Below are 57,671 nucleotides of genomic sequence, written 5' to 3'. Positions count from 1 at the left end.
ATTTGAAGTGGATCTTCATGAATATTTTGCGATAAAGGTTAGTGCTGATAAGCTTCAAGGAGAGCTCATCCAACGGATTCATTTAGATGAGCCTATTTTAATGGAAGACATGAAAGCGTTTGTAAAAGAATTTGGACTCATTCACGGAGTAGATGACAAGCTTTTGCAAGAAATTGCGGAAAAAGGCGTCAGTGAACCTACTGTGATTGCGTCAGGCACACCTGCTATTCATGGAACGAATGCTAGTTTATGGACAATTTTAGAGCGAGATCAAGATAGCAAAGTGGAAAATGAAGGTGTTCGAGTGGATCTTCGTCAAGTGCAGGATATTCCAATGGTCGAAGCGGATGAGTTAGTTGCACGAAAAATTCCTGCTACCAAAGGTACAGATGGAAAAGCAGTTGATGGGACGACAATTCCATCTAAACCAGGTAAAGATTTAACGCTTAGACCAGGTAAAAACACTCGAATAGGTCAAGATGAGCTAACTCTTTACTCGATGACGCCAGGACAAGTGTCAAAGGACATGAAAACGGTTCATGTGTATCCTGTTTATGAAGTAAACGGCGACTTAGACTTAAAAATTGGAAATATTGATTTTTTAGGGAATGTTGTCATACGTGGGAATGTTCCTGCTGGATTTTCGATAAAAGCTAGAGGAGATATTCGTATCTCAGGATCTGTGGAAGCGGCACATTTAGATTCAGAAGGATCTATTTACATAAATCAAGGAGTCGTTGCTCAAGGCGGTGGCTTAATTAACGCATTAGGCGATATTCATACGAGCTTCTTAAATCAGGCTAACGTAGAGTCTGGGAAAGATGTTGTAGTGTCACAAATGATTTTACATAGTCAAGTCACAGCGCAAGGGATGATTTACTGCAAGCAGGGTAAGGGAAGCATTGTAGGAGGGAAATCCTCTGCTTCTAAAGGAATTGAAGTGAATGAAGTGGGGAATAAAATGAGTACGCCAACATCCTTATATGTTGGTGTAACAGAAGCGGCACTTTTTAAGGAGAGATCTTTTTTAGCTCAAAAGAACGAAGCGAAAGAAACAAAAGAGAAGCTTAAGCCTTTACTCGCGATGCTTTTAAAAAAACAGCAGGAAGGTAGCTTAACTGCTAAAGAAAGAATCACGCTACTACGAATAAAAAATGCTTATAAAGAGTCAGATGTAAAAATTCTTTCTGCGTCGGAGTATTTAGAGGAGCTTGGTGATTTGCATGGCGATTATCACCAGGCAACAATTAAAATTTTTACTCGAGCATTTGCAAATACAGATTTACACTTCGGTAAATATCGTAGAAAACTTGCGTCAGTCTACGAAAATGTCATCTTTAAAATAGAAGCGAATGAAATCACTTTTGAAGCAATGTAATGGGGCGCGTGTGCTATAATGATGCCAACCATATTGTGTAGGAGGGGTTTTGAATGAGTATTCGTGCAGTGGAAATGCAGATGATCTGGCCAAAATCTCAGCAAGTAGGCAAAATTAATGAACAAATGCAAAATCGTGCTATGGTGATGCAGGATACGATTGCACAAATAGAAGCGTCTAAAAATGCAAAAAAACCACACGTTGTTGAGCAAACGGAAGAAGCGGAACAAAAACGCCTCGCAAATGACGATCAGGAGTCAAAAGGCGATTCTCAACAGAGTAGTGAGCTCGTGCTTCTTAACGAGCAGGAAGAATCGGAAACACCACAGAGTATGCATCCATATAAAGGTCGGCTTTTTGATGCAGCCTGGTAAAGGAGATAAACAATGATTTACGCGCTATTAGTAAGCATTATGCTTCATTTATTCACTTTTTTGGCTTTGATTATTCTCTTTAAACGAGATAAAGAGCGAGAGCCAGTTAATAACGACCGTACGCTGCAAGAAATGGAGGATCTCTTGATTTCGTACACTACCGAGATGAAAGAAGAAAATGAACGCCTCGTAAAAAAAATTGGTGCGATGAGAGAAAGCTTAGCTGAGCATAAAAGAGAGGCTGACAGTCTCACAAGAAAAGAGAATGGGAACAACACGAATCAAGCAGAGCAAAAAGCCTCCTCTGAAGATACTGTAACTCCTCGTTTTGACGAAGAAGTCTATGAGGATTATTTACCGCCTCTACCACCCATCGAAAAGAAAGAGGAGGCGCCAATTTCAGACAAGTCAAAGGTCCTAGCACTACATAAACAAGGGCTAGGCGCATCTGATATTGCGAAGAAGTTGCAGATGGGAGCGGGAGAGGTAGAACTCCTGTTAAAATTCTATAAGTAAATGTTGTAGCAAATCTTGTCATACTCTCCGAGATATGATATATTATTTCTCGGTGTTACTACACACGGCGTCGGATCTCATCGAGGGTGCTTCTCTTTTGCAGAAGTCTTGGTGTGAGAGGATGATGCCGGAGGACTAATTTAAAAACCATGAGGAGGTGAGTGAAATGGCAGTGATCTCCATGAAACAGCTTTTAGAAGCTGGTGTACATTTTGGACACCAAACACGTCGTTGGAATCCTAAAATGGATCGCTACATTTTCACAGAAAGAAACGGTATTTACATTATTGACCTACAAAAGACGGTCAAGAAAGTAGAAGAGGCGTTTAACTTTGTTCGCGATTTAGCGGGACAAGGTGGAACAGTACTTTTCGTTGGTACAAAAAAGCAAGCTCAAGATTCTGTTAAAGAAGAAGCAGAGCGCGCTGGTATGTACTTCATCAACCAACGTTGGTTAGGTGGAACTCTTACTAACTTCGAAACTATCCGTAAGCGTATTGCACGTCTTATCCAGCTTGAAACAATGGCTGAAGATGGAACGTTCGAAGTACTTCCTAAAAAAGAAGTTGTTATTCTTAATAAGGAAATGGAACGCCTTGAAAAATTCTTAGGTGGAATTAAAGACATGGAAAGACTTCCAGATGCTCTTTTCATCATTGACCCACGTAAAGAACGTATTGCGGTAGCAGAAGCTATCAAGTTAAATATCCCTATCGTCGGGATTGTTGATACAAACTGTGACCCTGACGAAATCGACTATGTCATCCCAGGTAACGACGACGCAATTCGCGCCGTTCGCCTACTGACAGCAAAAATGGCAGATGCTATTATTGAAGCGAACCAGGGTGAGGAGACGACTGCATAAGTTGTCTTTAAGGGTGATAGAGGGCCTGACCCTTTATCACCCTTTTTTTGAGAAAAAACAATGATTGAACACATTTAAAGGAGGAATTTATCATGGCAGTAACAGCTCAAATGGTAAAGGAATTACGTGAAAAAACAGGTGCAGGTATGATGGACTGCAAAAAAGCACTATCTGAAACAAATGGTGACATGGAAAAAGCAATTGACTTCCTACGTGAAAACGGAATCGCGAAAGCGGCGAAAAAAGCAGACCGCGTAGCAGCTGAAGGTCTTGCAGCAATCGTTACAGAAGGTAATCGTTCTGTAATCGTAGAAATTAACTCTGAAACAGACTTCGTATCTAAAAACGAGAACTTCGTAAATATGGTACAAGAAGTTGCTTCACACATCCTTAATAACAATCCAGCATCTGTTGAAGAAGCTCTAGCTCAAGACTTCTCTGGAGACGCTAGTACACTTCAAGACTTCATTAACAATCAAATTGCTAAAATCGGAGAGAAAATTTCTCTACGTCGCTTTGAAATTGTAGAAGTTGCTGATAACGAAGTAGTAGGCTCTTACCTTCACATGGGTGGACGCATTGGCGTATTAACTGTAGTAGAAGGCGTTGAAGAGCAAGTTGCTAAAGACGTGTCTATGCACGTTGCTGCAATCAACCCTAAATATGTATCTCGTGACGAAGTTTCTGCTGAAGAAACTGATCGTGAGCGCGAAGTACTAAAGCAACAAGCACTTAAAGAAGGAAAGCCAGAAAACATCGTTGAGAAGATGGTAGAAGGACGCCTAAGCAAATATTTCGGAGAAATTTGCTTAAACGAACAACCATTTGTTAAAGATAGCGACCAAACGGTTGGTAAGTATGTACAATCTAAAGGTGGCACTGTGAAGAAATTCTTCCGCTTTGAAGTTGGAGAAGGTATGGAGAAGCGTGAAGACAACTTCGCTGAAGAAGTTATGTCTCAGGTGAAGCGATAATCATTGTCAAAGAAGGTGCCCAAGTCTAACGACTCTCGGGCACCTTCCTCACAATATGCGTGATTATTAAAGAGATATAGATAAATGGAGGGAATTATGGAGCGTCCAGTTTATAAGCGAGTTGTGTTAAAATTAAGTGGAGAAGCGTTAGCGGGGGATCAAGGTTTTGGAATTGATCCTACAATGATCCAGTCCATCGCAGAGCAAATTCATGAGCTAAAAGAGCTCGATGTTGAAATTGCTATCATTGTTGGTGGCGGTAATATTTGGAGAGGGATGGCTGGAAGTGCGAAAGGTATGGACCGCGCAACGGCAGACTACATGGGAATGCTTGCAACTGTCATGAACTCTTTAGCATTACAAGATGCACTTGAGAACATTGGTGTGCAAACTCGTGTTCAGTCATCTATCGAAATGCGTCAGGTAGCAGAGCCTTACATAAGAAGGCGCGCTATTCGTCATCTCGAAAAGAAACGAGTTGTTATTTTTGCAGCAGGCACAGGTAACCCTTACTTTTCTACAGATACGACTGCAGCATTACGAGCAGCAGAGATCGAAGCTGATGTAATCTTAATGGCTAAAAACAATGTTGATGGCGTTTATAGCGCAGATCCATCCAAAGATAAAGACGCAGTTAAGTACGATGAGCTGACGTATCTTGATATCTTAACAGATGGACTTGCAGTTATGGATTCCACGGCATCCTCGCTATGTATGGATAATGATATTCCACTTATCGTCTTCTCTATCTCGGAAGAGGGTAATATTAAAAAGGCCGTATCAGGTGAAGAGATCGGCACAATTATTAGGGGGCAAGCATAATGGCACATGCAGCAATTCAAGAAGCAAAAGAGCGGATGACAAAATCAATTGATGCGTTTACTCGTGAATTAGGATCGATTCGCACAGGACGCGCGAACCCATCTTTATTAGACCGCGTAACAGTTGAATATTACGGAGCTCCTACTCCTTTAAATCAATTAGCATCTATTACAGTTCCTGAAGGTCGTATGCTTCTTATCACTCCATTTGATAAGACAGCTATTGGTGAGATCGAAAAGGGAATTCAACGTGCTGATTTAGGGTTATCACCAAACAACGACGGTAACGTTATTCGTATTACAATCCCAGCTCTTACAGAAGAGCGTCGCAAAGAGCTTGTAAAGCTTGTAGGACGAGCTGCTGAAGATGCAAAAGTTGCGGTACGTAATGTACGTCGCGATGCTAATGATGCACTTAAAAAAGCGGAAAAAGACGGCGAAATTACAGAAGACGATCTTCGCCGTGAGCAGGATGACGTTCAGAAGCTTACAGATGAAACGATCAAGCAAGTAGACGTGATCGCGAAAGAAAAAGAAGCCGACATCCTTGCAGTTTAATAGCAAGCTAAATATGGACGATGTAGCCTTTTTAACGGCTTACATCGTCTTTTTTTATAAGTTGCTTGAATAATTCTAACCTTTCACACGAAATCTCATGCCACTCTGTAAAGAAATATGGTAGCATTAGACAGTGATTCTACAAATCCTTGTTATACGGAAGCGCACTTCATGGTAGAATAAGTACGAGTGAACGATTAATTAGGATTAACCGCTTGGAGGAACAAGACATGTTTAGTAGATTGTCCAAAAAACAAAAAAAAGAAGATCATGAGGGTCTGACTCTTGATCAGAATATACCTGCTCATATAGCTATAATCATGGATGGTAACGGTCGCTGGGCGAAGCAACGTGGTCTACCACGTGTAGCTGGCCATCGTGAAGGAATGAGTGTCATTCGTAAAATTGTGCGAGCAGCTAACGAGGTAGGCGTTAAGACGCTTACTCTCTACGCGTTTTCTACAGAGAACTGGAAGCGACCTAAAACGGAAGTAGATTTTTTAATGCGTCTTCCTGAGCGATACTTGAGCGTAGAGCTCCCGATGTTAATGGAAGAAAACGTAGTCGTGAGAATAACAGGTGACGAGGATCGGTTACCTGAATTTACAAAATCTGCTGTCAAAAAAGCGATTGAGTCTACGAAAGAGAATGATGGGCTGATATTAAATTTCGCTTTAAACTACGGCAGTAGATCCGAAATGCTGGATGCATTTAAGCATATCCACGAAGATATTAATAAAGGAACGCTTGCTCTTGATGATGTCAATGAAGCAACCGTCTCTGATTATTTAATGACATCAGGACTAACGGAACCGGATTTACTTATTCGAACGAGCGGAGAAATTCGCCTGAGTAATTTCATGCTATGGCAACTTGCTTATTCTGAGTTCTTTTTCACAGACGTCCTGTGGCCAGATTTTGAAGAAGAAGACTTTTTCGAAGCAATTAAAGTTTACCAAAAGCGTCAGCGACGTTACGGTGGTGTTTAGGTAGGGGGATGGACCAGATGAAGCAACGAATTATTACAGGAGTCATTGCAGGAGCCGGTTTTTTAGGCTTTATTATACTAGGCGGCATTCCATTCATTGTGTTAATGGTCTTACTTGCCTTAATTGGTATGTGGGAGTTACTCCGAATGAAGCATATTAAACCTTGGTCGGTAAGAGGACTTACCGCCTTTTTATTTTTACTGCTACTAGCTCTTCCGCAAGAGGCAATTTCTTTTTTGCATGTGGATCGTAATGAGTTATTTTTATTACTTATTATTGTTTTATTAGGGCATACGGTTATGACTAAGAATTCATTTACGTTTGATGAAGCAGGCTTTGTCATCTTAGCATCCGTTTATGTAGGGTTTGGATTCCATTACTTTATGTATGCGCGGTTTGTTGATAATGGATTGACACTAATTTTCTTCTTACTATGTATTATTTGGGCCACAGATTCTGGTGCTTATTTTGTGGGGAGATCTATGGGCAAAAGAAAGTTATGGCCTGAGATTAGTCCGAAGAAAACGATTGAAGGTTCCATTGGTGGTATACTAATTGCACTTGGTATTGGTCTTGTTTTCGTTTATTTCTTCCCAGTGTATGATTCCATGATCACAACGATCATTGCTATCTTATTAGTATCTATTGCTGGACAGCTTGGCGATTTAGTAGAATCAGCATTCAAACGACATTACGCAGTGAAGGACTCCGGACAAGTTTTACCTGGACACGGAGGAATATTAGACCGATTTGATAGCATGATTTTTGTCATGCCACTATTTTATTTAGTTGGATTGATGTAGGAGGACAGGCATATGAAAGACATTCAATTATTAGGCTCAACAGGATCAATTGGCGTACAAACATTAGATGTCATTAGATCCCATCCAGAGGAATTCTCGCTTTCAGCGTTAAGCTTTGGTGTAAATACAGACGTTGCTTTAAAGCAGATAGAAGAATTTAAACCGTCTGTAATTAGTGCAGGTACGAAAGAGGCGGCTGATATAATAAAACAATCTCTATCATACAGCGCCGATGTCTTAGTTGGTAGTGAAGGATTACATGCAGTAGCTACATATGGTAAGGGGACGCTTGTTAATGCAGTAATGGGTAGCGTTGGACTAACCCCTACCTTAGAAGCGATGAAGGTTAAAAAAGATATTGCCATAGCGAATAAAGAAACGCTCGTTACAGCAGGTCACATCGTGAAAGAGCTTCAAAAACAGACAGGGGTAGATATTATTCCTGTAGATAGTGAACACTCAGCTATTTATCAATGCTTACATGGAGATCATAAAGATGTAGATAAACTGATCCTAACAGCATCTGGCGGGAGCTTTCGAGATAAAACAAGAGAAGAGTTAGTCAATGTCACGGTAAAAGATGCGCTAAATCATCCGAACTGGAGTATGGGAGCTAAAATTACGATCGATTCTGCTACGATGATGAACAAAGGGTTAGAAGTAATTGAAGCACATTGGCTTTTTGATATGCCTTATGACCAGATTGATGTGATTTTACATAAAGAAAGTATTATCCACTCTATGGTTGAATATATTGACGGTAGTGTACTAGCTCATCTAGGTACACCAGATATGAGAGTCCCTATTCAATATGCTCTCTCAAAGCCACAAAGGCTTGCCATAAAGGGCTCTGAAGGGTTAAAATTATGGGAAGTTCAAGCCCTTCATTTCGAAAAAATGGATTATGATCGGTTTAAAGCGTTAAAGCTTGCAATAGAAGCTGGTAAAGAAGGTGGCTCCGCACCAACTGTGCTGAATGCTGCAAACGAAATGGCTGTATCACTATTTTTAGATAGTAAAATATCCTTCTTGGATATTGATTCGTTCGTCTCAAGGGCACTACATGAACATAGCAAAATTTCCGTGCCAAGCTTATCCGATATACTAGAGATAGATAAGGAGACACGTGAGAAAGTTGCATTATATTGAGATTAAAGGAGATTTGAGAACATGCAAACGCTTCTTGCAGTAATTGTTATTTTTGGTCTACTTGTCTTTATCCACGAATGGGGCCACTTAGTTTTTGCAAAACGTGCTGGCATTTTATGTCGAGAGTTTGCAATCGGATTTGGACCTAAAATCTTTTCGTTCACACGTAATGAAACACTTTATACCATTCGACTTTTACCTTTAGGTGGATTTGTCCGAATGGCAGGAGAAGATGTCGAGCTGATCCAAATTAAGCCTGGCTATGAAGTAGGGTTAACCTTTAACGACGAAGGATTAGTCAAAGAGATCATTACAAACAATAAATCTAAGCACCCAGATTGTACGGTAATCCAAGTAGAGCATGCGGATACGGAGCATCAGCTCATTATCCGTGGGTATAAGGATGAGGAAGAGGAGCTTGTTGAGTACAAGCTTGACCGAAAAGCCATGGTGATAAAAGATGAAGTGCCAATGCAAATTGCTCCATATGATCGACAGTTCGCTTCCAAAACAGTCGGACAACGCGCTCTCGCTATTTTTGCAGGACCATTAATGAACTTTGTGCTTGCAGTTGTTATTCTTACTCTTTACGCACTTATTGCAGGTATGCCTGTTAATGAAAGTGTTGTTGGAGAGGTAACAGAGGATGGTGCGGCCATAGATGCTGGACTTGTTGCTGGAGATAGAATTACGGCGATTGACGGCGAGTCTGTCACAACATGGGAAGAAATGACGGCGATCATTCAGGCTGCTCCAAACGAGACACTTTCTCTTGATGTTCTTCGTGGAGACGAGTCCTTTAATGTATCGTTAACGACGCAGGTTAGAGAGATTCCTGATGCGGAGCCTCAAGGCGTTATTGGCGTTATGGCGTCGACAGAAAGAAGCTTTTTAGGATCAATTAGCTACGGATTCACTCAAACATATGAATTTACTCGCTTAATTATTGAAGCGATAGGGTTATTAGTTACTGGTCAATTTAGTCTAGATGCACTTGCTGGACCGGTTGGCATTTATAATTACACAGGTGAAGTGACCGCTATGGGTATACTTGTGTTATTCCAATGGGCAGCGATTTTAAGTGTAAACTTAGGGATTGTGAACCTTTTACCATTACCAGCTCTTGATGGTGGTAGACTCATGTTTATCGGGCTTGAGGCAATTAGAGGAAAGCCAATTGATCCTCAGAAAGAAGGCGTTGTGCATTTCATTGGATTTGCGCTACTTATGCTTTTAATGCTAGCAGTTACATGGAACGATATTAATCAACTATTCTTATAAACACAGATCAGTCAAAGATCGTGAAATATGATAATGAGGTGGCTTTTTTGAAACAATCGACGTATTTATTACCAACTCTTCGTGATGTACCAAGTGACGCGGATGTCATGAGTCATCAGCTCATGCTTCGGGCTGGTCTAATTAGACAGAGCGTAGCTGGAGTATATAGCTTCTTACCACTCGGGTGGAAGGTACTCCGTAAAGTAGAGCAAATCGTGCGTGAAGAAATGGACGCAGCAGGTGCTCAGGAAATGATTATGCCTACAATTCAACCTAAAGAGCTTTGGGAGCAGTCAGGCAGATGGCAAACTTATGAAACAGGTTTAATGATGCGTTTTAAAGATCGCCATAATAGAGAGTTTGCTCTTGGACCGACTCATGAAGAAGTTATTACTTCTATCGTAAAAGATGATATTAACTCCTACAAAAAGCTTCCAATGACGCTGTATCAAATTCAGACGAAGTTTAGAGATGAAAGAAGACCTCGTTTTGGTGTCTTACGCGGACGAGAGTTCTTAATGAAGGATGCGTATTCGTTTGATACGGACTTCGATGGACTAGATGTTAGCTACCAAAAGATGTACGATGCTTATACAAATGTCTTCACTCGACTTGGACTTAATTTCCGAGCTGTAGTAGCAGATTCTGGTGCTATGGGTGGAAAAGACACGCATGAGTTTATGGTTCTCTCTTCCATTGGAGAAGATACGATTGCGTATTCAGATGAGTCGGATTTTGCAGCAAACATTGAAATTGCTGAAGTTAACGTGAATTACGAAAAAAGCAGTGAAGAGCCAAAATCTATTCAAAAGCTAGCAACTCCAAACGTAAAGACGATTGCAGAAGTTGCAGCATTTACAAATAGAGATGCGTCTACTCTATTAAAATCACTTCTATTTATTGCAGATGAAAAGCCAGTCCTTTTAGTTGTACGTGGTGATCATGAAGCAAACGATATAAAGCTTAAGCACACTCTACAAGCTGATGTGGTTGAACTCGCAACAGATGAGCAAACGAAAGAAATTTTAGGCGTTGAACCTGGATTTATTGGTCCGGTAAACGTACCAAGTGACGTTGTGATCTATGCCGACCATGCGGTAATGGCTATCGTGAACGGGGTTGCTGGAGCAAATGAAACGGACGCGCACTTCGAAAATGTGAATCCAGGGAAAGACTTTACTGCCGAAGCAGGCGATTTCCGTAACATTCAAGAGGGCGATCCTTCTCCAGACGGCAAAGGTACGATCAAGTTTAAAGAGGGCATTGAAGTTGGTCATGTCTTTAAGCTTGGTACGAAATATAGTGAAGCATTAGGGGCAACCTATTTAAACGATCAAGGGAAAGCGAAGCCTATTGTGATGGGATCATACGGAATTGGTGTATCTCGTGCAGTCGCAGCGATTGTAGAGGAGAACCATGACGAGAATGGGATCGTATGGCCTAAAGTGGTGTCACCATTTGATGTTCATTTAATTCCTGTTAACATTAAACAAGATCCTCAACGGGAGCTAGCTGATTCCTTATATAAGAGCCTTAAGGCAAAAGGAATTGACGTACTTTACGATGATCGTCAAGAACGTCCTGGTGTGAAATTTAAAGACGCCGACCTTATTGGTCTGCCGGTTCGAATTACGGTTGGGAAGCGAGCAGAAGAAGGAATCGTTGAATTAAAATGGAGAAAGTCTGGTGAGATGGAAGAAATTCACGTAGATGACCTTGTCCAGAAATTAGTTTAGAATGGGTATAAAGATAAGCCTATCGTCATCCAATATGACGATAGGCTTCTGCCTTGTACAAAAGGCAATCGACTATCAAAAAAAGGGAGGGGGCATCCCATGTCCATTGATCGTCAACATAGAGAAGAGCGATTTAAGCTTTTAATGGAGCAGGTTGCCATGCCAAACGAATTTTTGTTGCAGCATGCAGAGAAAGCTTACATAGAAAAGCTTGAAATATTTCAGCAGGATAAAAAGTGGATTTTCCACCTAAAGCTTCCTGAAACAATACCATTTGTCGCTTTTGAGCTACTCGAATCACGGATAACGCAAGGACTCGCTCATATTGCAAACGTGGAAGTTCGCGTGAGCTATGAAGAAGTTGGTAATACAGAGAAGCTTCTACCTAACTACTGGCCGTATTATGTGGAGCGACTCCGGTCTGTCACGAATGGATTAATTAAACGTTTAGAGAGTCAGCTTCCTATCGTTGAAGGAAAGCATCTACGTATAGCCGTTATGAATGAAACAGAAAAACATGTTGCCGAAAGACGCGTCGTGCCGACACTCCATGATTTACTTGCTCGGACTGGATTCGGTCATATGTCAGCAGCATTTGACGTAAAGGAATATGCGGAAGAAGTAAAGCGATTTGAGGAACAAAAGCAGGAAGAAGATCATAACAAAGTAGTAGAAGCGATGCTCGAGAAGCAACGTACAGAAGAAAAAGCGAAAGAAATGCAGGAAGATCGCAATGTGGAGATGGGGATGGCGATTAAAGATGATCCAGTTCCGATCGAAAACATTATTGAAGAAGAAAAGCGAATTACGATTCAAGGACACGTTTTCCAGGCGGAGACGAGAGAGCTTAAAAGTGGTCGAGTGCTGTTAACCTTTAAGATTACAGACTATACGGACTCCTTATTAATAAAGGTATTCTCGAATGATAAAGAAGATATACCAGTACTTGAAGCTGTTAAACCTGGTATGTGGTTAAAGGTTCGTGGAGCTGTCCAGCATGATACGTTTATTCGCGATCTTACGATGATGGCTCGTGATTTTCATCAAATTAAAAAGCAAGAGAAGCAAGATACTGCGCCTGAAGGAGAAAAGAGAGTCGAGCTCCACACTCATTCGACGATGAGTCAAATGGACGCTGTTGCATCGGTTGGTGCCTATGTTGCACAAGCCAAGAAATGGGGGCACGAAGCAATTGCGATTACGGATCATGCCGTTGCTCAAGCATTCCCAGAAGCATATGGAGCAGGTAAAAAGCATGGGGTTAAAATTATCTACGGAATTGAGGCTAATTTAGTTGATGATGGTGTGCCAATTGCCTATAATCCCGTCGAGAGAGAGTTGAATGACGAAACCTATATTGTGTTTGACGTGGAGACTACAGGACTATCAGCTAGATATAATACGATCATCGAGCTTGCAGCTGTTCGGATTAAGAATGGGGAAGAAATAGATCGATTTGAATCCTTTGCTAACCCTCACGAAAAACTTAGCCCAACAATTATCGAGCTAACCGGAATTACAGATGATATGGTCGTAGATGCGCCGGAAATTGATAACGTCCTGCGAGATTTTTATGAATGGTGTAAAGACGATACGCTTGTTGCACATAACGCAAGTTTTGATATAGGATTTTTAAATGCTGGATACGCGAAGATTGGTTTTGAAAAAGTGAGTAACCCTGTTATTGATACATTAGAACTTGCAAGAATGCTATATCCACAGTTTAAAAACTACCGATTAAATACGCTTTGTAAAAAGTTTAATATTGAACTCGTGTCGCATCACCGAGCTATTTATGATGCAGAAGCAACTGGTCATTTGCTGTGGAAAATGCTAAAGGATGCTATAGAGAAGGATATCACTACTCACAAGGCGTTAAATGAACAGTCCACACCAGATGATTATAAAAAGCAGCGCCCTACGCACTGCACGATTTACGCACAGACAAAAGAAGGCCTTAAAAACTTATATAAGCTTGTGTCTACTTCTCATATTAATTATTTCTTCCGTGTACCGCGAATTCCTCGCTCTGTATTAAATGAGCACCGCGAAGGGTTATTAATTGGATCTGCGTGTGACAAAGGAGAAGTATTTGATTCTCTTTTACAAAAGAGTCCAGAGGAGACAGAAGCGGTTGCTGATTTTTATGACTTTATCGAGGTGCAGCCTCCAAGCAACTATAACCATTTAATTGAACGCGAAGTACTTCGCGATGAATTAGCTGTCAAAGACTTACTTAAACAGGCGATTAGCGTTGCAGATAAAATTGGTAAGCCAGTAGTAGCTACTGGTAACGTCCACTATTTACATGAGAATGATGCTATTTACCGAAAGGTGCTTATTGCCTCTCAAGGCGGAGCAAATCCACTAAATCGTCAAACGCTTCCTCAAGTTCATTTCCGAACGACAGATGAGATGCTTGCTGCCTTTTCTTTCTTAAAAGAAGAGAAAGCGAAGGAGATCGTTGTAGAAAACTCGCAGAAAATCGCGAACATGATTGACGAGATTAAGCCAATTCCTGACGATCTATATACACCTCACATCGAAGGTGCTGACGATGAGATGCGTAAGCTGTGCTATGATAGAGCGAAGTTTATTTATGGGGATGAGTTACCTAAGCTTGTGACAGACCGTTTGGAGAAGGAGCTATCTAGTATTATTTCAAACGGCTTCTCGGTTATTTATTTAATTTCTCATAAGCTTGTTAAAAAATCGTTGAATGATGGCTACCTAGTTGGATCGCGTGGCTCGGTTGGATCAAGCTTTGTTGCGACAATGACGGAGATAACGGAAGTGAATCCACTACCACCACATTATGTATGCCCAAGCTGTCAGCATTCCTACTTCTTTAATGATGGTAGTGTGGGGTCAGGATTTGACTTGCCTGATCAGAATTGTGAAAAGTGTGGAACGCCTTATAACAAGGATGGTCATGATATACCGTTCGAGACGTTCCTTGGCTTTAAGGGAGATAAGGTCCCTGATATCGACTTAAACTTCTCTGGTGAATATCAGCCAGTAGCGCACAACTATACAAAGGAATTGTTTGGAGATGACTTTGTGTATCGTGCAGGAACGATTGGTACGGTAGCGGAGAAAACAGCCTATGGCTATGTTCGAGGGTATGAGAGCGACGAAGGCATGCAAATGCGCGGAGCAGAAATTGATCGCCTTGTTCAAGGTTGTACGGGAGTGAAGCGAACGACTGGTCAGCACCCAGGTGGGATTATTGTTGTACCAGATCATTTAGATATTTATGACTTCTCGCCAATTCAATTCCCGGCAGATGATCGAGAGTCTGAATGGAAAACGACGCACTTTGACTTCCATTCAATTCACGATAATCTCTTAAAGCTCGACATACTAGGACACGATGACCCAACGGTTATTCGTATGCTACAAGACTTAAGTGGAATGGATCCAAAAGATATCCCAGTAGATGATCCTGAAGTGTTTAAATTATTTAGTGGGACAACCTCCCTTGGCGTTACAGAAGAGCAGATCATGTGTAAGACAGGAACGTACGGGATTCCTGAATTCGGAACGCGCTTCGTACGCCAAATGCTTGAAGAAACGAAGCCGTCAACCTTTAGTGAACTCGTTCAGATTTCTGGGTTATCTCACGGAACGGATGTATGGTTGAATAACGCTGCAGATTTAATTGCATCAGGCACGTGTGTCTTAAAAGACGTAATTGGATGTCGTGACGATATTATGGTGTATTTAATCTACAAAGGCCTAGAGGATTCATTAGCATTTAAGATTATGGAGTTTGTACGTAAAGGGAAAGGGTTACAAGAAGAGTGGATTGAAGAAATGAAAAAGCATGGGGTACCAGATTGGTATATTAGCTCATGCTTAAAAATAAAGTACATGTTCCCGAAAGCCCACGCAGCTGCCTACGTTTTAATGGCGATTCGTATTGCATACTTTAAGGTTCATAGACCACTCCTTTTCTACGCAGCGTACTTTACGGTCCGAGCGGATGATTTTGATTTAGATACGATGGTGAGAGGCTCTTTATCCATCCGTAAAAAAATCGAAGAAATTTATGCAAAAGGCTTAGATGCAGCACCTAAGGAGAAAACGCTTGTCATCGTTCTTGAGTTAGCGCTTGAAATGTGTGAGCGAGGTTATTCTTTTCAAAAGGTTGATTTATATCGTTCGAAGGCAACCGAGTTTATTGTGGACGGAGATACGCTCATTCCGCCATTTAATGCAATAAGCGGTGTAGGTACGAACGCTGCGATTGCGATCGAAAAAGCCAGAGAGGACGGCGAGTTCTTGTCTAAGGAAAACTTACGTGAGCGAAGTAAAATCACGAAAACGGTTTTAGAAAAGCTTACGGACCATGGTTGCTTAGAGGGATTACCGGACTCTAATCAGCTGTCCCTGTTCTAACCATCATTTGCATATAGGTGTCCTATATGATATGATAGTTCTCGGAAAGCAGTCATACGAACGGACAGAAGAGTGGGGAAACCCACTCTTTCTTTTGCACCTAGGGAGATTCCTTATTATGGAACTCTTGTTTATGACAATAGATCGATAAAAGGAGGCGAAAATGATGTCTCAGCAAGTGAACGAGCGAATCGAAGAACTCGTAACACCAATTCTTGAAGAGCTATCCCTTGAACTTGTAGAAGTAGAGTTTAAAAAAGAGGGACAAAATTGGTTTTTACGTGTATACATTGATTCGGAAACTGGTGTAGATCTAGATGATTGTACGACAGTTAGTGAGAAATTAAGCGAGACTCTTGATAAGCATGATCCGATCGAACAAGCATATTACCTGGAAGTTAGCTCGCCAGGTGCTGAACGCCCTCTTAAAAAGAAGAAGGATATTGTTCGTGCAGTAGGCGAATATGTGCATATAACAACATACGCACCTATTGATGGCGAAAAAACGTTTGAAGGTAAGCTTGTATCGTTTGAAGATGATCTGTTAACGATTGAAATGAAAATTAAAACGAGAACGAGGTCAGTTGAAATTGCTCACGACAAAGTGGCAAAGGCTCGTTTAGCTATCGTTTTTTAAATTGAAAGGGGGAACATAAGTCCCATGAATAGTGAGTTTATGGAGGCACTAGTAACAATTGAAAAGGATAAGGGAATTGATAAGGAAGTCATATTAGAAGCAATTGAACAAGCCCTTATTACTGGATATAAAAGAAACTTTAACTCTGCACAAAACGTGCGTGTAGATATTGATCGTGAGCTAGGTACGATTCGTGTGTTTGCGCGTAAAGATGTAGTGGAGGAAGTGTTTGACGCTCGTTTAGAAATCTCTCTAGAGGAAGCAAAAAAAATCAATCCTCTATATGAGCTTGACGATGTCGTTGAAATCGAAGTAACACCTAGAGACTTTGGGAGAATAGCTGCGCAAACGGCAAAGCAGGTTGTGACGCAGCGAGTTCGTGAAGCAGAGCGAGGTATCATTTACTCTGATTTCATCGATCGCGAAGAGGATATCATGACAGGTATTGTACAACGCCAGGACCATCGTTATATTTATGTAGACCTTGGTAAAGTAGAAGCGTTAATGCCTATTAATGAGCAAATGCCGAATGAATCCTATCAGCATAATGATCGCATCAAGGCATACATTACAAAGGTCGAAAAAACGACGAAGGGTCCTCAAATTTTAATTTCTCGTACCCATCCTGGTCTTTTAAAGCGTTTATTTGAGCTTGAAGTTCCTGAGATTTATGATGGTGCTGTTGAAATTAAATCTGTTTCACGAGAAGCTGGAGAGCGTTCTAAGATCTCTGTATATGCAGAGAACGAAGAAATTGACCCAGTTGGTTCTTGCGTAGGTCCAAGAGGACAGCGAGTACAAACGATCGTGAACGAACTAAAAGGCGAGAAGATTGATATCGTGCGATGGTCAGAGGATCCAAAAAAGTATGTAGCTAACGCACTTAGTCCTTCTAAAGTACTTAAAGTAACCGTTAACGAAGAAGAGAAGATGACACAGGTAATTGTGCCTGACTATCAACTATCTTTAGCAATCGGAAAGCGCGGTCAGAATGCTCGTTTAGCAGCAAAACTAACTGGCTGGAAGATTGATATAAAGAGTGAAACAGAAGCAGAAGAACTTGGTCTCTATCAAGCAGGGGAAGAGCTGTCAGATGAGCAGGAAGACTGGGGAGATATCGCAACAGATGATAACTTCGAGTCTACTAGCACAGATGATGTAGCTAGCTGGCTTGACGAAGAAGAATAGAGGAGTGGGACCACCATGTCTACTAAAAAAATCCCTCTTAGAAAATGTGTCGTCACGCAAGAAATGAAGCCTAAAAAGTCTTTAATTCGTGTCGTACGCTCACCAGAAGGAGAGGTTTTTCTTGATCCGACTTCAAAAAAGTCTGGTAGGGGAGCCTACGTTTCAAACGATGAAGCCATTATAGAAGAGGCACGTAAGAAAAATGTTTTAGAGCGTCATTTAAAAGCAGAAGTGCCTGAATCACTCTACGATGAGCTTCAACGATTTCATTTTAAAGGAAAACAGCCATAATGGAAAAATGGGAATCACTTTTAGGTCTCATGCAACGAGCTAGAAAGCTCATTACCGGAGAAGAGCTTGTGACAAAAGCAATTCAGTCTAAAAAGGCTCATGCGGTAATTTTGGCAGCAGACGCATCTGAGAATACGACTAAAAAGATTATTGACAAGTGTGTCTATCACGGTATTCCGTACGTTAGAATGTCTGATCGGAGCACACTCGGACGAGCAATAGGAAAGCACGAACGAGTGGTTATTGCAATAACAGATCAAGGGTTCGCGTCATCATTTTTATCGCTTACAAATGACCGTAGCTGATGCGCCTTGACGACCACTCATTACGTTTGGGAGGTATGTACATGAAAAAGGTGCGAATTTATGAATATGCAAAAGAGCGAAATTTACAAAGCAAAGACGTTATAGCGAAGCTAAAAGAAGCAAATGTGGAAGTTAACAACCACATGAGCGTTATGACAGAAGAAATGATGCAAAAGCTAGAAAAACCGAAGCAGCAGAATCAATCGAATGGTTCTGCAGATAAGAAAGTTGCTTCTGACCCAAAACGTACTAAACCAAAATCTCCAAAGAATGTTGAGGAACAGCCTGTGAAAGAAAAAACAACAAAACGCACGTTCAAAGAAGACGATAAGAAGAAAAATAACCGTAATAGCGGTCAAAATAAAAACAACCGCGGGAACAATAAAGGACGCCAGACGAATCAAACACAAACTCCACGTCCTCAAGTGAAGAAGGAAATGCCTACGCATGTTACCTTTACACTACCTATTTCTGTTGGTGAGTTTGCAAATAAATTAAATAAAGAGCCTTCTGAAATTATCAAGAAGCTTATGGGACTTGGCGTTATGGCGACAATTAACCAAGAGCTTGATAAAGACACAGTGGAGCTTTTAACTGCTGATTTTGGCGTTGAGTTCGAAGAAGAGATTATCATTGATGAGACAGAGTTCGAAACAATTGTCGATGAAGATAACGAAGAAGACCTTCTAGAGCGCTCACCTGTTGTGACAATCATGGGTCACGTTGACCATGGTAAAACAACGCTTCTTGATAGCATTCGTAATACGAAGGTAACAGCTGGAGAAGCTGGTGGAATCACGCAGCATATCGGTGCTTACCAAGTAGAAGAAAACGGCAAGAAGATTACGTTCTTAGATACACCTGGTCACGCAGCTTTCACAACAATGCGAGCTCGTGGAGCACAGGTTACAGATATTACAATTCTCGTAGTAGCTGCTGATGATGGTGTTATGCCTCAAACGGTGGAAGCAATTAACCACGCGAAAGCTGCAGAAGTACCAATCATTGTTGCGGTAAACAAGATCGATAAAGAGGGATCTAATCCTGATCGCGTTATGCAAGAGTTAACGGAGCACGGCCTTGTATCAGAGGCTTGGGGTGGAGAAACAATCTTTGTTAACGTATCTGCATTAAATGGAGAAGGTATTGATGATCTTCTTGAGATGATCCTTCTTGTTTCAGAAGTAGCTGAGCTAAAAGCAAACCCTAATAAAGCGGCAGTAGGTACAGTTGTTGAAGCGGAACTTGACCGCGGTCGTGGACCGGTAGCAACATTACTCGTTCAAGGTGGAACACTATCTGTTGGTGATCCAATCGTTGTTGGTAATGCCTTCGGTAAAGTACGAGCGATGGTAAATGACATCGGACGTCGTGTTAAATCTGCTGGACCATCTACGCCGGTCGAAATTACGGGTCTAAACTCTGTTCCTTCTGCGGGTGATCAATTCCGCGTATTTAAGGATGAGAAAAAAGCTCGTCAAGTTGGGGAAGCAAGAGCAACGCGCGAGCGTGAAGCTAGTCGTAAAGAGAACTCTACGGTTAGTCTTGAAGACTTATTCGATCAGATTCAACAAGGTGATATTAAAGAAATCAATGTCATTGTAAAAGCAGACGTTCAAGGTTCTGCGGAAGCAATGAAAGGATCTCTTGAAAAAATCGATGTCGAAGGCGCGAAGATCAATATCATCCACGCCGGCGTTGGAGCGATTGCAGAATCAGACGTTATCCTAGCTTCTGCATCTAAAGCAATCATCATCGGTTTCAACGTTCGTCCTGATGCAAATACACAGCGTGTAGCTGAGTCTGAAAAAGTAGACATTCGCTTACACCGTGTTATTTATGCAGCGATCGAAGAAATTGAAGCTGCGATGAAGGGGCTTCTTGATCCAATTTATGAAGAAAAAGTGATTGGTCAAGCAGAAGTGCGTCAAGTGTTCAAGGTTTCTAAAGTTGGTTCTATTGCAGGTTCTTACGTAACGGATGGTAAGATCACTCGTGATTCAGATGTACGCTTAATCCGTGACGGTGTTGTTATCTTTGAAGGTGGCTTACAGGCCCTAAAACGCTTTAAAGATGATGTAAAAGAAGTTGCGAAGAACTACGAGTGTGGAATAACGCTTGATGGCTTTAATGATGTGAAGGAAGGCGACACGATCGAAGCCTACATTATGGAAGAAATTGCGCGTTGATCATTGGCTTAATTCGAATCGAAGCGATCATTTATGACGCACAATCGTTAAAAGAGAAACGCTCGGTTATAAAGAGTGTTGCTGATCGTATTAGAAGACAATATAACGTATCTTTTTCGGAAATTGATCATCAAAATGTTTGGCAACGTGCAGAATGGGTAGCACTAAGTGTAAGTGGTGATCGCGTTATTGTAGAGCGTGAGCTACAGCGAGTCATTGATCTGCTTGATCGTAATGAGAAATTAGAGGTTACGAAAGTAGATTGGGAATGGCTTTAGCTAACTTTTGATGAGGAGTGAATCAATATGGCAAATGTTCGAGCTAATAGAGTAGCAGAGCAAATTAAAAAAGAGATTTCCGCAATTTTGCAACGTGAATTAAAGGATCCTCGTATTGGATTTATTACAGTAACAGACGTAGAGGTTACTGGTGACCTTCAGCAGGCAACCGTGTTTGTCACTGTATATGGAGAAGATTCCGAGCGATCTGATTCACTTAAGGCACTTGAAAAAGCGAAGGGGTTTATCCGTAAAGAAATCGGAAGCCGCATTCAGCTTCGTAAGACGCCTGAGCTCTTCTTCCAAGTGGATGAGAGCATTGAGCAAGGAAATCGTATTGAAGAATTAATTCGCAAAATGAATAGTAAAGAGTAGTAAAAGAGGGCTGTCCTACACCTTATGGGACAGCTCTTCTTTCGCGTTTAGAGAGGGGTAGAGTAATGTCTGAAGAACTAATTGGCGTATTGCCTTTGTGGAAACCACGTGGAATCACCTCATTTGATGCCGTTCAACGAGCAAGGCGTTTTTATAAGACTAAAAAGGCAGGACACACGGGAACGCTAGACCCAGATGTAGAGGGAGTTTTACCAATTTGTATTGGGAAAGCAACGAAGATTGTCGAATATTTAACCGCTGACAAAAAAGTGTACGCGGGAGAAGTGACCCTTGGATTTTCGACGACAACAGAAGATGCATCTGGAGAAGTGGTAGATCAAAAGCGTGTAGACAGAGAAATTACCGAGGAAGAAGTCGACCGTGTTTTAGCATCGTTTGAAGGCGAGCTTAGCCAAGTCCCACCGATGTACTCTGCTATAAAAGTAAACGGGAAAAAGCTGTATGAATATGCACGCGCAGGCTTATCAGTAGAACGTCCTGTAAGGCAGATTACGATTTATTCTTTAACTCGCACAAGTGACATTAGACAAGAAGATGGTAAGCTTACTTTTTCCTACGAAGTAGAATGCAGTAAAGGTACATATGTCCGCACCCTTTCTGTCCAAATCGGAGAAAAGCTAGGGTACCCGGCACACATGTCTGATTTAGTGAGACTTGAAAGTGGTGCGTTTAAAAAAGAAGATTGCTTCACATTAGAGCAAATCGAAGCGAAGGCGGAGATCGGACAAGAACGAAGCTTGTTATTAAGCGTAGAGCATGCCCTTTCACGCTTTCCTGTCATTACAGTATCTCCTGAATTAGAAGAAAAGGTTCGCAACGGAGCAATAATTGATACTCCTGAAGAAGTGAATAAGCTTGCCGGGGATTTTATTGCTTTGTATAATCAAAATCAGGAGTGTCTTGCGCTCTATAAGCATGACCCTAAACGAGCAGGTATGATGAAGCCCGAAAAAATGATTCGTGGGCTTGTATAATCTGCCTGATTATTGATAAAAGTAGGTGGCAGTTTTGCAAATAATTCACTTGTCTCACCCAATTTTTAAGTCGGACTATCCTAAAATGTCGATGGCATTAGGTTTTTTTGATGGTGTCCATAGTGGCCATAAGCACGTGATACAAACTGCAATTGACCACGCGAATGATCACGGATTAAAGTCAGCTGTGATGACGTTTGATCCACATCCTAAAGAAGTATTACGTCACGGGGCTTCCGTAAAATATTTGACAAACTTGCAAGATAAGTGTGCGCTTATTGAAGAGCTTGGTGTTGATTACCTATTTGTTGTAGCATTTACGAAGCGGTTTGCGGAGCTTTCCCCTCAGCAGTTTATCGATCAATATATCATCGACCTAAATGTTTCGCACGTTGTAGCTGGGTTTGATTACTCCTACGGTCGCTTAGGTAAGGGCACGATGGATTCGTTTTCTTATCACGCGCGCGGAAAAGTGACGCATACAACGGTCACTAAATTCGAAGCTGATAATGAGAAAGTGAGCTCGACTCGTATTCGCGATGCGCTATTAAAGAATGATTTAGAAGCTGCAAATGCCTATTTAGGTCGACACTATTCTCTCTTAGGCACTGTCGTGCATGGCGAGAAGAGAGGACGGACGATTGGCTTTCCGACGGCGAATGTGGAACCGAGTGATTCCTTATTAGTTCCCGCTACCGGCGTTTATGCCGTGACAATCGAGATAGACGGCGAGATACTAAACGGCGTATGTAACATCGGTTATAAACCAACCTTTCACGAGGAAAGACCAGATGCCCCTGCTGTCGAAGTACACATTTTTGATTTCACAGGGGACATATACGATAAGGACGCGCGAGTGACTTTTGTAGCCTCTATTCGTGCGGAAAAGAAGTTTGACTCACTCGACGCATTAAAAGAACAAATTAATAAAGACAAGCAAACAGCTGTTGAAATTCTTTCTACATAGATTATCGTTTATCCCTTGCGTCTATAAACAATATGTAGTAAAGTATAAAAGTCGAACCGATGCTTGGCGTAACGACTCACCGACGTTCGCTCAGCAAACGGGGATAATTTATTAAGGGAGGTGAATAGGATGGCATTAACACAAGAGCGTAAGAACGAAATTATTGCTCAATTTAAGACGCACGAGAGCGACACTGGTTCTCCAGAAGTGCAGGTAGCTATCCTAACGGAGCAAATCAACACGCTAAACGATCACTTACGTACACACAAGAAGGACCACCACTCACGTCGTGGCCTACTTAAGATGGTTGGACAGCGTCGTAACCTGTTAACGTATCTTCGTAACAAAGACGTTACTCGTTACCGTCAGCTAGTTGACAATTTAGGACTTCGTCGATAAGTTCACTAAGCGGGAGTTTTCTCCCGCTTTTTATTATGGAGTTAAACAGGTATAACCAAACTCGTGACGTATAGTAAATTCGCTATACGGATACGCTATACGTGTGCTTTCAATCCTGCTCCATTTCTGATATGATGGGGAAGGATTCCATATGTTGTACCGTATTATACGTTTACATACAGACTATAAATTTATTTAGGCGAGAGGAGCACTACAATAACATGACCCAAGGAAAACAAGTATTTTCTACAGAATGGGCTGGAAGAACGCTCACAGTTGAGACTGGTCAATTTGCTAAGCAAGCGAACGGAGCTGTTCTAGTACGCTACGGCGATACAGCAGTATTATCTACAGCGACAGCATCTAAAGAGCCAAAAGATCTACCATTTTTCCCATTAACAGTGAACTACGAGGAGAGACTTTACGCTGCTGGTAAGATTCCAGGAGGATTTATTAAGCGTGAAGGACGTCCATCTGACCATGCAGTTTTAACTAGCCGCTTGATCGACCGACCAATCCGTCCATTATTCCCAGACGGATTCCGTAATGATGTACAAGTCATCAGCATTGTTATGTCTAATGATCAGGATTGCTCGTCTGAGATGGCTGCAATGATCGGATCATCATTAGCACTTTCTGTGTCTAATATCCCGTTTGCAGGACCAATCGCAGGAGTGACAGTTGGTAGAATCGATAACGAATTCATTATTAATCCAACTGGAGAGCAAATGGCTAAGTCGGATATCGACTTAATCGTTGCTGGTACAAAGCACGCAATCAACATGGTTGAAGCCGGTGCTGATGAAGTTCCTGAGGAAGCAATGCTTGAGGCAATTCTCTTCGGACATGAAGAAATTAAGCGTCTTGTTGCTTTCCAAGAAGAGATTGTTGAAGCATGCAGCACAGAAAAAATGGATGTCGTTTTACTTAAAACGGATGAAGAGCTTCTTGAAGAAGTGAAGCAAAAGGTTGGTAACAAGCTTGTTGAAGCGGCAACTGTCGTAGATAAGCAAGCTCGTGATACAGCTATCAAAAACGTGTACGATGATGTATTAATGGATTACGCTGAGGCGGAAGAAGATCGTACTTCTGACGTAAAAGGCGTGTTAGATAAGCTTGTAAAGAACACAGTTAGAAAGCTAATCACGCAAGAAAACCTTCGTCCTGATGGGCGCCGTCACGATGAGATTCGTTCATTAGCATCTGAAGTAGATATCCTTCAGCGTACTCATGGATCTGGTCTCTTCACACGTGGACAAACGCAAGCACTAAGTGTTTGTACGTTAGGTGCACTTGGAGACGTACAGGTACTTGATGGACTTGGAATCGAAGAGTCGAAAAGATTCATGCACCACTACAACTTCCCACTATTTAGTGTAGGGGAAACTGGACCAATTCGTGGTCCGGGTCGTCGTGAAATTGGTCACGGGGCACTAGGTGAACGTGCACTTGAGAAAGTTATTCCTTCTGAAAAGGACTTCCCATATACAATTCGTCTCGTATCTGAAGTATTAGAATCTAACGGTTCTACTTCTCAAGCAAGTATTTGTGCGAGTACACTAGCAATGATGGCAGCGGGTGTACCACTTAAAGCTCCTGTAGCCGGAATCGCGATGGGTCTTGTGAAATATGAAGATGACGTAGTAGTATTAACGGATATTCAAGGTATGGAAGATGCGCTTGGAGACATGGACTTTAAAGTAGCAGGAACTGCTCAAGGTGTTACGGCACTTCAAATGGATATTAAGATTGACGGAATTGATCGTAAAGTACTTGAGGAAGCATTGTCTCAAGCTAAACAAGGACGCATGGCAATTCTAGATAACATGCTATCTGCTATCGCAGAGCCACGTACAGAGCTTAGCGCTTATGCTCCTAAGATCATTACGATGTCTATTAATCCAGATAAGATTCGTGACGTAATTGGACCGAGCGGAAAAATCATCAATCAAATCATTGAAGACACTGGTGTTAAAATTGATATCGAGCAAGATGGTACAGTGTACATCTCTTCTCTTGATTCTTCGATGAACGATAAAGCGAAAGCAATCATTGAAGACATCGTTCGTGAAGTGGAAGTAGGCGAAGTCTATGATGGTAAAGTAAAGCGTATCGAGAAGTTCGGTGCCTTTGTAGAGCTATTTAAAGGTAAAGACGGTCTTGTTCACATTTCACAGCTTGCAAATGAGCGCGTAGCGAAAGTAGAAGACGTTGTGGCAATCGGTGACGTAGTAAAAGTGAAAGTTACGGAAATCGACAATCAAGGTCGCGTAAACCTTTCTCGCAAAGTACTATTAACGGAAGAGAAGTAAGAGGTAAGAGGTAGCAAAAGGCCGAGTGGCATATCACTCGGCCTTTTTTAACGGTGTTTAGAAGAGATTATCTAAGTGTATCGCTTTAGGCTATGCAAAAGATTTCTCCAGATAGCCTGTACTACTTGACCAACTGTTGTCATACCCTCCATATAAGGGGGGAGAAGAATGAAAAAGATCGCATTAATCGGAGGGTCATTTTTAACGCTGATGATCTCCTTCATTATTGTTGTACAAGTAGCTGGACATCCTGAGGTACTTACTGCTATAGCATCAGAAGACGATATTAAACAGGCGGCATCGGAACGAAATGAAAGTCCAATTGATGCCTACATAGATCCTGTATGGAAAGCGATCCCAGGATACAATGGGCGTGAAGTTGATATAGAGGCGTCATTAAAGAGGATGGATAAGCAATTTGACGAGACGAAGCTCGCCTACAACGAGGTGTCGCCAAGCGTCCACTTACAAGACCTAGAACCGACACCAATTTATAAGGGCAATAACAAAAAGGCCGCTACTGCATTAATGATTAATGTAGCTTGGGGAAATGAGTACCTCTTACCAATGCTCGAAACATTAGAACAACATAAAGTTAAAGCAACGTTTTTCTTAGATGGGTCTTGGACAAATAAGAATAAGGCGCTCGCAACCATGATCGTTGAAGCCGGTCACGAAGTAGGTAATCACGGGTATAGTCATCCTGATATGAAGTCGCTCACAGCCTCTAAAATTCGAGAGGAAATCGATAAAACACAAACAGTGATCCAAGTAACAACAGGTGTTAAGCCAACGTTGTTTGCACCACCGAGTGGAAGCTATCGACAAGAAGTTGTGGATATCGCTAGAGAGTATGGCTTATATACGGTATTATGGACGGTAGACACGGTAGATTGGCGAAATCCTGATCCTACTTCGATGGCGAGTAGGGTCATTAAAGAAGCGGCGCCTGGGACGCTCATGTTGATGCATCCTACAAAAGCTTCATCTGAGGCATTAGATACCATTATAGAGGGATTACAAACAAAAGGGCTATCACTCCTGTCAGTCAGCGAACTGTTGAGTGAGAAGCGTGTTGATTAAAAGTTGGGGGATTTACATGAAACGATATACATGTCCGAACGGACTTAGAATTGTACTAGAAAAAAATGATCGCGTACGCTCTATTTCAATGGGGATTTGGGTAGGTACGGGCTCAAGATACGAAATTGGAAAACAAAATGGAATGGCTCATTTTATCGAGCATATGCTGTTTAAAGGGACAAAATCTCGTTCAGCGAGAGATATCGCCGAAGCCTTCGATTCGATAGGCGGTCAAGTAAACGCGATGACAGCTAAAGAATATACGTGTTACTATGCAAAAGTTGTTGATACGCATGCAAGGCACGCACTAGATGTGTTAACGGACATGTTCTTTCACTCTACCTTCGATGAGGTTGAAATGGGGAAAGAGAAAGGTGTCGTAAAAGAAGAGATCAGTATGTATGATGATACACCAGACGATCTCGTTCACGAGTTGCTTGCTAAGGCAACGTATCAAGATCATCCACTTGCCGCTCCAATTTTAGGAACAGAAGAAACGATCGATGGATTTAACAAAGCTAATTTATTTGATTATATGACGTCTAACTATCATGGCGGTAACACAGTCGTGTCAATCGTTGGTAACCTAGATGATGAGCTTATTGCGCATATTGAATCGTTATTTGAGATGCTTCCAAAAGCGCAGCCACAGCCACAAATTGAGAAGCCAATTTTTTATCCGTCTATTGAAACGAAAGCGAAAGAAACAGAGCAAGCGCATTTTTGCCTTAACTATGAGGGGTTTGCTTCAACAGATTCACGACTATATGCTCTCATCTTACTTAATAACGCATTAGGTGGAAGTATGAGCAGCCGACTTTTCCAAGAGATTAGAGAAGAAAGAGGTTTAGCATATTCGGTCTTCTCCTTCCATACCTCTTATATAGACAGTGGCTCTGTCACGATTTATGTTGGGTCTAAGGAAAGTCAGCTTGAAGAGGTCAATAAAGTGATTCAGGATACATTAAAAGATGTAAGTGAGAACGGTATTACTGAAAAAGAGCTAGCTAACGGCAAAGAGCAACTTAAAGGATCTCTCTTACTAAGTCTAGAAAGTACGAGTAGCAGAATGATGCGTTTAGGTAAGAATGAGCTACTTTTAGGTGAACATAAGACCATTGAAGAGACAACGGAGTTTATTGATGCAGTAACCTTAGAGGATATCATTGACGTTGCTAAAGCGATTTTAACGACTAAGCCTGCTATGTCTCTTGTTAGCACAAAGGGTGAACTACCATCAAGCTTTATTTAAGGGGCTGATTGCTGTGAGACTCAGTGAGATAGGTCAAAAGGAAATTGTGGATTTTGATCGAGGAGAACGGTTAGGTGTCTTAGGTCAAACCGATCTATTAATTGATGAAAAGGAAGGCAAGGTGCAAGCACTTATTATTCCCTCGCTAAAATGGTTTGGATTAAGTAAGCGTGGAAGCGATCTGACTGTTCCTTGGAATCAAATTAAAAAAGTTGGCAAGGATATGATCATTATCGATGTCGATAATCATGATTCTTTATACTAATAAGTAAATAAGGGGCTGGGACAAAAGCGATTATTTTGTCCCAGCCCTTTTTTGTGGTTGGTGTTCTGCGGTTAATGGGAGCCGATCGTCGATTAACCGGAACCGAGCTGGGATTAACCGAATTTAAGCGTCGATTAACCGGAACCGAGTTGCGATTAACCGTTTTTTAACCATCATCTACCCGAAAACTAAGCACGTAAACGTTCTTAGTCGTATGAAACAGGAGAAATCACCAAGTAGTATCGGTTACTCGAAACACTTTTGGCCAAGCCTTCCTTCTATTGGAGCGATCAGATACCTTAATCTAAGCAAATCAGGAAGCGGTCCGATTAGGCGCACATTCCCACATACCCTTCATATAGTACGACTATAGGTAAAGGAGGGATGATGTATGCATGTAGCTGTTGTAGACGCAGATCCTAGATATCGCTATTTAGCAGACTGGCTAAAGCTTAAACATCGTGTTTCGCTTCTACATCCTGATGATGACATACCAGTAGCGGATGCGCTAGTGTGGCCTGTTAAAGGACCTGATAAACGAGATGCAAAATGGAGGCAGATCCCTTATCACTTTTGTGGGATTGCTCCTGCCTTTTTACTTAAAGATGTCTTTGCAAGTGGTGGCAAAGTGATTGAGTGGATGAAGGATGACAGTGTGTCTTGGTATCAGGCAGGACTAACAGCGGAAGGGATCTTGATGCATGTCTTATCAGATACAGATAAAAGTATATTTGAGACTTCTATTGCAGTAGTAGGTGCTGGCAAAACTGGTATTTCTATCGCGAGAAGGCTTGCGGCAGTCGGAGCTAATGTTGGCTGTTACACCCATTTTCAGATAGAAAAGAGTCGGTTAAAAGCTTTACTCTTAAAAGAGATTACAAGCATCGAGGAAGTGGATATTGTCATTAACACGATTCCAGCTGCGGTTATTGATAAAACGAGTCAAGCGAGTCTTGTACTGGATATTGTGACAGCAAAAGACATGTTTATTCATGCGCCCAACGCAGAGTATAAAAAATTACCAAGCTTACCTGCAATCGTTGCTCCTCGGTCTTCTGGTGAAAATATAGCGCAGTTTATTGAGTGGGAAAGTCAAAATGGTTAATTTGAATGAAATGGGGAACATACATGAATGTGTCGGGTAAACATATTGGATTTGGGATAACTGGTTCACATTGCACGTACGAAGAAGTGATAGGACCAATGCAGGCGTTAGTAGATGCTGGAGCAAAAGTAACGCCGTTTGTGTCACCTACGTTTATGACAACAGATACGAAGTTTGGAACGAGTTCGTCTTGGCAAGAAGAGATCAAACGAATTACGCCAGAGCCATTAGTAGATTCTATCGTAAAAGCAGAGCCATTCGGTCCCAAGACGCCACTGGACTGCATGTTAATCGCTCCTTTAACAGGAAACTCGATGAGTAAATTTGCAAACGCCATGACAGACACCCCTGTATTGATGGGGGCAAAAGCAACGCTTCGAACTGGTAGACCAGTTGTACTTGCTATTTCCACAAATGATGGGCTTGGATTAAACGGAATCAATGTCATGCGTCTCATAAATGCAAAAAACATCTACTTTGTGCCATTTGGACAGGACGCGCCTTTTAATAAACCTACCTCTTTAGTAGCTCACATGGAGCTTATTATGACAACGATTGAGCATGCTTTAGATCACAAACAGATTCAGCCTATTTTACGCCAAAAAGTGAACAGTTAATGCAAAAGTGTCGAACACTTGATAGAATATAAAGATAGTGTAAAGGAGGCCCTTCGTAAAAAGGGCTTCTAATCTATTATATGAATGGGAATAGGAAGGGAGAATAACAATGTCACATGCAGGATTTCACGTAGCAATAGTAGGAGCCACAGGAGCAGTAGGAGAACAAATGCTCAAAACATTAGATCGCCTATCGTTCCCAATTGCATCAATGAAACTTTTATCATCAGCTCGTTCGGCTGGTAAAAAAATAACATTTAAAAATGAAGAACTTACTGTTGAGGAAGCAACTCCAGAATCATTCGAAGGAATTCAGCTTGCTTTATTCAGTGCAGGAGGATCCGTTTCAAAGGCGCTTGCAAAAGAAGCAGTAAAAAGAGGTGCGATTGTCGTTGATAATACGAGCGCGTTCCGAATGGATAAGGATGTTCCTTTAGTCGTACCTGAAGTAAATGAGCATGCTCTACACGAGCATAACGGAATCATTGCGAACCCAAACTGTTCGACGATCCAAATGGTAGCGGCATTAGAGCCACTAAGACGTGACTATGGGTTATCTCGCATCGTCGTTTCTACATACCAGGCAGTATCAGGAGCTGGTGTTAATGCGATTGATGAAATGTATGAGCAAACGCAACAGCTATTAAATGAGGAAGAGATAGAGCCAAAAGTATTACCTGTCTCAGGAGATAAAAAGCATTATCAAATCGCATTTAATGCGGTGCCTCAAATCGACGTATTCCAAGAGAATGGATTCACGTATGAAGAAATGAAAATGATTAATGAAACGAAAAAGATTATGGAAGACGAATCAATTAAAGTGGCAGCGACATGTGTGCGACTTCCTGTCGAGACAGGGCACTCCGAGTCTGTTTATGTAGAAGTAGAAAAAGAAGGGTTAGATGTAGCCAAAGTTAGAAGCCTACTTGAAGAGGCACCTGGCGTCACATTGCAAGATGATCCTTCTAACCAAGTATATCCATTAGCGTCAGAGGCTAAAGGAAAGGATCCTGTTTTTGTTGGCCGAATTAGACAGGATATTGATGAGCCAAAAGGATTCCATATGTGGATCGTTGCGGATAACCTCTTAAAGGGCGCAGCGTTAAATTCGGTTCAAATTGCTTTTTCACTTGTAAAATTAGGTTTATTAAAATAGACAATAGAAGGCTGAGGATAGGTGTATGAAGGTAGTAGTGCAAAAATTTGGTGGGACGTCCTTACAAACAAAAGAACGTCGAGAGCGCTCCTCTGAGCATGTCATTCAAGCGCTTCAAGAAGGGTATAAAGTCGTTGTCGTCGTGTCTGCTATGGGCAGATCTGGTGATCCCTATGCGACGGATACGTTGCTTTCTCTTGCCGAAGGACCTTTGTCAAAGCGGGAAGAGGATCAGCTTTTAGCGTGCGGTGAAACCATCTCATCTGTCGTGTTTTCCTCGTTGCTTCAGCATAAAGGAGTAGCGTCGCTAGCCATGACAGGCGCACAGGCTGGATTCCGCACAACGGAAGATTTTGGTGATGCACGTATCATTGAAGTACGCTCAGAGCCATTAGAGCAAGCCCTTCAAACGGTTGATGTGGTTGTCGTAACTGGTTTCCAAGGGGAGACAGTGAAAGGTGTTACGGCTACTCTTGGGAGAGGTGGCTCTGATACATCTGCTACAGCAATAGGAGCGGCGCTTGAAGCAGAATATGTGGATATCTTTACTGATGTTCCAGGGATTATGACAGCCGATCCTCGTGTCGTGAATAATGCACACACGCTCTCTGTCGTGAGCTATAACGAGGTATGCAATATGGCGTATCAAGGTGCCAAAGTGATACATCCGCGTGCTGTCGAGGTCGCGATGCAAGCAAAGGTACCAGTTCGTATTCGATCTACGATGGATGATGATCTCGGGACACTAATAACATCAAGCACGTCTGATAAACGAGGTGGAGACGTCTCGGATCGTCCTATTACGGGAATCGCTCACGTAAAAGATTTAGCGCAAGTAACAGTCTCGACCACGTCTATTAATGACCAGGCGATCATTTTTGAAGAGCTTGCTAAGAATGGAATATCTGTTGATTTTATTTCGATTCAAACAGAGGAAGTTATGTTTACGGTCCCTCTTTCGATTTTAGAAAAAGTGAAGGTAACCATTGAGAAATTAGGGTTACATGCAAAAGCACTGTATCCAGTAGCAAAGGTGTCAGCTGTTGGGGCAGGGATGTCAGGGGTTCCTGGTATTACTGCGAAAATTGTTACGGCACTCTCAGCAAAAGGAATAGATATTCTACAGGCTGCAGATTCACACACAACGATTTGGGTGCTTGTGCATGAAAAGGATATGAACACATCTGTTAATGCCCTTCACGACAAATTTTTATCGGTAACAAAGTAAGAAAGGGGATGTGTCTTTATGAATATAGGTAGAGTAGTTACAGCGATGGTGACTCCTTTTAATGAAAAGGGTCAAATCGATTTTCCTCAAATTAAGGTATTGTTAGATTATTTAATCGCAAATGGTACAGATGCTGTTGTAGTTGGTGGAACGACAGGGGAGTCTGCTACTTTAAGTTTAGAGGAGAAAGAGGCGTTATATGCGGAATCCGTGCGTGCTGCAGCGGGCAGAATCCCAGTAATTGCGGGTACAGGAATGAACGATACGCATGCGACTGCAGAGCTCACTATTCGCGCTGAGAAGGCGAACGTAGACGGAATTATGCTTGTAGCACCTTACTACAACAAGCCATCACAACAGGGGTTATATGAGCATTTTAAAACGATTGCAGGCAAAACATCGCTTGACGTCATGCTTTATAATGTGCCGGGTCGAACGATGGTTAATATGCTGCCCGAGACGGTTATTGCGCTCTCCCAGATTAAAAATATTACGTCTGTGAAAGAGGCTAGTGGTAATTTAGATCAAATGACAGCGATTATCTCGAATACGCCAGATGATTTCACTGTATACACGGGAGAAGATAGCTTAACGCTTCCTTCTATGGCTATTGGAGCAACGGGTGTCGTTTCGGTGGCGAGTCATGTTATTGGTTCTCATATGCAAGATATGATCGCTCGGTACTTAAAAGGCGATATACATGGAGCAAGTAGCATTCACGGTAGAATCGTACCTCTTATGAAGGCAATGTTTATTGCGCCAAGTCCATCGCCTGTTAAAGCGGCCTTAGCATTTCAAGGAATCAACAGTGGTGGAGTGAGACTACCGTTAATTCCACTGACTGAGGAAGAAAAAACAATTGTTCAAAAAGCATTAGAAACGATTCACTCTCCGTTTAAACAATAAATCGATTAGGCTGTCACGTAGCCGTTATAGGTTGCGTGACAGTTTTTTTCGAGTGAATCACCTATACATAAGCTAAAACGGCACTATTTACAGCGCCCGTTTTTTAAAAACCTACATCGGTGCTTGTTTATAAATTAGTTCTTCATGTATACTTACAAGAAGAGGCGGAACGGAGCAATAACTTTTATTTTTAGGAGGAACATGCATTGTCGAATCAACAAACGGAAAAAATCCGCATATTTGGATTGGGCGGATTAGGCGAAACAGGAAAGAATTTGTACGTAGTAGAGTTAGATGATGAAATTATTATTTTAGATGCAGGCTGTATGCACCCAGAGGATGACATGCTCGGCGTGGATATCGTTATCCCTGATACAACCTATTTAACAGAGAATAAAGATAAAATTAAGGGAATTATTCTCTCGCACGGACACGAAGAGCACATTGCAGCGGTACCTTATTTACTGCGCGATCTTCAGGTACCTGTGTATGGATCAAAGTTTACACTAGCGCTAGTAAAGGATCAGTGCCAAGAAGTGAAGCTTAAAGGGCAGCCGAAGCTTGTGGAAGTACATGCAGATTCTCGTATTAAAGTAGGACGAGCACCTGTAAGCTTCTTCCGAACAAATCACAGCATTCCAGATCCGCTCGGCGTTGTGATTCATACCTCACAGGGACCGATCATTTATACGGGAGATTTCAAGTTTGATCAAAATCCTGTAGATGGTTTAGTAACGGAGCTAGGTAAGCTTACTGAAATTGGCGAAAAAGGTGTATTAGCACTTCTTTCAGATAGTTCAAATGCAGAAATGCCAGGGCATTCACCATCAGAATCCGTCATCTCTGATGGTCTAAAGGATGCGTTCCATGAGGCTCCAGGTGCTATTGTAGTCTCCGTATTTGCGACTCATATTCACCGCATCGAACAAGTTCTTCAAGCGGCTAAAAATACAGACCGTAAAGTAGCGGTTGTAGGAAAGCTAATTGAACGAGCAGTTACCATTGCGTTAGAGTTAGGCTACTTAACAGATGAAGACGATCTTTTTATCCCAAAAAAGGAAGTTAAGAAAATGCCTAAAGATAGCGTAGTAGTTCTAACTGAAGGCAGCCAAGGCGAGCCGATGAGTGAGCTTGTGCGTATGGCAAAAGGTTCAAACCCTCACTTCCGTATCGACGGAATGGATCGTGTGATTATCTCTGCGATGCCTACTGCTGGGAATGAGAAGCTTGTGTCTCAAATGATTGATATCATTTCACGAACAGGTGCGAGAGTCGTATACGGTCGCACGAAAAAGATTCATGTATCAGGTCATGCTGGTCAAGAAGAGTTGAAGCTGATGTTAAACGTTGTGAAGCCTCAATACTTTATTCCGGTTAGCGGAGAGTATCGTATGCAGCATGCTCACAGACAGCTTGCGCTTTCAGTAGGTGTCGAGCCTCAAAATATCTTCCTTTTAGAAAAGGGAGATATCGTAGAATTCTCGAAGCGTAAAGCAAGTCAAACGAATAAAATTCCTTCTGGTCATGTCTTAATTGATGGACTTGGAGTAGGAGACGTCGGGAACATCGTGTTACGCGACCGCAGACTCCTTTCTAAAGATGGTATTTTAGTCGTTGTTGTCACGCTCAATAAAAAGCATGATGATATTTTGTCAGGTCCAGATATTATTTCGCGTGGCTTTGTCTATGTGCGAGAATCAGAAGCATTGATCAAAGATGCGGAAGAACTCGTACGTACATCGCTGACAAGCGCAATGAGCGAAAAACAAACTGAATGGGCACAGCTTAAGAGTCAGGTGCGCGACCAGCTTAGTAAGTTTCTTTATGAAAAAACAAAGCGTCGTCCAATGATCATGCCTATTATTATGGAAGCATAACGTATGTTACTGCCCTGACGTCTAGTTAGGGCAGTTTTTTACCCATTTATGGACGAATAGACATGTGCTATAATAACAAACAAGCGTTCGAGATCGCAGATGGCTCACGCCGTCTTTTTTTGTGGACAAGGGGAGGGAGACAACGATGGCAAAAAAAACGAAAAAAAAGCGCTCCACTTGGAAGCATCACCTCAAGTTTGAGCTATTAGGACTGTTCCTGCTACTAGTATCCTTATTGACATTTGCTCAGTTAGGCTTTGTAGGAGAAAGTGTCGTTTGGTTCTTTCGATTCTTTTTAGGGAGCTGGCATATTTTATTAACCGGTGCCGTGTTTTTATTGGCACTTTATATAATGATAAAAAGAAAATACCCAACTATTTGGGGAAGAAGATATTTTAGTATATACATATTTGTTTTTGCATTAACATTAATTAGCCATGTTCAACTATTCCGTTCGCTTGAAACGACGTTAACGCTCGGAGATCAGTCCGTTATAAGACAAACTTTCTCTCTTTACTTTTCACAGTTGCAAGGTACTACACAAATAACGGAGCTTGGTGGAGGCATGATTGGTGCAGTTGGATTTGCTGTTACCTACTTTTTATTTTCCTCTGTCGGGACGATTATCTTTGCGATCGGTCTTATGATCGCTGCAGTCATGATCTTCTCGGGCATTTCCTTTACGGATGTGGTGAAGAAAGGTGGAGCTCTTCCTCTTCCTATGCTTCGAAAACTTGGAGAATCAAGTAAAGAGCGATTTATGACATGGAAAGAATCGCGATCACAGTCTAAGCAAGAAAAAGCATCACAGGCAAAAAAACCAATTACTGATGACGATGTGGATGATACAGATTTTACTCCAACAGAGGAAGAGCCGATTATTTATGATTTCACAAGCCAAGTAGACAAAATGGAATCAAAGGATGAACCTAAAAAGCTTCCACCTGCAGAAGAAATTATTGATGTGGAGGAAGAAGAGACAGACGGAAAAGTTACGATCACGAAAGAAGCGGACAGTGAAGCAACAAAAGCAACTGGCTCACTAGTGATTCAAGAAGCGGAAAATGCTTCTTATACATTACCTCCGATGACACTCTTAATGAACCCAAAGAAATCTTCGCAAGCAAAAGAGCATTCCTTGCTTTCTAAAAACGCAAGAAAGCTTGAAAAGACGTTAGAAAGCTTTGGGGTAAGTGCAAAAGTAACAAAGGTACATTTAGGACCTTCTGTTACGAAATATGAAGTTTATCCATCAACAGGCGTTAAAGTAAGTCGGATTGTGAATTTGTCCGATGACCTAGCTTTAGCACTCGCTGCGAAGGATATCCGCATGGAAGCGCCAATTCCGGGTAAATCTGCGATTGGGATTGAGGTCCCAAACCAAGAGGTGTCGCTTGTGACGCTTCGTGAAGTGTTAGATGCACCAACGATGAAGCAGTCGACAAACCCCCTCTCCACAGCGCTAGGGCGCGATATTTCAGGAGATGCTGTTATGGCTGACCTCAATAAAATGCCTCACTTATTAGTCGCTGGAGCAACTGGTAGCGGTAAATCGGTTTGTATTAATGGCATTATTGTTAGTATTCTACTTAGAAGTAAACCTCACGAAGTAAAGCTTATGATGATTGATCCTAAAATGGTGGAGCTTAATGTGTACAATGGCATCCCCCACCTTCTTTCTCCTGTCGTAACGGAGCCGAAGAAAGCCGCTCAGGCGCTTAAAAAGGTAGTCAATGAAATGGAGCGACGCTATGAGCTATTTGCCTCTACTGGAACGAGGAATATTGAGGGGTATAATTCTTACATTAAACGCGAGAACGAATCGCGAGCGGAGGACGAGCAATATAAACCATTGCCATATATCGTGGTCATCGTGGATGAGCTCGCAGATTTAATGATGGTCGCATCATCTGAGGTCGAAGATGCTATCACTCGCTTAGCACAAATGGCAAGAGCCGCTGGGATTCATTTAATTATTGCAACGCAGCGACCGTCAGTAGATGTTATCACTGGCGTCATTAAAGCAAATATTCCTTCACGTATTGCTTTCGGCGTATCAAGTAGCACGGACTCACGAACGATTCTAGACGGCTCTGGTGCGGAGAAGCTATTAGGTAAAGGAGACATGCTCTTCTTACCTGTCGGTGCGTCTAAACCTACACGTATTCAAGGAGCTTTCTTATCCGATTCGGAGGTAGAAAAGGTGGTAAGGCATTGCATTGAGCAACAAAAAGCCCAGTATGCGACTGAGATGATGCCATCAGATAAACCAGAGCAAGAGCTAAGTGAAGTGTCAGATGAACTTTATGATGATGCCGTCACATTAGTCACGGAGATGCAAACGGCTTCCGTGTCGATGTTACAGCGTCGCTTTAGAGTCGGATATGCCAGGGCAGCTCGTTTAATTGATGAAATGGAGCAACGAGGAGTAGTAGGACCTTACGAGGGAAGTAAACCTCGAGAAGTGTTAGTTGCGAAGGAGCAAGAGGAAGTGTAAAAAAAAAAATAGTTTGCTTCGTGATTTCGTGATACATTATTCTTACGACTAAGGGATATAAGCAGGAGGATTTAGGATGATAAAATCTGATTCACGTCCACTTTATTTACAAGTGATTGATAAAATAAAGGAAGATATCGAAAACGGGCACTATGAAACGGGTCAACGTCTTCCGTCTGAATTTCAGCTATCGAAGCAGTTAGGAGTTTCTCGAGCTACACTTAGAGAGGCGCTTCGTATGCTAGAGGATGAGAGTGTTGTCATTCGCCGTCATGGAGTTGGAACATTTATTAACACACGACCTCTTTTCACCTCTGGGATTGAAGAATTATTTAGCGTAACAGACATGATTACTCGAGGAAAGCGTACACCTGGTACAAACTTTTTATCCTCTTCTATCGTCCCGGCAACGGAAGATGATACGAGGCGATTTCAAGATGAGACGGGAGATTTACTTGCAATAGAGCGAGTTCGAACAGCAGATGGAGAACCAGTCGTTTACTGTTTAGATAAAATTCCTCACAATATGTTACCTGATTACGTGAGTCATGAGAACCAATCTATCTTTACACATCTTGAGAAGGCTGGTATCACGATATCTTATGCCATGACGCAAATTGAGCCGATAGGCTATCATGAAACAATCTCAGAAATTTTAAACTGTGAGCCAGAGACGGCATTACTCGTGCTTAAACAAATGCACTACGACGACCTTGAGCGTCCAGTTTTATACTCCATTAATTATTTTAGAGCAGATAAATTCAAATTCCACGTATTACGTAAGCGTGTCTTTTAACACCTCTTTGTACCTTTTCTCTTTTGAAAAGGTACTTTTTTTATGAATTAGACGTATTTGTGTCATAATAAGAAGGGATACCACTTTAAGGAGGAACTTTTTTATGGAACAAATGACATCATTTCACTCAGGACCGATTCATACACACGTTATTCCTTCTACGACATTTAAAACGACTACGTTTGTTTTACAAATGAGAGCGCCATTAGAGGAGGAGACGGCGACGGAACGCGCACTGCTTCCTCAGGTGTTACAAAGAGGAACGAAGCACTTCCCTTCAAGGTTACACATTCAAGGAGCACTTGAGGAGCTTTACGGAGCATCCTTTCATGCGGATACCGTTAAAAAAGGCGAAAGTCATGTCATGACCTTTCGAATAGAAGTAGCTAATGAAGCATACTTAAAGGATCAAACACCTTTAACGGAGCGTGCATTTAAGCTACTATCGTCTATACTTTTACATCCGGATAGTGCGGATCATGCGTTTAAAGATGATTATGTGAAGGAAGAAATTCGCAATCACAAGCAAAAGATTGAAGCCATTTATGACGATAAAATGCGTTATGCAAATATGCGATTAACGCAAGAAATGTGTCAGGATGAGCCGTTTGCTATACAAGCTCTTGGTACGCTCGAGAGACTTGAGAAAATTAATGGTGCATCGCTTTATAAAGCGTATCATCAAGCACTATTGCACGATCAACTAGATCTATTTGTGATGGGTGATATTCAAAAAGAAGAAGTGGATAGACTTGTGACGTCCTTCTTTACGCTACCAGTTCGCCATGACGCACATTCGATTAAAGCCCCTTCATCTAAACAAATTGACTCTGCTAAGGAATTAATTGAAGAGCAGGAGATTAAACAGGCGAAGCTTCACATTGGCTTTAGAACGCACACGAGATACGGCGACGAGGATTATTTTGCTCTACAAGTATTCAATGGAATTTTTGGCGGGTTTTCTCATTCTAAGCTATTTATTAATGTGCGAGAAAAAGCGTCTTTAGCTTATTACGCAGCTTCGCGAGTGGAGAGTCAAAAGGGCTTACTTATCGTATTAGCAGGAATTGATTCTTCGAAATTTGATGAAGCAACAACAATTATCCATAAGCAAATGGAGGATATGAGAAGTGGTTCATTCACAGAAGACGACCTTGCACAGACGAAGTCTGTATTAAGAAATCAAATTTTAGAGACCATCGACGTGCCACGTGGGCGTATTGAACTGGAGTACCAACACCTTATTGGTGGTGGAAAAGGTTCATTAGACGATATTCTTCAAGGATTAGAGCAAGTAACGATGGAAGACGTAATAAAAGTTGCCGCAAAAATACAGCTTGATACAACGTATTTCTTGAAAGGCAAGGAGGTATCTTAAATGGAGAAACTAGTATATGAACAGTTAAATGAAACACTCTATGCAGAGACAATGTCTAACGGTCTTCGCGTATTTATTCTACCTAAGGCAGGCTTTAATAAAACGTATGCAACGTTTACGACAAAATATGGATCGATCGATCATCACTTTACACCAATCGGAGAGACAGAGGCGATAAAGGTCCCTGATGGGATTGCGCACTTTTTAGAGCACAAAATGTTTGAAGACGAAGAAGGAGACGTCTTCCAGACTTTTAGTAAGCAAGGGGCATCTGCTAATGCGTTCACTAGCTTTACTCGCACAGCCTACCTCTTTTCTTCTACTTCTCATGTCGAAAAGAATATGGATACGCTTCTTGATTTTGTGCAGCACCCATACTTTACAGAGGAGTCTGTCGAAAAGGAGAAAGGGATTATTGAGCAGGAAATTCGCATGTACGAAGATAATCCAGACTGGCAGAACTTTTTTGGGCTTCTTAAAATGATGTACCATACTCACCCTGTAGCTACTGATATTGCAGGTACGGTAGAGTCGATTCAAGATATTACGCATGACATGCTTTATACGTGTTACCATACGTTTTATCATCCAAATAATATGACATTATTTGTTGTTGGGAATGTAGAACCTGATGCGATGATGGAGCTAATTCGTCAAAACCAAGCTAGAAAAACATTTGAAAAGCCAACACCAATTCCTCGCTTCAAAGAAGAGGAGCCAACTGGTGTTAAAGAGCGTGAGTTAACGATTCCAATGCCAGTGAAGCTTTCTAAATTACTAATAGGTATTAAGGATAAAGAGCAATCGTTATCAGGTAGTGATCTCATGCAACGAGAAATCGCGATGCAACTTTTACTTGAACTTATGTTTGGGCAAAGCTCCGAAAATTACCAAACGCTTTATCAAGAAGGGCTTATTGATGACACGTTTGGCGCTGACTATACAGCAGAAGAAGGCTTCTCCTTTACAGCAATTGGGGGAGATACCGATCAACCAGAGGTGCTTTCCAAACGTGTATTAGAGTTGATCGAGGCTTTTAAAGAGAAAGAGCTAGACGAAGAAAGCGTAGAGAGACTAAAGAAAAAGAAAATAGGTCATTTCTTGCGAGCATTAAATTCACCAGAGTATATCGCAAATTCGTTTACTCGCTACCAGTTTAATGATATGGACTTATTTAATGTGATTCCAGAGCTTGAGGCACTAACGATGGACCAGTTAAAAGAGGTTGTAGGGCAGTTTGATACAGACAACCAAACATCTATTTGTATAATTAAAGCAAAGGAAGACGATGGAAGTGGAGAATAAATGGGCATTTGTGTCAGGCGCAACCGGAGGCATCGGTAGCGCCTGCGCAGAGGTGTTAGCAAAAGATGGCTATCACCTTATTCTTCATTACCATCAAAATAGTACGAAGGCACTAAAGCTAAAGCAAAAGCTAACAGAGACGTATTCAGTCAAATGTGAGCTTTTTCAAGCTGATTTTGCTGATCCAGATCAAGTTAGCAAAAGCTTTGCTAGCTATGACTTTAATGTGAATGTGTTTTTACACTGTGCTGGTGTATCTAAACCTACGTTATTTCAACATATTAAGGTGCAGAGCTTTGAGGAGGAGTTAGCGATTGCTGTCACGACTCCTATGCTCTTACTACAACACCTGACTTCGAATTTTTTACGAGATCAAAAAGGGTCCATCATATTAATCTCATCCATTTGGGGAGAAGTGGGTGCAGCAATGGAAGTTAGTTACTCTACAGCGAAAGCCGCTCAGCTTGGCTTTGTAAAATCGTTAGCGAAGGAGCTCGCCCCAAGTAACATTCGTGTGAACGCTGTTTCGCCAGGAGCGATTGATACAGAGATGCTAGCTATATACGATGAGGCTGATAAAGAGTCGATAAAAGAAGAGATCCCTTTAGGTCGACTTGGCCTCGCTCATGAAGTTGCTAATGTGGTTTCTTTTTTAGCGTCAGATAAAGCATCGTATATGACGGGACAGGTTGTAAGTGTCAACGGAGGATGGAATTAATCCTGCATAAGAAGACAAATCTTAGGACATACTACTCTCGAACGATACTTCGTAAAGGAGGGATATGTATGTCTGTGTTAGATAACTGGGAGCAGTGGAAGCACTTTTTAAGCGATCGCTTGAATCAAGGCGTGAAGGATGGTCTAAATAAAGAGACAGTATCTGAAATCGCTTATGAGGTAGGCGAATACTTAGCAAATGAAGTAGAGCCTAAGAATGAGCAGGAGCGAGTCCTTGCTGATATGTGGGAAGTTGCGTCAGAGGAAGAGCAACATGCCATTGCAAATATGATGGTTAAGCTCGTCCAGAAGTAAGGAAAGGTGCTCCTCGGAGCGCCTCTTTTTTTTCGTTTAGATGTGGTAAATTCTCATTTAAAAGAGAAATGTCTTTAAATGAGAGCGTAAATCCATTATGATATTACTAGTAAATGTCTTTAAGAAAGGGGTTTCTCCATGGTTAAAGAATGGTATATGGAGTATCAAATTCACGAGAATAGGCCCGGGCTTTTAGGTGAAATTGCCTCTTTACTTGGCATGCTGAAAATAAATATTTTGACGATCAATGGTGTCGAGCATCAGCGTCGTGGTATGCTAATTAGAAGCCAGAACGATGAATCCATTTTAAGGCTTCGCTATATTTTAGAAACGATGGATATTATTACGATCCTTAAAGTGAGAGAACCAAAGCTTCGAGACCGCTTAGCAGTAAGGCATGGTCGATATATTGAGCGCGATGAAGATGAAAAAAAGATATTTCGATTTGTTCGAGATGAGCTTGGACTACTAGTTGATTTTATGGCGGAGCTATTTAAGAAGCCAGGTCACAGATTGATTGGTATTCGCGGCATGCCGAGGGTTGGTAAAACGGAATCTGTCGTAGCTGCTAGCGTGTGTGCTAATAAACGTTGGTCCTTCTTATCCTCTACACTTTTAAAACAAACGGTGCGCAGTCAGCTTGCAGATGATGAGCTATCAGAGGATCACATCTATATTATTGATGGGATCGTATCAACGATGCGGGCTTCTGAGAAGCATTTAATGTTAGTCTCCGAAATGATGCGACTTGAGGCGACGAAAGTGGTAGAGCATCCAGATATTTTTGTTAGAACGACGGAGTATTCGTTAGATGATTTTGATTACATTATTGAGTTACGTAATGATGAGAATGAAGAGATTACATATAAAGCGGTTGAACAGAATTTTTCTTCATTCGGATTTTGATATTCTTTTAGTTAGTAGGTGTTTATATTGTCAGAGCTAGGCATTCGATTAAAAACAGCGAGAGAAGAAAAGGGCTACTCACATGAGGAGCTACAGCGCATTACCAAGATTCAAAAACGTTACTTAGTAGCCATTGAAGAAGGCGATTATTCTAAAATGCCGGGAGATTTTTATGCTAGGGCATTCGTAAAAAGCTACGCAGAAGCAGTAGGCCTCAGCCCAGAAATGGTGTTTAATGAGCATGCTGATGAGCTTCCTAAGCCTAAAAAGCAGGAATCAGCGGAGCTTCCACCTAGAACACGTGCGAAGCCAAAGCAAGTCAGAAAAAAATCATCCTTCCAAACGTTATTACCGTCTATTGTAGTTGTATTATTTATTTTAGCGGTTGGACTCATTCTGTATATATCCTTTCTTGATAATGACGATCAAGTGGCAAGTAATGCAGATGTGGCTACCAATAATGGCCAAGTAGAGGTTGACGGAGAAGCGGTTAATAATGAGCCAGAAGAAACAAATGCGAATTCGACTACAACCGGGAACGATGAACCAGCTAATGAAGAACCTGATGCTGGCGAAGTAAATAACGTGAATAATAACGAAGAAGAGCCACTAGAAGAGACAGAGCAAGAGCTAGCGTTCTCTTCTCAAGACGGGATTCGCTCTACGTATTCCTTGTCTAATGCTGAAGAACTAAATATTACGATGACATTTAGTGGCGGAAGCTGGCTACAAATTTTAGATTCCAACGATGACGTTGTGCACGAACAAACTCATGACAGTGGAGATGAAATTAGCTTCGATTTCTCTGGTGAAGAAGCTATTACGTTCAACATGGGGAATGTGACAACCGCAACTATTTTTGTCAATGAGGAAGAGCTCTCGTATGAATCAGACGCTATTCGTCAGTATGTAATTATCGAAAATGAGCAATAATAGGAATAGACCAACTCCTTTCTTGGGAGTTGGTCTTTATTTAGAAAGAATGAAAACGTATTACAATCCACTATCAAGCGCTTACAAGAAATAATCCCTTATCTTTTAGTAAATACATTCGCTTTCCTTCGTTCTTTTTGATAGAATTGAGTAGTCTTGAACATAATTGCTAATGACGGATGTCAGGAGGATCTAAGTGAATATACCTAATCAAATTACCATATCGCGCATTTTACTCATCCCGGTGTTTATGATTTTTATTCTCGTCCCATTTGAATGGGGGACACTTTCGATTCTAGGAGCTGAAATTCCTGTCCATCATTTCATCGCAGCAATTATATTTATTATTGCATCAGCAACAGATTGGTTAGATGGTTACTACGCTCGGAAATTCAACCTCATTACAAACATGGGGAAATTTTTAGACCCACTAGCAGATAAACTTTTAATTACGGCTGCTTTCATTGCGCTTGTCGGGCTCGATATGTTCCCGGCGTGGGCTGCAATTGTGATCTTAAGCCGTGAGTTTGCCGTGACTGGTCTTCGCCTTGTAGCATCTACAGGCGGGATCGTTATTGCTGCTAGTAACGGTGGGAAGTGGAAAACAGTGAGTCAAATCGTAGCTGCATCCGCGCTACTGCTTCACAATGTCTTTTTTGAAATGTTTTCTATTCCGTTTGATCAAATCATGATTTATGTTGCGGTAATTTTGACTGTGTACTCTGGTCTTGATTACTTTATGAAAAATACACATGTACTCAAGGAAGCGAACTAAGGAGAGGTTCTTGTGAACGCTGAAATTATTGCTGTTGGCTCCGAGCTATTGCTTGGCCAAATAGATAATACAAATGCGAGTTTTCTATCAAGGGAGCTTTCTTCAATCGGTATCAATGTATTTTATCATCAGGCCGTTGGTGATAATGAAGCTAGACTAACGTCAGTGTTACAAGCTAGCACGGAACGCTCTGACATCGTTATCGTAACTGGTGGATTAGGTCCAACAAAAGATGACCTAACGAAAGAAACTGTCGCAAAATTAGTTAACAAAGAATTAGTTTATGACAACGAAACATACACGCGCTTAGAGGCGTTTTTTATAAGTCGTAATCGGACGATGACCGATAATAACAAAAAACAAGCGTTAATAGTGGAAGGTGCACATGTCTTGCAAAATGATGCAGGACTCGCATGCGGGATGGCGATTAAGCACAATGATACTATTTTTGTACTGTTACCTGGACCTCCGAGTGAATTAAAGCCTATGGTAAAGTCTTACGCACTTGCCTTTTTACAAAAAGAGATGGGCCAGCAGCATGTGATTGAGTCGCTGATCCTTCGTTTTTTTGAGATTGGGGAGTCAAGACTAGTAGAAGAACTGGATGATCTTATTGAAGCTCAAACAAATCCTACTATTGCTCCTTTAGCTTCTGATGGAGAGTGTATGCTCCGTCTAACTGTAAAAGGATCATCTACCCATGAAAACATGCAAAAACTCGATGCACTAAAAGATACTATTTTAGATCGCGTTGGAGAGTATTGCTATGGGGTTGGTGAGCCGACACTTGAAGAAGTGACAGTGAACGAGCTACTGACAAAGAGCGCCACTGTATCGTCAGCAGAAAGTCTGACTGGTGGTTTGTTTGCAGAGCAGTTGACCTCTGTAACTGGCACGTCAAAATGTTTTAAAGGTGGAACTATTTGCTACACAAACGAAGCAAAAGAGAGCTTTGGTGTGCCTGCATCTGTATTGGCAGAGTATGGCGCAATAAGTGAGCAGACAGCACAGCACCTTGCAGAACTTGCAAAAAAAACGTACGATTCAACGTACGCTGTTAGCATGACAGGAGTTGCTGGCCCGGATTCCTCTGAAAATAAACAGCCAGGTCTCGTTTATATTGGAATTGCAACTCCTAGTACGACGCACATTTACTCTATTCAAGCTGGAGGTAACAGACAGCGCGTTAGAGTCCTTGCTGCTAAGTACGCAATGTACTATCTATTAAAAGAGTTAAGAAAGAAAAAGGTGGATGACTAAATGACAATTACGTTTGAAGATTTCGCGATTTCCGCGAATTTGAAAAAAGCAATTAAAGATATCGGATTTGAGGCGCCGTCGCCAATTCAAGAGAAAGTTATTCCTGTAATTTTAGATTCTAACGATCTAATCGGTCAGGCTCAAACAGGAACTGGTAAAACTGCAGCCTTCGGAATCCCAACGATTGAAAAAGTATCGTCAAAATCCAAGAGTGTGCAAGCTCTTATTTTAACGCCAACACGAGAGCTAGCTATCCAAGTAGCAGCTGAGTTACAGCGTTTATCTAAATTTAACAAAGTACAAACATTACCTGTATATGGTGGACAATCAATTGGACATCAAATCAAAGCATTAAAGCGCGGCGTTCAAATCGTTGTTGGTACGCCAGGACGTATCCTCGACCACATCGAGCGAAAAACGCTAAAGCTTGATCAGCTTAAAATGCTTGTTTTAGATGAAGCTGATGAGATGCTAGACATGGGCTTTGTGGAAGATATCGAAAAAATTCTTCAAAAAGCAAACCCAGAGCGTCAAACACTTTTATTCTCAGCTACAATGCCACCGGCAATCCGTAAGCTGTCTAATAAATATATGACAGAGCCTAAGCAAGTAACAATTGCTAAAGGTGATGTTTCAGCTCCTTCTATCGAGCAGGTTTACTACAAAGTATTAGATAAAAACAAGCAAGACTCTCTATGTCGTGTAATCGACAGTGAAGATATCAATTTAGGTATTATTTTCTGTCGTACGAAAAAAGGAGTGGCGGAGCTTACGGAAGCCCTTCAAGCACGCGGCTACCAAGCTGATGGTTTACACGGAGACTTAACTCAGTCACAGCGTGACCAAGTTATGCGTAAATTCCGTAAGTCTGCAATTGAGTTCTTAATTGCAACAGACGTAGCAGCTCGTGGAATCGATGTTAATGACGTAAGTCACGTTATCAACTACGACATCCCTCAAGATCCTGAAAGCTACGTTCACCGAATTGGACGTACAGGACGTGCTGGACGCGAAGGTATCGCAATGACGCTTGTAACTCCAAGAGAAATGAAGCACCTTCGTTCTATCGAGTCTGAAATCAAGAAGAAAGTACCTTCACGTAACCTTCCTTCTATTGAAGAGGTTGTAGAAAAGCAACAGAAAGTTTGGAAGACGCAAATTGAGAAAAATATCGATGTAAACGATAAACTTGATAGTGTCTACGATGAGCTTGTGACGGACTTACTAAACGAATACTCTGCTGAAAAAATTGTTTCTTCCCTTCTTCGTATTGCGTTCTATAGCCATGAAGATGAGAAGAAAGAAAAGCATGATTTCGGTGAAACAGGCGCTCAAAGCGGAATGACTCGCTTCTTTATCAATGTAGGTAAAAATGTGAACTTAACACCTAAAAGACTTTCTGAAGACGTTGCTAAAATTATCGGCATTAATCCGAAGTCAGTTGGACGTATCGATATCTTCGATAGCTTTACGTTTATGGAAGTTCCTGAAGAAGTGGCTCCATTCGTCTATGAAGGCCTTAAACACGCTCGTGTTGCAGGAGCTAAAATTAATCTTGAACCAGCTAAGCCACGTGGGAAGAGAAGATAAATATCTTTTTACAAAACATCCGTTTCTTTGATTGACGAAACGGATGTTTTTGTATATACTTAAATAAGCGAACGAATGTTTGTAGTTTTGATGTGAGACTATCGCATTTCAATTGATATATTAAAGGAGAGTTGTAGAATGTCAGATCGTAAACAAGCACTAGATATGGCGTTAAAGCAAATTGAGAAACAATTTGGTAAAGGCTCTATTATGAAATTAGGAGAGCGAGCGGAACAGCGCGTATCTACTATTTCATCAGGAACACTAGCTCTAGATATTGCTCTTGGAGTAGGTGGATATCCACGAGGTCGTGTCATTGAGATCTATGGACCTGAATCATCTGGTAAAACAACCGTAGCCCTTCATGCTATTGCAGAAGTACAGCGTAACGGTGGTCAGGCAGCATTTATTGACGCCGAGCACGCACTAGATCCTGTATATGCGCAAAAGCTAGGTGTTAATATTGATGAATTGCTTCTTTCGCAACCTGATACAGGGGAGCAAGCACTTGAGATCGCAGAAGCACTTGTACGAAGTGGTGCAGTAGATATTATTGTTGTTGACTCTGTAGCTGCACTTGTACCAAAAGCGGAGATTGAAGGCGAAATGGGTGACAGCCACGTAGGTTTACAAGCACGTCTTATGTCCCAAGCCCTTAGAAAGCTATCTGGTGCCGTTAGTAAATCTAAAACGATTGCGATGTTTATTAACCAGATCCGTGAGAAAGTCGGCGTTATGTTCGGTAACCCGGAAACGACTCCTGGTGGACGAGCGCTTAAATTCTATTCGTCTGTGCGTCTAGAAGTTCGTCGTGCTGAAACATTAAAGCAAGGAAATGACATGATCGGTAACAAAACGAAAATTAAAGTTGTTAAAAATAAAGTAGCGCCTCCATTCCGTGTTGCAGAAGTGGATATCATGTACGGAGAAGGTATTTCTCGTGAAGGTTCTTTAGTGGATATCGCAACGGAGCTTGATATTATCCAAAAGAGCGGTGCATGGTACTCATACAATGAAGAGCGTATGGGTCAAGGTCGTGAAAATGCGAAGACATTCCTAAAAGAGAATGAGGATATTTTAAATGATATCGAGCGACGTACGCGTGAACATTACGGTCTTTTAGAGCCTATAGATGTTCCAGCTGCTGATGCTGTTGAAGATAGCGACGATGATCTTTTAGATTTAAAGTAAAAGATTAGGTTTAAAGAGGATGCTCCTTGACGGGTCATCCTCTTTCTTTTTTCAATAATTATTCAACTACTCGCATCCTTTTAGTCGATTAATAGGCTCACATTTGATTAGAACTACTTCTAAAACATCTAAAACCCCTTATTAAGTAAGGTTTTTATTAGACAATTGCGACTTACCATAGCTTGACAGAATACTTATGGAAGCATACAATTAATGAGAATACTGTAACATGTACCTTTATGATTAAGAGAAACAATAAGAGTATTCTACGAAAATGTTTGACTGAAAGTAATTGTACGACGTAACAGAAAGAAATAGCATGAGGAGGTGAGTCAGTTTGACATTGACGGTACAAATCCTCATTTCGCTATTCATTGCAGTAATCGCGTTCATAATTGGATACTTTGTCCGTAAATCGATTGCAGAAGCTAAAATTTCTAGCGCAGAATCAATGGCTAATCAAATCGTAGAAGATGCGAAGCGAGAAGCAGACGCAAGCAAGAAAGAAGGCATCTTAGAAGCGAAGGACGAAGCGCATAAAATTCGTCTAGATGCTGAAAAAGAAATTCGTGATCGACGTAACGACATCCAAAAGCAAGAGAACCGATTAGTTCAAAAGGAAGAAGTCTTAGATCGAAAAAGTGAAACGTTAGACAAAAAGGAAGTAACGCTTGAGAAGCGCGAAGACCAATTGTCGAAGCGTCAACTCGAAGTAGACGACATGAATAGCAAAGTCGAGGAGTTATTACAGCAGCAACAGCAGGAGCTTGAACGTATTTCAGGATTTACAAAGGATGAAGCTCGAGACATCATTATGAAGACGATGGAAAATGAGCTGATTCATGAGAAAGCACTCCTTGTAAAAGACTACACTACACAAGCAAAAGAAGAAGCAGACAAAAAAGCAAAAGAAATTTTGTCGACGGCTATTCAACGTTGCGCTGCGGATCACGTAGCAGAAACAACTGTATCTGTCGTATCTCTTCCGAACGATGAGATGAAAGGTCGTATTATTGGTCGTGAGGGTCGTAACATCCGTGCGTTAGAAACATTAACTGGGATCGACCTTATCATTGACGATACACCTGAAGCAGTTATTTTATCTGGGTTTGATCCAATTCGCCGCGAGATAGCAAAAACAACGCTTGAAAAGCTCGTGCAGGATGGTCGAATTCACCCGGCTCGCATCGAAGAAACAGTCGATAAGTCGAGACGAGAAGTTGATGAGCTTATCCGTGAATACGGAGAGCAAACAACGTTCGAGATGGGCATTCACAATCTCCATCCAGACTTGATCAAGATTCTTGGTCGCATGAAATTCCGTACAAGCTACGGACAAAATGTATTAAAGCATTCTATGGAGGTTGCTCACTTAAGTGGTATGATGGCTGCCGAATTAGGTGAAGATGTACAGCTAGCAAGACGCGCTGGACTACTTCATGATATCGGGAAAGCAATTGACCACGAAGTAGAGGGAAGCCACGTAGAGATTGGTGTGGAGCTTGCATCGAAGTACAAGGAACATCCAGTTGTCATCAATAGTATTGCTTCTCACCACGGTGATACAGAAGCAACTTCTGTTATTTCAACACTTGTAGCTGCAGCTGATGCACTATCTGCTGCTAGACCAGGAGCAAGACGTGAAACACTAGAAACATACATCAAGCGACTGGAGAAGCTTGAAGAAATCTCCGAGTCGTTCGAAGGTGTAGAAAAAACATATGCGATTCAAGCAGGACGCGAAATTCGTATTATGGTTAGACCAGACTTCATTACTGATGAAGATTCGTACCGACTTGCTCGGGATATTACGAAGCGCATCGAAGATGAACTTGATTATCCTGGTCATATCAAAGTTACCGTGATACGCGAAACTCGAGCTGTAGAATACGCAAAATAAAAACAATTGGGAGGTGCCAGATTTTATTCTGGCACCTCCTGCTAGCATATTGGGAATGGTATAAAGGAGAACAAACATGAGAATATTATTTATCGGAGATATCGTTGGATCACCAGGTCGTAAAATCTGGAAAGAATACATGCCGAGGCTTGTAAGCAAATACAAACCTGACGTCACAATTGTTAACGCAGAGAACTCTTCCGGAGGAAAAGGACTAACGAAAAAAGTCTACCATGAGCTGTTAGAGGCTGGTGCAGATATTCTTACGATGGGAAATCATATGTGGGATAAAAAAGAAATATTTGATTTTATCGATGATGCGGAGCACGTTATTAGACCGGCAAACTTTCCAGAAGGTACTCCTGGAAAAGGAATGGTCATAAAAAAAGTCCGTGGCAAAAAATTAGCGGTTATAAATCTACAAGGTCGAACATTTATGAACGCCATTGACTGTCCATTTAGAAAGGCCGATGATCTTCTTTCTGAAGTGCGCCAAGAAGCAGATATCACCTTTATTGATTTTCATGCCGAAGCTACATCAGAAAAGCTAGCTTTAGCGTGGTACTTGGATGGTCGCGCAACAGCGGTGGTAGGAACACATACGCATGTACCGACCGCAGATAACCGTGTTTTACCGAACGGACTTGCCTATATTACAGATGTGGGCATGACAGGACCTTATGATGGCATTCTAGGGGTGGAAAGAGAAGCAGTCATTCAACGTTTCTTGACAAATTTACCCACAAGGTTTGAAGTGACAAAAGGTAGGGAACAATTAAATGGAGTAGTAATAGATACGGATTCCAATACAGGCAAAGCAACATCTATCAAACGCATTCACATCAGTGATGATGCTCCGTTTTTTGATTAGTCATAAAAATGGAGGTTTGGAATATAGTTGAAAAGAGGTAAAGACGTAACATACTACCTATTCAAATGTTGTACAGATCGTGCAAAAATGTGATTTTTTTCGTGATTTCAAAGCTTTTTAGTTACGTAATAGAGCGTTTTCTATTATAGTAAGAGCTATCAAGCGATAATGTTTACGAAATGGTAGTATGTTTGTACATCCCATTTGTTGTGATGAGAGCTTGATGATCAACGTCTAAGGATGGAACCAATTCATCACATTATATACTAGAGGAGGTACTGAAATGGAAGTATTAAAGGTTTCAGCAAAATCTAATCCAAATTCTGTAGCTGGTGCACTCGCTGGAGTTATTCGAGAAAGAGGCTCAGCGGAGATTCAAGCCATTGGAGCCGGTGCACTAAACCAATCGGTTAAAGCTGTTGCAATCGCACGAGGATTTGTAGCTCCAAGTGGTATCGACTTAGTATGTATTCCTGCCTTCACGGACATCCAAATCGACGGAGATGAACGTACAGCAATTAAATTAATCGTCGAGCCTAGATAATAGGCAAATAACTTTAGAACTAAAAAAGCTCTTTTAAGCCACCTCTTATTATCTGAGAGGTGGCTTTTTAATTTTTGGAAATTATACACATTTATTTTTGTAGATAGCTTTTTTAGAAGGAGAAGGTTCATATGGCTTGCAGTTAAGGTAACTGGCTTTTGATACTTGGTGAGCTAAAGGATGTCGATAATGTATAGTTTGTCTCAAAGGGAGGTCTGATTGACGCAAATCAATATAAACGATTGCAATAGAGGGTCGTTATAATGTGCTTCTCCTAAAATATAGACATATTAAACAAACACATATGACCCCGTTTAAAGAGTTAACCGCTTTCAAGAGGAGCCTCCCACCACAAAACAACTTATAAAGAAGGCACATCATATGAAATCTTCTCTCTGTTTTGCATGAAAGGCTTTATCCTTTATTCACTAAGAATAAAAACCTTTCTATATACGGATAACTTTTTATTTTAAACACGCACATCCGAAAAATTCGTTGTCAAATCAATGAATCAATGAAAGATACATAGACCAATGAAGATGTTTGCTAACGAAATGACACATCTGACTTATAAATAAGCGTTTACTTGCATCAATCAACCACGGATAAAAAATATTTTCTAAAAATATTCTAGTCGCTTGCAAGTGTCCACCTGTCGTGGACTGTACACTTGAGAAATACATTATCATCTGATACGATAGAGAAAACAAGGTTGGAGGGACATGATGACGACGACAATGCGAGCGATAGTGAAAGACGGTGCTCACAAAGGGGCAGTATTGAAAACGGTACCAATACCAAAGATTGGTGCGCAAGATGTGCTAATTCAGGTAAAAGCCACATCGATTTGTGGTACAGATTTACATATTTATAATTGGGACGAATGGTCACAGAGCCGAGTGAACCCACCTTACGTGTTTGGTCATGAGTTCTCAGGAGTAGTCGTAGAAAAAGGCGAGCTCGTTAAAAACGTGGAAATCGGGGATCACGTATCTGCAGAAACGCATATCGTTTGTGGGCATTGCCCACAGTGTTTAACTGGAAATGCACATATTTGCGAAGATACACAAATTATTGGCGTGGACCGTGACGGATGCTTCGCTGAATATGTCGCACTTCCTGCGATTAATATGTGGAAGAATGACGCGCAGCTACCTTGGGATATCGCAAGTATTCAAGAGCCTTTAGGGAATGCCGTGCACACAGTACTTGCTGGTGATGTTGCAGGCAAATCAGTCGCTGTTATTGGCTGTGGTCCTATTGGACTGATGGCAGTCGCTGTTGCTAAGGCATGCGGAGCATCTGATATCATCGCACTTGATCTAAATGAATACCGATTGGATTTAGCAAAACAAATGGGAGCAACAAAAACGATTCACTCTCTGCAAGAGGATCCTCTTATTGCGGTTAAATCTGTGACAAAGCACGGTGTTGATGTTGTGTGCGAGATGAGTGGTCATCCTATCGCCATGAATCAAGGGTTTAAGATGGTGAAGAATGGGGGGAGAGTCTCTATATTGAGCTTACCCGTTCGCCCTGTTGAGATCGATGTCACAAACGATATCGTGTTTAAAGGGATTACTGTCCAAGGTATTACCGGCAGAAAAATGTTTGAAACGTGGCAACAGGTAGCGGGACTACTTACATCAGGTCAAGTCGATGTAGCGCCAATTGTTACCCACCATTTTCCTTTAGAAGAATTTGAAAAGGGCTTTGAGTTAATGAATAAAGGTGCATGTGGTAAAGTAGTTTTGCACCCCTAAATTAAAAGGAGGCAATATGTATGAAAGGCTTTGAACATATCGAGAAAGAATTAGAGGAAATGAAGGAGCAGGGACTATTTCGTTCGTTAATCCCTCTTGAGTCCGATCAAAAAGCAAAAGTAACGATTGATGGGAAAGAGCTTATTCAGCTTTCTTCTAATAACTACTTAGGTTTAACGACGCACCCTCGGCTAAAGCTTGCGGCTGTTCGCGCAGCGGATGAGTTTGGCGCAGGTACAGGGTCTGTGCGTACGATCGCTGGTACATTTACAATGCACGAAGAGTTTGAAAAAATGCTAGCTGAATTTAAACATACAGAAGCAACACTAGTACTTCAGTCTGGATTTACAGCAAATCAGGCAGTGCTAGCATCCCTTCTTTCAAAAGAAGACGTTGTTATCTCTGATGAATTAAATCACGCATCCATTATTGATGGAATTCGTCTAACAAAGGCTGCGCGTAAAATTTATAAGCACGTTGATATGGAAAGTTTAGAAGAGGCGTTAAAAGCATCGAAGGACTATCGTACACGTCTAGTAGTTACCGACGGAGTTTTCTCCATGGATGGTAATATTGCGCCATTAAAAGAGATTGTGGAGCTTTGCGAAAAGTACGATGCATTAATCATGGTTGATGATGCACACGCAAGTGGTGTACTTGGACGTAACGGTCGAGGTACGGTCGATCACTTCGATTTAAACGGTCGCGTGCATATTCAAGTAGGTACATTAAGTAAGGCAGTTGGCGTTTTAGGTGGCTATATTGCAAGTACACAGGCAGTGCGCGACTATATTATTCAAAAGGGTCGTCCATTCCTCTTTAGTACATCACACCCTCCAACAGTAACTGCAGCGTGTCAGGAAGCGATTCAAGTGCTACTAGACGAGCCGGAGCTAATTGAGAAGCTGTGGGAAAACACGCGCTACTTAAAGGCTGGTTTAGAAAAGCTTGGTTTTGATACTGGTAAGAGTGAAACGCCAATCACACCAGTAATTGTTGGAGATGAGAAAAAGGCTCACGAGCTGTCTGACACACTTAAAAAGTATGGTGTCTTCGCGCAGGGAATTGCTTTCCCAACAGTGGCAAAAGGACAGGCTCGTGTGCGTACGATCGTGACAGCAGAGCACACAAAAGAGCTATTAGATGAAGCGCTCGCTGCGTTCGAAAAAGCTGGTAAAGAGTTAAATATTATTTCATAATGTAAGTTTGATGGCCTCTTTTCTTGTAAACTAGAAGAGAGGCCATTTAGGTATTACGATAAGTGGTTGTATAAAGAAGGAAAACCCTTTATAATTGTACGTTGACAGCTTATCTATAAAGGAGTAATGCCACGATGAATGAAGAGCAGCGTAAGCAGCAAGAAACGTCTTCATCACAAGAGAAGTCTACGAAAGACTATTCGCAGTATTTCGAAACGACCTATGTCCCGCCAAGCTTGAAGCAAGCGAAAAAGCGTGGAAAAGAGGACATTGCGATACACTACGATTTTGAGATCCCTGTCAACATGCAACAAATTGGCTCTGGAAAGAAATTTTTAATTCGTACATACGGTTGCCAAATGAATGAGCACGATTCGGAGAATATGGCTGGAATCTTGATGAATATGGGTTTTGTCTCCACCTCGATCGCAGAGGAAGCAGACGTTATTTTAATTAATACGTGCGCCATTCGTGAGAACGCGGAGAACAAAGTATTCGGAGAACTCGGTCACCTTAAAGCGCTTAAACGAGATAACCCAGGTTTAATTCTCGGAGTTTGTGGCTGTATGTCGCAAGAGGAATCTGTCGTCAATCGTATTTTAGAAAAGCATCAGCAAATCGATTTAATTTTTGGTACACATAATATTCACCGACTGCCTGAGCTACTCCAATCAGCTATTTTTGGTAAAGAAATGGTCGTAGAGGTTTGGTCTAAAGAAGGCGATATTATTGAAAATATGCCTCGTGCAAGAAAAGGTCAAATTCAAGGCTGGGTTAATATTATGTACGGGTGTGATAAATTTTGCACGTACTGCATTGTGCCTTATACTCGCGGTAAAGAGCGCAGTAGACGTCCAGAGGATATAATTGAAGAAGTACGTCACTTAGCAAGGAATGGATACAAAGAGATTACGTTACTTGGTCAAAACGTGAATGCATATGGGAAGGACTTAGCCGACGTGAATTATGGCCTTGGAGATCTCATGGATGAGCTTCACAAAATTGATATTCCACGTATTCGTTTTACAACAAGTCACCCAAGAGACTTTGATGATCACTTAATCGACGTCCTTGCGAAAGGTGGTAATCTTGTTGAGCACATTCACTTACCAGTGCAAAGTGGTAATAATGAGATTTTGAAGCTTATGGCCCGTAAGTATACTCGTGAGCAGTATGTAGAGCTTGCAGGTAAGATAAAACAAGCAATTCCAAACGCTTCCTTTACAACAGATATCATTGTTGGTTTCCCTAACGAAACAGAGGAGCAGTTTGAGGATACAATGACGCTCGTTCGTGAAATGGATTATGATAGTGCATTTACGTACATTTATTCACCACGAGATGGTACTCCAGCAGCAAAAATGCAGGATAATGTCCCAATGGAAGTGAAGAAGGCTCGATTGAAGCGCCTAAATGAACTGGTAAATGAGCAGTCAGCGAAGAAAAACCTCGATTATCAAGGTCGCGTAGTTGAAGTCCTTGTTGAAGGGGAAAGTAAGAAAAATCCAGACGTATTGTCTGGACGTACACGTACAAATCGTTTAGTAAACTTCCGCGCACCCAAGTCAGCAATTGGTCAAATTGTACACGTACGGGTAACGGAAGCAAAAACATGGTCTTTAAACGGCGAAGTCGTTGAGATGTCTGAGGTGAATGGATAATGGCAGAGTATAGAAGTAAACAAGAAGTATTAGATAAAGCACGTGAGCTAGCGGATTTAATCGCAGAGACAGAGGAAGTAGATTTCTTTAAGCGCGCGGAGCTACAAATTAACGATCATCTTCGTACGCAAGAAATCATTGCGCAAATTAAAAAGCTACAAAAAGAAGCGGTAAATTTAAAGCACTATCAAAAAACAGAAGCATTAAAAGAAACAGATGCAAAAATCGATGCGCTTCAGGATGAGCTAGATGATATTCCACTCGTAAAAGAGTTTAAGCAATCTCAGATGGAAGTAAACGATATTTTGCAAATGGTGAGTAACACGATCTCTAACACAGTGACGAAAAAGATTATCGAGTCATCTGGTGGCGATGTGCTAAAAGGCACAACGACAAAAAATCCGTTTGACCACTGCTAATAGTAAATGAACAAACATCTCCCAAGAGAGTAGGGAAAGGAGTAATTCCTTTCCTAGCTCGTTGGGAGGTGTTTTTTAGTCTGTCTTTAAAAGACCGTACACCTTCGTATCGTGATAAGTACTATCACGCTTCAGATGCTCACGTAGCGTTCCTTCGTAGCGTAATCCTGCCTTCTCTAAAACTCTTGAGGATCCTACGTTTGAAGCAAATGCCCGACCATAAATTCGATGGAGATTTAGACGTTGAAAGCCTAATTGGATGATCGCTCTACTCGCCTCTGTCGCATACCCTTTTCCCCAATTTCTTTTGCTAATCCAATACCCTATCTCCCCGTGATTAAGATTCACATTAATATTAAGGTTAATAACACCAATGTTTTG

53 protein-coding genes (1 of these 53 cut by a window edge) are annotated in these 57,671 nt (G+C 41.5%); 52 read left to right on the top strand and 1 reads right to left on the bottom strand.

The window, feature by feature from the left end; genetic code table 11:
- The first annotated feature begins 7 nt into the window (after nt 1–7).
- From FLK61_RS10660 to FLK61_RS10405, 52 genes are all read left to right on the top strand, one after another.
- On the top strand, nt 8–1,378 hold the full coding sequence (locus tag FLK61_RS10660) for a flagellar assembly protein A (protein ID WP_176009446.1): 1,371 nt from the start codon (nt 8–10) through the stop codon (nt 1,376–1,378).
- A 53-nt stretch (nt 1,379–1,431) separates the two neighbouring features.
- Nucleotides 1,432–1,752 carry a hypothetical protein gene (locus FLK61_RS10655; RefSeq protein WP_176009445.1) on the top strand — a complete coding sequence of 107 codons (321 nt, stop codon included), beginning with the start codon at nt 1,432–1,434 and terminating at the stop codon, nt 1,750–1,752.
- 12 nt (nt 1,753–1,764) lie between these two features.
- Nucleotides 1,765–2,268 (top strand): DUF6115 domain-containing protein, encoded by a 504-nt coding sequence (locus tag FLK61_RS10650; protein ID WP_176009444.1) that lies wholly within the window; start codon nt 1,765–1,767, stop codon nt 2,266–2,268.
- Nucleotides 2,269–2,434: 166 nt separating this feature from the next.
- On the top strand, nt 2,435–3,133 hold the full coding sequence (rpsB, locus tag FLK61_RS10645; RefSeq protein ID WP_176009443.1) for a 30S ribosomal protein S2: 699 nt from the start codon (nt 2,435–2,437) through the stop codon (nt 3,131–3,133).
- A 92-nt stretch (nt 3,134–3,225) separates the two neighbouring features.
- Nucleotides 3,226–4,107, top strand: a complete 882-nt coding sequence (gene tsf / locus FLK61_RS10640) for a translation elongation factor Ts (protein ID WP_176009442.1) — start codon at nt 3,226–3,228, stop codon at nt 4,105–4,107.
- Nucleotides 4,108–4,203: 96 nt separating this feature from the next.
- On the top strand, nt 4,204–4,929 hold the full coding sequence (pyrH, locus tag FLK61_RS10635; protein WP_176009441.1) for a UMP kinase: 726 nt from the start codon (nt 4,204–4,206) through the stop codon (nt 4,927–4,929).
- Nucleotides 4,929–5,486 (top strand): ribosome recycling factor, encoded by a 558-nt coding sequence (gene frr / locus FLK61_RS10630; RefSeq protein WP_176009440.1) that lies wholly within the window; start codon nt 4,929–4,931, stop codon nt 5,484–5,486. The genes pyrH and frr overlap by 1 nt, the downstream gene beginning before the upstream one ends.
- Before the next feature lie 230 nt (nt 5,487–5,716).
- Nucleotides 5,717–6,475: an undecaprenyl pyrophosphate synthase gene (gene uppS, locus FLK61_RS10625; RefSeq protein ID WP_176009439.1), complete on the top strand. Its 759-nt coding sequence runs from the start codon at nt 5,717–5,719 to the stop codon at nt 6,473–6,475.
- Between the two features lie 17 nt (nt 6,476–6,492).
- A complete protein-coding gene (locus FLK61_RS10620; RefSeq protein WP_176009438.1) occupies nt 6,493–7,278 on the top strand; it encodes a phosphatidate cytidylyltransferase in 786 nt (261 codons plus the stop codon).
- A gap of 12 nt (nt 7,279–7,290) precedes the next feature.
- A complete protein-coding gene (dxr, locus tag FLK61_RS10615; RefSeq protein ID WP_176009437.1) occupies nt 7,291–8,427 on the top strand; it encodes a 1-deoxy-D-xylulose-5-phosphate reductoisomerase in 1,137 nt (378 codons plus the stop codon).
- A gap of 21 nt (nt 8,428–8,448) precedes the next feature.
- Entirely contained in the window at nt 8,449–9,708 is a 1,260-nt protein-coding gene (rseP, locus tag FLK61_RS10610; protein ID WP_176009436.1) for an RIP metalloprotease RseP, read from the top strand.
- 47 nt (nt 9,709–9,755) lie between these two features.
- Nucleotides 9,756–11,444, top strand: coding sequence for a proline--tRNA ligase (locus tag FLK61_RS10605; RefSeq protein WP_176009435.1), 1,689 nt, complete (start codon nt 9,756–9,758; stop codon nt 11,442–11,444).
- 99 nt (nt 11,445–11,543) lie between these two features.
- Nucleotides 11,544–15,845, top strand: a complete 4,302-nt coding sequence (locus FLK61_RS10600) for a PolC-type DNA polymerase III (RefSeq protein ID WP_176009434.1) — start codon at nt 11,544–11,546, stop codon at nt 15,843–15,845.
- A gap of 166 nt (nt 15,846–16,011) precedes the next feature.
- Nucleotides 16,012–16,482 carry a ribosome maturation factor RimP gene (rimP, locus tag FLK61_RS10595; protein WP_176011210.1) on the top strand — a complete coding sequence of 157 codons (471 nt, stop codon included), beginning with the start codon at nt 16,012–16,014 and terminating at the stop codon, nt 16,480–16,482.
- A 24-nt stretch (nt 16,483–16,506) separates the two neighbouring features.
- On the top strand, nt 16,507–17,670 hold the full coding sequence (gene nusA, locus FLK61_RS10590; RefSeq protein ID WP_176009433.1) for a transcription termination factor NusA: 1,164 nt from the start codon (nt 16,507–16,509) through the stop codon (nt 17,668–17,670).
- Between the two features lie 15 nt (nt 17,671–17,685).
- The gene (gene rnpM / locus FLK61_RS10585) at nt 17,686–17,961 is read left to right on the top strand and encodes an RNase P modulator RnpM (protein WP_176009432.1); all 276 of its coding nucleotides are present in this window, start codon (nt 17,686–17,688) and stop codon (nt 17,959–17,961) included.
- The gene (locus FLK61_RS10580) at nt 17,961–18,266 is read left to right on the top strand and encodes a YlxQ family RNA-binding protein (protein WP_176009431.1); all 306 of its coding nucleotides are present in this window, start codon (nt 17,961–17,963) and stop codon (nt 18,264–18,266) included. The genes rnpM and FLK61_RS10580 overlap by 1 nt, the downstream gene beginning before the upstream one ends.
- A 41-nt stretch (nt 18,267–18,307) precedes the next feature.
- Nucleotides 18,308–20,455, top strand: a complete 2,148-nt coding sequence (infB, locus tag FLK61_RS10575; RefSeq protein WP_176009430.1) for a translation initiation factor IF-2 — start codon at nt 18,308–18,310, stop codon at nt 20,453–20,455.
- A complete protein-coding gene (locus tag FLK61_RS10570; protein WP_176009429.1) occupies nt 20,452–20,733 on the top strand; it encodes a DUF503 domain-containing protein in 282 nt (93 codons plus the stop codon). Before infB ends, FLK61_RS10570 begins: the two co-directional genes overlap by 4 nt.
- Before the next feature lie 27 nt (nt 20,734–20,760).
- A complete protein-coding gene (gene rbfA / locus FLK61_RS10565; protein ID WP_176009428.1) occupies nt 20,761–21,108 on the top strand; it encodes a 30S ribosome-binding factor RbfA in 348 nt (115 codons plus the stop codon).
- Nucleotides 21,109–21,173: 65 nt separating this feature from the next.
- Nucleotides 21,174–22,103 (top strand): tRNA pseudouridine(55) synthase TruB, encoded by a 930-nt coding sequence (gene truB / locus FLK61_RS10560; protein ID WP_176009427.1) that lies wholly within the window; start codon nt 21,174–21,176, stop codon nt 22,101–22,103.
- Between the two features lie 34 nt (nt 22,104–22,137).
- On the top strand, nt 22,138–23,070 hold the full coding sequence (gene ribF / locus FLK61_RS10555) for a riboflavin biosynthesis protein RibF (RefSeq protein WP_176009426.1): 933 nt from the start codon (nt 22,138–22,140) through the stop codon (nt 23,068–23,070).
- 129 nt (nt 23,071–23,199) lie between these two features.
- On the top strand, nt 23,200–23,469 hold the full coding sequence (gene rpsO / locus FLK61_RS10550) for a 30S ribosomal protein S15 (RefSeq protein ID WP_176009425.1): 270 nt from the start codon (nt 23,200–23,202) through the stop codon (nt 23,467–23,469).
- A gap of 221 nt (nt 23,470–23,690) precedes the next feature.
- The gene (gene pnp, locus FLK61_RS10545; RefSeq protein ID WP_176009424.1) at nt 23,691–25,781 is read left to right on the top strand and encodes a polyribonucleotide nucleotidyltransferase; all 2,091 of its coding nucleotides are present in this window, start codon (nt 23,691–23,693) and stop codon (nt 25,779–25,781) included.
- 168 nt (nt 25,782–25,949) lie between these two features.
- On the top strand, nt 25,950–26,864 hold the full coding sequence (locus FLK61_RS10540) for a polysaccharide deacetylase family protein (RefSeq protein ID WP_176009423.1): 915 nt from the start codon (nt 25,950–25,952) through the stop codon (nt 26,862–26,864).
- Between the two features lie 16 nt (nt 26,865–26,880).
- The gene (locus FLK61_RS10535) at nt 26,881–28,116 is read left to right on the top strand and encodes a M16 family metallopeptidase (protein ID WP_176009422.1); all 1,236 of its coding nucleotides are present in this window, start codon (nt 26,881–26,883) and stop codon (nt 28,114–28,116) included.
- 13 nt (nt 28,117–28,129) lie between these two features.
- Nucleotides 28,130–28,381 carry a YlmC/YmxH family sporulation protein gene (locus FLK61_RS10530; RefSeq protein WP_176009421.1) on the top strand — a complete coding sequence of 84 codons (252 nt, stop codon included), beginning with the start codon at nt 28,130–28,132 and terminating at the stop codon, nt 28,379–28,381.
- A gap of 391 nt (nt 28,382–28,772) precedes the next feature.
- Nucleotides 28,773–29,486: a hypothetical protein gene (locus FLK61_RS10525; protein WP_176009420.1), complete on the top strand. Its 714-nt coding sequence runs from the start codon at nt 28,773–28,775 to the stop codon at nt 29,484–29,486.
- Between the two features lie 23 nt (nt 29,487–29,509).
- On the top strand, nt 29,510–30,103 hold the full coding sequence (locus FLK61_RS10520; protein WP_176009419.1) for a dipicolinate synthase subunit B: 594 nt from the start codon (nt 29,510–29,512) through the stop codon (nt 30,101–30,103).
- A gap of 109 nt (nt 30,104–30,212) precedes the next feature.
- Nucleotides 30,213–31,259 (top strand): aspartate-semialdehyde dehydrogenase, encoded by a 1,047-nt coding sequence (locus FLK61_RS10515; RefSeq protein ID WP_176009418.1) that lies wholly within the window; start codon nt 30,213–30,215, stop codon nt 31,257–31,259.
- 25 nt (nt 31,260–31,284) lie between these two features.
- Complete coding sequence (gene dapG, locus FLK61_RS10510) at nt 31,285–32,487, top strand: aspartate kinase (RefSeq protein WP_176009417.1); 1,203 nt, start codon at nt 31,285–31,287, stop codon at nt 32,485–32,487.
- Between the two features lie 18 nt (nt 32,488–32,505).
- Entirely contained in the window at nt 32,506–33,393 is an 888-nt protein-coding gene (gene dapA / locus FLK61_RS10505; protein ID WP_176009416.1) for a 4-hydroxy-tetrahydrodipicolinate synthase, read from the top strand.
- Nucleotides 33,394–33,599: 206 nt separating this feature from the next.
- A complete protein-coding gene (locus FLK61_RS10500; protein ID WP_176009415.1) occupies nt 33,600–35,270 on the top strand; it encodes a ribonuclease J in 1,671 nt (556 codons plus the stop codon).
- 145 nt (nt 35,271–35,415) lie between these two features.
- Nucleotides 35,416–37,767 (top strand): FtsK/SpoIIIE family DNA translocase, encoded by a 2,352-nt coding sequence (locus FLK61_RS10495; protein ID WP_176009414.1) that lies wholly within the window; start codon nt 35,416–35,418, stop codon nt 37,765–37,767.
- 76 nt (nt 37,768–37,843) lie between these two features.
- On the top strand, nt 37,844–38,563 hold the full coding sequence (locus FLK61_RS10490) for a GntR family transcriptional regulator (RefSeq protein ID WP_176009413.1): 720 nt from the start codon (nt 37,844–37,846) through the stop codon (nt 38,561–38,563).
- 103 nt (nt 38,564–38,666) lie between these two features.
- Nucleotides 38,667–39,941, top strand: a complete 1,275-nt coding sequence (gene yfmF / locus FLK61_RS10485; protein ID WP_176009412.1) for an EF-P 5-aminopentanol modification-associated protein YfmF — start codon at nt 38,667–38,669, stop codon at nt 39,939–39,941.
- Complete coding sequence (gene yfmH / locus FLK61_RS10480) at nt 39,942–41,246, top strand: EF-P 5-aminopentanol modification-associated protein YfmH (protein ID WP_176009411.1); 1,305 nt, start codon at nt 39,942–39,944, stop codon at nt 41,244–41,246. It abuts the gene before it with no gap.
- Nucleotides 41,236–41,964: an elongation factor P 5-aminopentanone reductase gene (ymfI, locus tag FLK61_RS10475; protein ID WP_176009410.1), complete on the top strand. Its 729-nt coding sequence runs from the start codon at nt 41,236–41,238 to the stop codon at nt 41,962–41,964. The genes yfmH and ymfI overlap by 11 nt, the downstream gene beginning before the upstream one ends.
- A gap of 68 nt (nt 41,965–42,032) precedes the next feature.
- On the top strand, nt 42,033–42,278 hold the full coding sequence (locus FLK61_RS10470) for a DUF3243 domain-containing protein (protein WP_176009409.1): 246 nt from the start codon (nt 42,033–42,035) through the stop codon (nt 42,276–42,278).
- A 138-nt stretch (nt 42,279–42,416) separates the two neighbouring features.
- Nucleotides 42,417–43,184 carry a DUF3388 domain-containing protein gene (locus tag FLK61_RS10465; protein ID WP_176009408.1) on the top strand — a complete coding sequence of 256 codons (768 nt, stop codon included), beginning with the start codon at nt 42,417–42,419 and terminating at the stop codon, nt 43,182–43,184.
- Nucleotides 43,185–43,211: 27 nt separating this feature from the next.
- On the top strand, nt 43,212–44,117 hold the full coding sequence (locus FLK61_RS10460; protein WP_176009407.1) for a helix-turn-helix domain-containing protein: 906 nt from the start codon (nt 43,212–43,214) through the stop codon (nt 44,115–44,117).
- 196 nt (nt 44,118–44,313) lie between these two features.
- Entirely contained in the window at nt 44,314–44,892 is a 579-nt protein-coding gene (gene pgsA, locus FLK61_RS10455) for a CDP-diacylglycerol--glycerol-3-phosphate 3-phosphatidyltransferase (RefSeq protein WP_176009406.1), read from the top strand.
- Between the two features lie 12 nt (nt 44,893–44,904).
- A complete protein-coding gene (locus tag FLK61_RS10450) occupies nt 44,905–46,152 on the top strand; it encodes a competence/damage-inducible protein A (RefSeq protein ID WP_176009405.1) in 1,248 nt (415 codons plus the stop codon).
- Nucleotides 46,153–47,742 (top strand): DEAD/DEAH box helicase, encoded by a 1,590-nt coding sequence (locus tag FLK61_RS10445; protein WP_176009404.1) that lies wholly within the window; start codon nt 46,153–46,155, stop codon nt 47,740–47,742.
- 138 nt (nt 47,743–47,880) lie between these two features.
- Nucleotides 47,881–48,933, top strand: a complete 1,053-nt coding sequence (gene recA / locus FLK61_RS10440) for a recombinase RecA (RefSeq protein WP_176009403.1) — start codon at nt 47,881–47,883, stop codon at nt 48,931–48,933.
- A 337-nt stretch (nt 48,934–49,270) separates the two neighbouring features.
- Nucleotides 49,271–50,833: a ribonuclease Y gene (rny, locus tag FLK61_RS10435; protein WP_176009402.1), complete on the top strand. Its 1,563-nt coding sequence runs from the start codon at nt 49,271–49,273 to the stop codon at nt 50,831–50,833.
- A 76-nt stretch (nt 50,834–50,909) separates the two neighbouring features.
- Nucleotides 50,910–51,704, top strand: a complete 795-nt coding sequence (locus FLK61_RS10430; protein WP_176009401.1) for a TIGR00282 family metallophosphoesterase — start codon at nt 50,910–50,912, stop codon at nt 51,702–51,704.
- A 283-nt stretch (nt 51,705–51,987) separates the two neighbouring features.
- Complete coding sequence (locus FLK61_RS10425) at nt 51,988–52,248, top strand: stage V sporulation protein S (protein WP_176009400.1); 261 nt, start codon at nt 51,988–51,990, stop codon at nt 52,246–52,248.
- 725 nt (nt 52,249–52,973) lie between these two features.
- A complete protein-coding gene (gene tdh / locus FLK61_RS10420; RefSeq protein ID WP_176011209.1) occupies nt 52,974–54,011 on the top strand; it encodes an L-threonine 3-dehydrogenase in 1,038 nt (345 codons plus the stop codon).
- A 20-nt stretch (nt 54,012–54,031) separates the two neighbouring features.
- Nucleotides 54,032–55,210 (top strand): glycine C-acetyltransferase, encoded by a 1,179-nt coding sequence (locus FLK61_RS10415; RefSeq protein WP_176009399.1) that lies wholly within the window; start codon nt 54,032–54,034, stop codon nt 55,208–55,210.
- Between the two features lie 134 nt (nt 55,211–55,344).
- Nucleotides 55,345–56,871 carry a tRNA (N6-isopentenyl adenosine(37)-C2)-methylthiotransferase MiaB gene (gene miaB / locus FLK61_RS10410; RefSeq protein WP_176009398.1) on the top strand — a complete coding sequence of 509 codons (1,527 nt, stop codon included), beginning with the start codon at nt 55,345–55,347 and terminating at the stop codon, nt 56,869–56,871.
- Nucleotides 56,871–57,290: a YlbF/YmcA family competence regulator gene (locus FLK61_RS10405; RefSeq protein ID WP_176009397.1), complete on the top strand. Its 420-nt coding sequence runs from the start codon at nt 56,871–56,873 to the stop codon at nt 57,288–57,290. The genes miaB and FLK61_RS10405 overlap by 1 nt, the downstream gene beginning before the upstream one ends.
- Nucleotides 57,291–57,365: 75 nt before the next feature.
- Here the strand turns inward: FLK61_RS10405 and FLK61_RS10400 are convergent, their stop codons facing one another.
- Nucleotides 57,366–57,671 carry the 3' portion of a GNAT family N-acetyltransferase gene (locus tag FLK61_RS10400; RefSeq protein WP_176009396.1) on the bottom strand. It continues 210 nt past the right edge of the window, so the window shows 306 of its 516 coding nt (coding positions 211–516); the start codon falls outside the window, past its right edge; it ends in the stop codon at nt 57,366–57,368.

The sequence above is a fragment of the Paenalkalicoccus suaedae genome, assembly GCF_006965545.2.
GTDB classification, from domain to species: domain Bacteria; phylum Bacillota; class Bacilli; order Bacillales; family Salisediminibacteriaceae; genus Paenalkalicoccus; species Paenalkalicoccus suaedae.
Note: the sequence above shows the minus strand (reverse complement) of the source record. Positions and strands in the feature narration are given on the sequence as shown.

Bases quoted from the DNA above. Each gene is read 5' to 3' on its own strand.
- truB (WP_176009427.1), top strand. From the start codon at position 21,174: ATGTCTGAAGAACTAATTGGCGTATTGCCTTTGTGGAAACCACGTGGA.
- FLK61_RS10540 (WP_176009423.1), top strand. From the start codon at position 25,950: ATGAAAAAGATCGCATTAATCGGAGGGTCATTTTTAACGCTGATGATC.
- FLK61_RS10445 (WP_176009404.1), top strand. From the start codon at position 46,153: ATGACAATTACGTTTGAAGATTTCGCGATTTCCGCGAATTTGAAAAAA.
- FLK61_RS10425 (WP_176009400.1), top strand. From the start codon at position 51,988: ATGGAAGTATTAAAGGTTTCAGCAAAATCTAATCCAAATTCTGTAGCT.
- dapG (WP_176009417.1), top strand. From the start codon at position 31,285: ATGAAGGTAGTAGTGCAAAAATTTGGTGGGACGTCCTTACAAACAAAA.
- FLK61_RS10430 (WP_176009401.1), top strand. From the start codon at position 50,910: ATGAGAATATTATTTATCGGAGATATCGTTGGATCACCAGGTCGTAAA.
- infB (WP_176009430.1), top strand. From the start codon at position 18,308: ATGAAAAAGGTGCGAATTTATGAATATGCAAAAGAGCGAAATTTACAA.
- tsf (WP_176009442.1), top strand. From the start codon at position 3,226: ATGGCAGTAACAGCTCAAATGGTAAAGGAATTACGTGAAAAAACAGGT.
- rpsB (WP_176009443.1), top strand. From the start codon at position 2,435: ATGGCAGTGATCTCCATGAAACAGCTTTTAGAAGCTGGTGTACATTTT.
- tdh (WP_176011209.1), top strand. From the start codon at position 52,974: ATGACGACGACAATGCGAGCGATAGTGAAAGACGGTGCTCACAAAGGG.
- rseP (WP_176009436.1), top strand. From the start codon at position 8,449: ATGCAAACGCTTCTTGCAGTAATTGTTATTTTTGGTCTACTTGTCTTT.
- yfmF (WP_176009412.1), top strand. From the start codon at position 38,667: ATGGAACAAATGACATCATTTCACTCAGGACCGATTCATACACACGTT.
- uppS (WP_176009439.1), top strand. From the start codon at position 5,717: ATGTTTAGTAGATTGTCCAAAAAACAAAAAAAAGAAGATCATGAGGGT.
- pyrH (WP_176009441.1), top strand. From the start codon at position 4,204: ATGGAGCGTCCAGTTTATAAGCGAGTTGTGTTAAAATTAAGTGGAGAA.
- frr (WP_176009440.1), top strand. From the start codon at position 4,929: ATGGCACATGCAGCAATTCAAGAAGCAAAAGAGCGGATGACAAAATCA.
- rimP (WP_176011210.1), top strand. From the start codon at position 16,012: ATGTCTCAGCAAGTGAACGAGCGAATCGAAGAACTCGTAACACCAATT.
- FLK61_RS10650 (WP_176009444.1), top strand. From the start codon at position 1,765: ATGATTTACGCGCTATTAGTAAGCATTATGCTTCATTTATTCACTTTT.
- rbfA (WP_176009428.1), top strand. From the start codon at position 20,761: ATGGCAAATGTTCGAGCTAATAGAGTAGCAGAGCAAATTAAAAAAGAG.
- FLK61_RS10580 (WP_176009431.1), top strand. From the start codon at position 17,961: ATGGAAAAATGGGAATCACTTTTAGGTCTCATGCAACGAGCTAGAAAG.
- FLK61_RS10535 (WP_176009422.1), top strand. From the start codon at position 26,881: ATGAAACGATATACATGTCCGAACGGACTTAGAATTGTACTAGAAAAA.
- FLK61_RS10490 (WP_176009413.1), top strand. From the start codon at position 37,844: ATGATAAAATCTGATTCACGTCCACTTTATTTACAAGTGATTGATAAA.
- miaB (WP_176009398.1), top strand. From the start codon at position 55,345: ATGAATGAAGAGCAGCGTAAGCAGCAAGAAACGTCTTCATCACAAGAG.
- FLK61_RS10415 (WP_176009399.1), top strand. From the start codon at position 54,032: ATGAAAGGCTTTGAACATATCGAGAAAGAATTAGAGGAAATGAAGGAG.
- yfmH (WP_176009411.1), top strand. From the start codon at position 39,942: ATGGAGAAACTAGTATATGAACAGTTAAATGAAACACTCTATGCAGAG.
- FLK61_RS10465 (WP_176009408.1), top strand. From the start codon at position 42,417: ATGGTTAAAGAATGGTATATGGAGTATCAAATTCACGAGAATAGGCCC.
- FLK61_RS10525 (WP_176009420.1), top strand. From the start codon at position 28,773: ATGCATGTAGCTGTTGTAGACGCAGATCCTAGATATCGCTATTTAGCA.
- FLK61_RS10600 (WP_176009434.1), top strand. From the start codon at position 11,544: ATGTCCATTGATCGTCAACATAGAGAAGAGCGATTTAAGCTTTTAATG.
- rnpM (WP_176009432.1), top strand. From the start codon at position 17,686: ATGTCTACTAAAAAAATCCCTCTTAGAAAATGTGTCGTCACGCAAGAA.
- dxr (WP_176009437.1), top strand. From the start codon at position 7,291: ATGAAAGACATTCAATTATTAGGCTCAACAGGATCAATTGGCGTACAA.
- FLK61_RS10620 (WP_176009438.1), top strand. From the start codon at position 6,493: ATGAAGCAACGAATTATTACAGGAGTCATTGCAGGAGCCGGTTTTTTA.
- FLK61_RS10470 (WP_176009409.1), top strand. From the start codon at position 42,033: ATGTCTGTGTTAGATAACTGGGAGCAGTGGAAGCACTTTTTAAGCGAT.
- FLK61_RS10655 (WP_176009445.1), top strand. From the start codon at position 1,432: ATGAGTATTCGTGCAGTGGAAATGCAGATGATCTGGCCAAAATCTCAG.
- FLK61_RS10515 (WP_176009418.1), top strand. From the start codon at position 30,213: ATGTCACATGCAGGATTTCACGTAGCAATAGTAGGAGCCACAGGAGCA.
- nusA (WP_176009433.1), top strand. From the start codon at position 16,507: ATGAATAGTGAGTTTATGGAGGCACTAGTAACAATTGAAAAGGATAAG.
- recA (WP_176009403.1), top strand. From the start codon at position 47,881: ATGTCAGATCGTAAACAAGCACTAGATATGGCGTTAAAGCAAATTGAG.
- FLK61_RS10520 (WP_176009419.1), top strand. From the start codon at position 29,510: ATGAATGTGTCGGGTAAACATATTGGATTTGGGATAACTGGTTCACAT.
- FLK61_RS10495 (WP_176009414.1), top strand. From the start codon at position 35,416: ATGGCAAAAAAAACGAAAAAAAAGCGCTCCACTTGGAAGCATCACCTC.
- rpsO (WP_176009425.1), top strand. From the start codon at position 23,200: ATGGCATTAACACAAGAGCGTAAGAACGAAATTATTGCTCAATTTAAG.
- pnp (WP_176009424.1), top strand. From the start codon at position 23,691: ATGACCCAAGGAAAACAAGTATTTTCTACAGAATGGGCTGGAAGAACG.
- FLK61_RS10405 (WP_176009397.1), top strand. From the start codon at position 56,871: ATGGCAGAGTATAGAAGTAAACAAGAAGTATTAGATAAAGCACGTGAG.
- dapA (WP_176009416.1), top strand. From the start codon at position 32,506: ATGAATATAGGTAGAGTAGTTACAGCGATGGTGACTCCTTTTAATGAA.